The organism is Ideonella sp. (assembly GCF_035254525.1).
GTDB lineage: Bacteria > Pseudomonadota > Gammaproteobacteria > Burkholderiales > Burkholderiaceae_C > Ideonella.
This window is the reverse complement of sequence record NZ_DATFAN010000064.1, coordinates 1-55674: the sequence shown is the minus strand read 5'-3', so window position 1 is coordinate 55674 and position 55674 is coordinate 1. Positions and strand designations below refer to the sequence as shown.

At 70.9% G+C, this 55674-nt stretch carries 55 protein-coding genes (1 of these 55 only partly in view); 21 read left to right on the top strand and 34 right to left on the bottom strand.

What is annotated here, in order from left to right; genetic code table 11:
• Positions 1–301, top strand: the final stretch of a protein-coding gene (locus tag VJ693_RS06275; protein WP_324152655.1) for a DUF6519 domain-containing protein. It extends 1217 nt beyond the left edge of the window; only the last 301 of its 1518 coding nucleotides appear in the window; its start codon lies beyond the left edge, outside the window; its stop codon occupies positions 299–301.
• Between the two features lie 89 nt (positions 302–390).
• On the top strand, positions 391–1599 hold the full coding sequence (locus tag VJ693_RS06270; protein ID WP_324152654.1) for a peptidoglycan-binding protein: 1209 nt from the start codon (positions 391–393) through the stop codon (positions 1597–1599).
• Positions 1600–1627: 28 nt separating this feature from the next.
• On the opposite strand, the gene VJ693_RS06265 is transcribed toward VJ693_RS06270, so the two are convergent.
• The 11 genes from VJ693_RS06265 to VJ693_RS06215 all read right to left on the bottom strand — a co-directional run bounded on the left by VJ693_RS06265 (position 1628) and on the right by VJ693_RS06215 (position 11464).
• Positions 1628–2404, bottom strand: coding sequence for a ferredoxin--NADP reductase (locus VJ693_RS06265; RefSeq protein ID WP_324152653.1), 777 nt, complete (start codon positions 2402–2404; stop codon positions 1628–1630).
• A gap of 18 nt (positions 2405–2422) precedes the next feature.
• Positions 2423–2737, bottom strand: coding sequence for a DUF971 domain-containing protein (locus VJ693_RS06260; RefSeq protein WP_324152652.1), 315 nt, complete (start codon positions 2735–2737; stop codon positions 2423–2425).
• Complete coding sequence (locus VJ693_RS06255) at positions 2734–3600, bottom strand: ABC transporter ATP-binding protein (RefSeq protein ID WP_324152651.1); 867 nt, start codon at positions 3598–3600, stop codon at positions 2734–2736. Before VJ693_RS06255 ends, VJ693_RS06260 begins: the two co-directional genes overlap by 4 nt.
• Complete coding sequence (locus VJ693_RS06250) at positions 3597–4538, bottom strand: ABC transporter permease (protein ID WP_324152650.1); 942 nt, start codon at positions 4536–4538, stop codon at positions 3597–3599. Before VJ693_RS06250 ends, VJ693_RS06255 begins: the two co-directional genes overlap by 4 nt.
• Before the next feature lie 16 nt (positions 4539–4554).
• Positions 4555–5973: an ABC transporter substrate-binding protein gene (locus VJ693_RS06245; protein WP_324152649.1), complete on the bottom strand. Its 1419-nt coding sequence runs from the start codon at positions 5971–5973 to the stop codon at positions 4555–4557.
• Between the two features lie 124 nt (positions 5974–6097).
• Entirely contained in the window at positions 6098–6442 is a 345-nt protein-coding gene (fdxA, locus tag VJ693_RS06240; RefSeq protein WP_324152648.1) for a ferredoxin FdxA, read from the bottom strand.
• A gap of 58 nt (positions 6443–6500) precedes the next feature.
• Positions 6501–7472 (bottom strand): HEAT repeat domain-containing protein, encoded by a 972-nt coding sequence (locus tag VJ693_RS06235; protein WP_324152647.1) that lies wholly within the window; start codon positions 7470–7472, stop codon positions 6501–6503.
• Between the two features lie 10 nt (positions 7473–7482).
• Positions 7483–7716, bottom strand: coding sequence for a ferredoxin family protein (locus tag VJ693_RS06230; RefSeq protein ID WP_324152646.1), 234 nt, complete (start codon positions 7714–7716; stop codon positions 7483–7485).
• 40 nt (positions 7717–7756) lie between these two features.
• On the bottom strand, positions 7757–9487 hold the full coding sequence (locus tag VJ693_RS06225) for a fumarate reductase/succinate dehydrogenase flavoprotein subunit (RefSeq protein ID WP_324152645.1): 1731 nt from the start codon (positions 9485–9487) through the stop codon (positions 7757–7759).
• A gap of 9 nt (positions 9488–9496) precedes the next feature.
• Positions 9497–10210, bottom strand: a complete 714-nt coding sequence (locus VJ693_RS06220; RefSeq protein ID WP_324152644.1) for a GntR family transcriptional regulator — start codon at positions 10208–10210, stop codon at positions 9497–9499.
• A gap of 261 nt (positions 10211–10471) precedes the next feature.
• Complete coding sequence (locus VJ693_RS06215; protein WP_414652236.1) at positions 10472–11464, bottom strand: YeiH family protein; 993 nt, start codon at positions 11462–11464, stop codon at positions 10472–10474.
• Between the two features lie 252 nt (positions 11465–11716).
• Here VJ693_RS06215 and VJ693_RS06210 point away from each other — a divergent pair, with 252 nt between their 5' ends.
• Positions 11717–12664, top strand: coding sequence for a LysR family transcriptional regulator (locus VJ693_RS06210; RefSeq protein WP_324152642.1), 948 nt, complete (start codon positions 11717–11719; stop codon positions 12662–12664).
• Here the strand turns inward: VJ693_RS06210 and VJ693_RS06205 are convergent.
• The 5 genes from VJ693_RS06205 to VJ693_RS06185 all read right to left on the bottom strand — a co-directional run bounded on the left by VJ693_RS06205 (position 12661) and on the right by VJ693_RS06185 (position 18022).
• Entirely contained in the window at positions 12661–13788 is a 1128-nt protein-coding gene (locus VJ693_RS06205) for an acyltransferase (protein ID WP_324152641.1), read from the bottom strand. The two genes, VJ693_RS06210 and VJ693_RS06205, sit on opposite strands and share 4 nt — an antisense overlap.
• Before the next feature lie 92 nt (positions 13789–13880).
• Positions 13881–15602, bottom strand: coding sequence for a M14 family zinc carboxypeptidase (locus VJ693_RS06200; RefSeq protein ID WP_324152640.1), 1722 nt, complete (start codon positions 15600–15602; stop codon positions 13881–13883).
• A gap of 5 nt (positions 15603–15607) precedes the next feature.
• Positions 15608–17083, bottom strand: coding sequence for an acid phosphatase (acpA, locus tag VJ693_RS06195; RefSeq protein ID WP_324152639.1), 1476 nt, complete (start codon positions 17081–17083; stop codon positions 15608–15610).
• 67 nt (positions 17084–17150) lie between these two features.
• Positions 17151–17744, bottom strand: coding sequence for a GNAT family N-acetyltransferase (locus VJ693_RS06190; protein WP_324152638.1), 594 nt, complete (start codon positions 17742–17744; stop codon positions 17151–17153).
• A complete protein-coding gene (locus VJ693_RS06185) occupies positions 17744–18022 on the bottom strand; it encodes a DUF2917 domain-containing protein (protein ID WP_324152637.1) in 279 nt (92 codons plus the stop codon). The genes VJ693_RS06190 and VJ693_RS06185 overlap by 1 nt, the downstream gene beginning before the upstream one ends.
• Positions 18023–18181: 159 nt before the next feature.
• Between VJ693_RS06185 and gcvA the strand changes: the two genes are divergently transcribed.
• Positions 18182–19126 (top strand): transcriptional regulator GcvA, encoded by a 945-nt coding sequence (gcvA, locus tag VJ693_RS06180; protein ID WP_324152636.1) that lies wholly within the window; start codon positions 18182–18184, stop codon positions 19124–19126.
• A 3-nt stretch (positions 19127–19129) separates the two neighbouring features.
• On the opposite strand, the gene VJ693_RS06175 is transcribed toward gcvA, so the two are convergent.
• The 10 genes from VJ693_RS06175 to VJ693_RS06130 all read right to left on the bottom strand — a co-directional run bounded on the left by VJ693_RS06175 (position 19130) and on the right by VJ693_RS06130 (position 27541).
• Complete coding sequence (locus VJ693_RS06175) at positions 19130–20242, bottom strand: transglutaminase domain-containing protein (RefSeq protein WP_324152635.1); 1113 nt, start codon at positions 20240–20242, stop codon at positions 19130–19132.
• Positions 20243–20290: 48 nt separating this feature from the next.
• A complete protein-coding gene (locus tag VJ693_RS06170) occupies positions 20291–20839 on the bottom strand; it encodes a TlpA disulfide reductase family protein (protein ID WP_324152634.1) in 549 nt (182 codons plus the stop codon).
• A gap of 49 nt (positions 20840–20888) precedes the next feature.
• Positions 20889–21344 (bottom strand): carboxymuconolactone decarboxylase family protein, encoded by a 456-nt coding sequence (locus VJ693_RS06165; protein WP_324152633.1) that lies wholly within the window; start codon positions 21342–21344, stop codon positions 20889–20891.
• A 63-nt stretch (positions 21345–21407) separates the two neighbouring features.
• Entirely contained in the window at positions 21408–22373 is a 966-nt protein-coding gene (locus VJ693_RS06160; RefSeq protein WP_324152632.1) for an RNA polymerase sigma-70 factor, read from the bottom strand.
• A 73-nt stretch (positions 22374–22446) separates the two neighbouring features.
• Positions 22447–22800 (bottom strand): cupin domain-containing protein, encoded by a 354-nt coding sequence (locus VJ693_RS06155; RefSeq protein ID WP_324152631.1) that lies wholly within the window; start codon positions 22798–22800, stop codon positions 22447–22449.
• 41 nt (positions 22801–22841) lie between these two features.
• On the bottom strand, positions 22842–23480 hold the full coding sequence (locus VJ693_RS06150) for a glutathione S-transferase family protein (protein WP_324152630.1): 639 nt from the start codon (positions 23478–23480) through the stop codon (positions 22842–22844).
• A 2-nt stretch (positions 23481–23482) separates the two neighbouring features.
• Entirely contained in the window at positions 23483–24067 is a 585-nt protein-coding gene (locus VJ693_RS06145; RefSeq protein ID WP_324152629.1) for a hypothetical protein, read from the bottom strand.
• 43 nt (positions 24068–24110) lie between these two features.
• Positions 24111–25361 (bottom strand): amidohydrolase family protein, encoded by a 1251-nt coding sequence (locus tag VJ693_RS06140; protein WP_324152628.1) that lies wholly within the window; start codon positions 25359–25361, stop codon positions 24111–24113.
• A 21-nt stretch (positions 25362–25382) separates the two neighbouring features.
• Entirely contained in the window at positions 25383–26276 is an 894-nt protein-coding gene (locus tag VJ693_RS06135; protein ID WP_324152627.1) for a prohibitin family protein, read from the bottom strand.
• A 38-nt stretch (positions 26277–26314) separates the two neighbouring features.
• A complete protein-coding gene (locus VJ693_RS06130) occupies positions 26315–27541 on the bottom strand; it encodes a 6-phosphofructokinase (protein ID WP_324152626.1) in 1227 nt (408 codons plus the stop codon).
• A 123-nt stretch (positions 27542–27664) separates the two neighbouring features.
• On the opposite strand from VJ693_RS06130, the gene VJ693_RS06125 reads away from it, so the two are divergent.
• Positions 27665–28018 carry a DUF1304 domain-containing protein gene (locus tag VJ693_RS06125; protein WP_324152625.1) on the top strand — a complete coding sequence of 118 codons (354 nt, stop codon included), beginning with the start codon at positions 27665–27667 and terminating at the stop codon, positions 28016–28018.
• On the opposite strand, the gene VJ693_RS06120 is transcribed toward VJ693_RS06125, so the two are convergent.
• Positions 28019–28909, bottom strand: coding sequence for an EamA family transporter (locus VJ693_RS06120; protein ID WP_324152624.1), 891 nt, complete (start codon positions 28907–28909; stop codon positions 28019–28021).
• A 66-nt stretch (positions 28910–28975) separates the two neighbouring features.
• On the opposite strand from VJ693_RS06120, the gene VJ693_RS06115 reads away from it, so the two are divergent.
• The gene (locus tag VJ693_RS06115) at positions 28976–30013 is read left to right on the top strand and encodes an asparaginase (RefSeq protein ID WP_324152623.1); all 1038 of its coding nucleotides are present in this window, start codon (positions 28976–28978) and stop codon (positions 30011–30013) included.
• Between the two features lie 3 nt (positions 30014–30016).
• Here the strand turns inward: VJ693_RS06115 and VJ693_RS06110 are convergent, their stop codons facing one another.
• Entirely contained in the window at positions 30017–30634 is a 618-nt protein-coding gene (locus VJ693_RS06110; protein WP_324152622.1) for a hypothetical protein, read from the bottom strand.
• A 73-nt stretch (positions 30635–30707) separates the two neighbouring features.
• Here VJ693_RS06110 and VJ693_RS06105 point away from each other — a divergent pair, with 73 nt between their 5' ends.
• Positions 30708–32006 (top strand): winged helix-turn-helix domain-containing protein, encoded by a 1299-nt coding sequence (locus VJ693_RS06105; RefSeq protein WP_324152621.1) that lies wholly within the window; start codon positions 30708–30710, stop codon positions 32004–32006.
• A gap of 128 nt (positions 32007–32134) precedes the next feature.
• Here the strand turns inward: VJ693_RS06105 and hutH are convergent, their stop codons facing one another.
• The gene (gene hutH, locus VJ693_RS06100) at positions 32135–33685 is read right to left on the bottom strand and encodes a histidine ammonia-lyase (RefSeq protein WP_324152620.1); all 1551 of its coding nucleotides are present in this window, start codon (positions 33683–33685) and stop codon (positions 32135–32137) included.
• 32 nt (positions 33686–33717) lie between these two features.
• On the opposite strand from hutH, the gene VJ693_RS06095 reads away from it, so the two are divergent.
• A complete protein-coding gene (locus tag VJ693_RS06095) occupies positions 33718–34893 on the top strand; it encodes a DUF4185 domain-containing protein (protein WP_324152619.1) in 1176 nt (391 codons plus the stop codon).
• Here the strand turns inward: VJ693_RS06095 and hutU are convergent, their stop codons facing one another.
• The gene (hutU, locus tag VJ693_RS06090; protein WP_324152618.1) at positions 34894–36606 is read right to left on the bottom strand and encodes a urocanate hydratase; all 1713 of its coding nucleotides are present in this window, start codon (positions 36604–36606) and stop codon (positions 34894–34896) included.
• 109 nt (positions 36607–36715) lie between these two features.
• Between hutU and hutC the strand changes: the two genes are divergently transcribed.
• Genes hutC through VJ693_RS06060 form a run of 6 tightly spaced genes read left to right on the top strand, consistent with a single transcriptional unit; the run spans position 36716 to position 41942 of the window.
• Positions 36716–37444 carry a histidine utilization repressor gene (hutC, locus tag VJ693_RS06085; RefSeq protein WP_324152617.1) on the top strand — a complete coding sequence of 243 codons (729 nt, stop codon included), beginning with the start codon at positions 36716–36718 and terminating at the stop codon, positions 37442–37444.
• Positions 37441–38013, top strand: coding sequence for a HutD family protein (locus VJ693_RS06080; RefSeq protein WP_324152616.1), 573 nt, complete (start codon positions 37441–37443; stop codon positions 38011–38013). Before hutC ends, VJ693_RS06080 begins: the two co-directional genes overlap by 4 nt.
• A 48-nt stretch (positions 38014–38061) precedes the next feature.
• Entirely contained in the window at positions 38062–39318 is a 1257-nt protein-coding gene (gene hutI, locus VJ693_RS06075; protein ID WP_324152615.1) for an imidazolonepropionase, read from the top strand.
• Positions 39315–40139, top strand: coding sequence for an N-formylglutamate deformylase (hutG, locus tag VJ693_RS06070; protein WP_324152614.1), 825 nt, complete (start codon positions 39315–39317; stop codon positions 40137–40139). The genes hutI and hutG overlap by 4 nt, the downstream gene beginning before the upstream one ends.
• Entirely contained in the window at positions 40136–41536 is a 1401-nt protein-coding gene (locus VJ693_RS06065; protein ID WP_324152613.1) for a formimidoylglutamate deiminase, read from the top strand. The genes hutG and VJ693_RS06065 overlap by 4 nt, the downstream gene beginning before the upstream one ends.
• A gap of 7 nt (positions 41537–41543) precedes the next feature.
• Complete coding sequence (locus VJ693_RS06060; protein WP_324152612.1) at positions 41544–41942, top strand: DUF805 domain-containing protein; 399 nt, start codon at positions 41544–41546, stop codon at positions 41940–41942.
• Positions 41943–41975: 33 nt separating this feature from the next.
• On the opposite strand, the gene VJ693_RS06055 is transcribed toward VJ693_RS06060, so the two are convergent.
• The 4 genes from VJ693_RS06055 to nudB all read right to left on the bottom strand — a co-directional run bounded on the left by VJ693_RS06055 (position 41976) and on the right by nudB (position 45306).
• Positions 41976–42512, bottom strand: a complete 537-nt coding sequence (locus tag VJ693_RS06055; protein ID WP_324152611.1) for a class IV adenylate cyclase — start codon at positions 42510–42512, stop codon at positions 41976–41978.
• 5 nt (positions 42513–42517) lie between these two features.
• A complete protein-coding gene (clsB, locus tag VJ693_RS06050) occupies positions 42518–43801 on the bottom strand; it encodes a cardiolipin synthase ClsB (RefSeq protein ID WP_324152610.1) in 1284 nt (427 codons plus the stop codon).
• A 195-nt stretch (positions 43802–43996) separates the two neighbouring features.
• Positions 43997–44824, bottom strand: a complete 828-nt coding sequence (locus tag VJ693_RS06045) for an endonuclease/exonuclease/phosphatase family protein (RefSeq protein WP_324152609.1) — start codon at positions 44822–44824, stop codon at positions 43997–43999.
• Positions 44821–45306 (bottom strand): dihydroneopterin triphosphate diphosphatase, encoded by a 486-nt coding sequence (gene nudB / locus VJ693_RS06040; protein ID WP_324152608.1) that lies wholly within the window; start codon positions 45304–45306, stop codon positions 44821–44823. The genes VJ693_RS06045 and nudB overlap by 4 nt, the downstream gene beginning before the upstream one ends.
• A gap of 150 nt (positions 45307–45456) precedes the next feature.
• Here nudB and VJ693_RS06035 point away from each other — a divergent pair, with 150 nt between their 5' ends.
• The 7 genes from VJ693_RS06035 to ccmC form a co-directional block, all read left to right on the top strand.
• Positions 45457–46350: a hypothetical protein gene (locus VJ693_RS06035; protein WP_324152607.1), complete on the top strand. Its 894-nt coding sequence runs from the start codon at positions 45457–45459 to the stop codon at positions 46348–46350.
• A 7-nt stretch (positions 46351–46357) separates the two neighbouring features.
• The gene (locus tag VJ693_RS06030) at positions 46358–48196 is read left to right on the top strand and encodes a cytochrome C (protein ID WP_324152606.1); all 1839 of its coding nucleotides are present in this window, start codon (positions 46358–46360) and stop codon (positions 48194–48196) included.
• Entirely contained in the window at positions 48196–51426 is a 3231-nt protein-coding gene (locus tag VJ693_RS06025) for a cytochrome c3 family protein (protein WP_324152605.1), read from the top strand. Before VJ693_RS06030 ends, VJ693_RS06025 begins: the two co-directional genes overlap by 1 nt.
• 25 nt (positions 51427–51451) lie before the next feature.
• On the top strand, positions 51452–53659 hold the full coding sequence (bamD, locus tag VJ693_RS06020; protein ID WP_324152604.1) for an outer membrane protein assembly factor BamD: 2208 nt from the start codon (positions 51452–51454) through the stop codon (positions 53657–53659).
• Entirely contained in the window at positions 53649–54350 is a 702-nt protein-coding gene (gene ccmA / locus VJ693_RS06015) for a cytochrome c biogenesis heme-transporting ATPase CcmA (protein WP_324152603.1), read from the top strand. Before bamD ends, ccmA begins: the two co-directional genes overlap by 11 nt.
• On the top strand, positions 54347–55000 hold the full coding sequence (gene ccmB / locus VJ693_RS06010; RefSeq protein WP_324152602.1) for a heme exporter protein CcmB: 654 nt from the start codon (positions 54347–54349) through the stop codon (positions 54998–55000). Before ccmA ends, ccmB begins: the two co-directional genes overlap by 4 nt.
• A 1-nt stretch (position 55001) precedes the next feature.
• Positions 55002–55674: heme ABC transporter permease CcmC (ccmC, locus tag VJ693_RS06005; RefSeq protein WP_324152601.1), on the top strand; the 673-nt coding region annotated here is incomplete at its 3' end.

Below are 55674 nucleotides of genomic sequence, written 5' to 3'. Positions count from 1 at the left end.
CTGGCCGCCCCCCGGCGGCGACGACGGCGCGATGCAGCCACCCCAGGGCATCGTGCACGCCTACGCCCCGCTGGGCGTGCTGGTGTTCGACAGCGCCGACGGCCTGGGCATCGTCAGCCAGTGCCGCCATTGCCTGGGCCTCGGCCAGGTGGAATGCACGCTGCCGACGCCCCCCGAGCGCGGGCCGCGCGACATCGCGCTGGAGCGGCGCCCGACGCGCCGGCTCGCGGCCTCGCCGGCACCGGCAAGCCCGTCGCGTGCGGCGCGCCCCAAGCCGGCGGCCCGGAAGACCAGCCGCTGACGCGCGCGCCCGAGCTAGGGATGACCGGCGGGCGACCCTGGGCGCACACTCGCCATCCGGCCCGCCGCATGGCCGCGAGGAGGCGCCCCATGATCGACCTCGGCTGCTTCGACCCCGATGTCTCCGACGCTGCCTGCAGCGCCTACTGCCGGGAACTCGAGCGCATCACCCGCTTGCCCCTGGCCGAGGTGAAACCCGGCGTCGACAAGCTGGGCATCCACCGCCGCGCGCCCGCCTCGTCCGGCGAGATGAGCGTGGCGCAGGTGCAGCAGGCGCTGCGGCAGACCGGCTTGTTCCCCGGCGGCAAGGTCGACGGCATCTGCGGCTACCGCACCCAATCGGCGATCCGCCTGTTCCAGGAGGTCGTGCGCTCGGCCGAAGGCCTCGGCGGCGTGCCCGACGGCCGCTTCGGCCCCACCACCCAGGCCCACCTGCAGCGCTGGCTGGCCGGCGGCCTCGCCAGCACCTGGGCCCCTCGCATCGCCCAATGGCGCGCCGGCTCGAACGACCTCGGCGAGTACAGCGCCTGGCTCGATCTGCTGACCCGAACCCGCGGTGCGCAGCGGGCCAGCCCGGGCCGCGTGCAGCGCATGGTCGAAGCCTTCGGCGGCGCGAGCGACACGCGCAAGCTCGCCGAGTGGGACGTCGACGGCAGCGGGTCCACCCACCTGATCGGCATCCGCCGCGAGGAGTTCAGCGGCAAGTTCGACGACATCTTCGTGCTGCTGGTCAAGGGCCTGGTGTTCAAGTTCCAGGGCACGACCGAACCCGGCGCCACCAAGGATCCGCGCGGCCTGCCCTTCCTCGTGCCCGGCCAGCACGACTACCACTTCGGCTGGCACCAGCACACCTACCTGGCGCTGCGGCCGCAGGGCGCGGGCGTGCTGGTGGCGCGCTCGGCCAACGGCAAGCGGCTGGACGATGCCGACCTCGCCAAGGGCCTGGAGCCCAACGCGACGATCAACATCCACTGGGGCGGCAAGGGCATGACGCGCGACGTGGGCGGCTGGAGCGAGGGCTGCCAGGTCATCAACGGCTCGGTCTACCTGAACCCGGACGACGAGCTGGTCGACTGCTCGGGCTTCGCCGCCACCAACCAGGCCGAACTCGCCGGCAACCCGGCCAAGACGCGCGGCGCCTACAACGTGCTGGTCGACCTGGTCACCGCGCTGGCAAGCGACCTGCCGGCCAGCGCGGTGAAGTACACCCTGCTCACCGAGGCCGACCTCGCGCACTCGCCCGCACTGGCCAGCGGGCTGGCCGCCGCGCGCGCGCGTGTCGTCAAGGCGGCGGGTTAGGCCTGGCGGCGATTCCGGCCGCGGCGCGTTACTTCTCGACGAACGCGCGCTCGATCACGTAATCGCCCAGCTCGCCCTGCCGCGGGCTGATCTGGAAGCCGCGCGCATCGAGCAGCTTGCAGCAGTCGGTCAGCATGGCGGCGCTGCCGCAGATCATCGCGCGGTCGACCGCGGGGTCCAGCGGCGGCAGCCCGAGGTCGCTGAACAGCCGGCCCGACTCGATCGCGTCGGTCAGACGGCCCTGGTGGCGAAACGGCTCGCGCGTCACCGTGGGGTAGTACAGCAGCTTGTCGCGCACCAGCTCGCCGATGAATTCGTTGGCCGGCAGCTCCTGCTGGATGAACGTCGCATAGGCCAGCTCGCTGACCTGCCGCACGCCGTGGGTCAGCACGACCTTGTCGAAGCGCTCGTAGGTCTCCGGGTCCTGGATGATGCTGATGAAGGGCGCCAGCCCGGTGCCGGTGGACAGCAGGTACAGGTTGCGCCCGGGCCGCAGGTCGTCCAGCACCAGGCTGCCGACCGGCTTGCGCCCGACGATCACCTCGTCGCCGGGCTGCAGGTGCTGCAGGCGCGAGGTGAGCGGCCCGTCGGGCACCTTGATGCTGAAGAACTCCAGGTGCTCTTCATGGTTCGCGCTGGCCACGCTGTAGGCCCGCAGCAGCGGCTTGCCTTCGACGGGCAGGCCCAGCATCACGAAATGCCCGTTGCGGAATCGCAGCCCGGGGTCGCGCGTGGTGCGAAACGAGAAGAGCGTGTCGTTCCAGTGGTGGACGTGCAGCACGCGTTCGGTGGCGAGTTGGGACATGGTCGTTCGGTCAGGGGTTCAGGCGGTGGTGGCGGCCGGATGGCCGAGTTCATGCAGGTAGGCCCAGGGGTAGATGCCGCGCCCGTGGCCGTCCGAGAACACGAGGTTCAGGCCCTGGTCCGAGATCGGCTGGATGGCCGCCAGGCGGATAGCCGGCGCCACCTCCGGGTGGCCGCCTTCGGTGCGATGGCGCTGCTGGCAGCCCGCGCAGCGGCAGCGCGCGCGCAGCAGGCCGTGCGGCAGCCGGCTCGCGCTGCCATCCGGCCAGCGCAGCTCGAGCACGCCGCTGGCCTGGTGGTCGACGATCGCCTGCGGAAGCCCTGTGGCGCTCACATCAGCGCCCTCATGCCGTCGTGGCCGAACTGGTGGTCCATGCCCTGCAGGCCGGCGTTGCCGAGTTCGCCGTCCATCGCGGCCAGGCTCTCTTCGCGGATCAACGCCTTCAGCCGGCGCACCAGCGCCTGGAAGGTCGGCGACGCGGTCATCTCCGGCGTGCGCGGACGCGGCAGCGGGATCGGGATCTCGGCCTTGATGCGCCCCGGCCGCGCGGTCATCACGTAGACCTTCTCGGACAGGAAGATCGCCTCCTCGATGTCGTGGGTGATGAACAGCACCGACAGCTGGGTCTGCTGCCACATGTTGGTCAACAGCTCCTGCATCACGGTTCGCGTCTGCGAATCGAGCGCGCCGAAGGGCTCGTCCATCAGCATCACCTGCGGGCTGGTCGCCAGCGCGCGCACGATGCCCACGCGCTGCTTCATGCCGCCCGAGAGCTGGTCGGGGTAATGGTTCTCGAACGCCAGCAGGCCGGTCATGCCGAGCAGCGAACGTGCCGCGGTCTCGCGCTGGTGCTGCCCGACGCCTTTCATCTTCAGGCCGAACTCGACGTTCTTGCGCACCGTCATCCACGGGAACAGCGAGTACTGCTGGAACACCACGCCGCGGTCGGCGCCAGGGCCGCCGATCGGCCGGCCGTCGAGCAGCGCCTCGCCCTCGCTGGGCTGCAGGAAGCCGGCGACGATGTTGAGCAGCGTCGACTTGCCGCATCCTGACGGGCCGATGATGCTGACGAATTCGCCGGGCTTGACCTCGAGCGACACGCGGCTCGCCGCTTCGGTCGTCTGGCCGTTGCGGCCGAAGCGCACCGACACGTCGTTGATCTGGACGTGGCCCTTGCGATCGACGGCGGCACTCATCGCACACTCCCGGCACGCGCGCCGCACGACAGCCACGGCGTCATCGAGCGGCCCACCAGCCGGATGAGGCCGCTGCACATCAGGCCCAGCACGCCGATGGTGATCATGCCCAGCACGATCTCGGGGTACGAGATCAGCGAGTAGGCCTCCCAGGTGAAGTAGCCGATGCCGAACTGGCCTGAGATCATCTCGGCGGCGATCAGCGAGACCCAGGCCACGCCCATGCCGACCGCCAGGCCGGTGAAGATCTGCGGCGTCGCCCCGGGCAGCACCACGTGCCACATGATCTGTCGCTCGCGTGCCCCGAGGCACTGGCTGGCCCGCAGCAGCACGTCGTCCACCGCCTGCACCCCGCTCACGGTGTTGAGCAGGATCGGAAAGAACGCGCCGATGAAGGTGATGAAGACGATGCTCACCTCGTTGTCGGGCCACAGCATGATCGAGATCGGCACCCAGGCGATCGCCGGGATGGGGCGCAGCACTTCCATCGCCGGGAACAGGAAGTTGCGTGCCCGCCGGTATCGACCGATCAGCAGGCCGAGCGCCACGCCGAGCACCGTGGCCACCGCGAAGCCGATGAAGATGCGGCGCACGCTCATGCCCACGTTCTTGATGAACTTCGGCGACGCGTTCACTTCGACCACCTTGGACAGCACCTCCATCGGCGTCGGGATGTTGGTGAAGCGCACGTACAGATCCAGCTTGTAGGTCGTGGCCAGGTGCCAGAACAGCACGATGCACAGCATCGAGCTCGCCGCCATCAGCCATGCCGGTGCGCGCTCGCGCAGCGCCTGCCAGGCTCGTCGGGACGGGCCCGGCACCGCGGCAGCCGGCACGGCCGGGGCCACCGGCGCAGGCAGGCTGCGCTCGGGGCGGGCCGGCGGCGGGTCGTCGGGCGCTGGCACTTCATGAAACAGGCGTTGCGCGGCGGTGGACATCGTGGGCTCCTCGGTGTCAGAGGCCGGCGGCGGCAAGCGCCTCGGGGTAGGTGGCCAGCCGGCCGCCGATGGCCGCGGCCTCGGCCTGCGCATCCTTGCGCAGCAGGAACGGCACGATCTGGGGCTTCTTGGCGTTGCTCGTGTTCACCGCATAGAACGCCTTGTCGGCGAACAGCTTGATGCCCAGCGCCTTGTCGTTCAGATAGGCCACCTTGACCTTCTTCTTCTCGCCGGCCGCCTTGTTGATGGCGGCCAGCGTGCACACCGGCGACGAGTAGGCCGCGATCGGCGCACCGTCGATCCACACCTCGCCGGCTTCCTTGGGGCGCGTGATCGGCGTCTTGCACAAGGTGTCGGTGCCGCCGATGTCGTAGTTGGCCAGGGTCTGCTTCTGGGCGTCGTAGTCGAGCTTGAGCTCCTGGTAGGCCCGGCGCACGTAGGTCTCGTTGACCCAGGCGTTGATGTCCAGCGGCTTGACGCGGTTCAGGCGGGTCAGCACCTCATGCCCGACCTTGATGGTGTCGAGCCAGCGCGGCTTGATGGTCGGATCCAGCGTGTGGATGCCGCCCGGGCCGAGGTAGAGGTAGGCCACCTCCTTCTCGATCTTGGTCCACTGCTCGATCTTCGCGGCCGCCGCCGTCGGGTTGCCGCGGACCCAGTTGTCGGCCTCGATCAGCGCCTTGATGTAGGCGACCACCACTTCGGGGTATTCGGTGGCGAAGTCCTTGCGCACGACCACGCCGTGGAAGGTCGGGACCTTGGTCTCGGCGCCGTCGAAGATCTTGCGGGCGAAGCCACGGTAGGGCAGCAGGTCGGCGAAGGGCACGAAATCGGCGTGCGCGTCGATCTTCCTTTCCTGCAGGTTGGTGGTGCCGACCTCGGGGCTCTGGCTCACCAGGCTCCAGTACTCCTCCGTCCACCCTCTGGATTGCATCGCCTGCAGCAGCATGCCGTGTGCGGCGGAGCCGAAAGGCACCGAGACCGCCTTGCCCTTGAGGTCGGCCAGTTCGTAGTACGGCGAATCCTTGTGCACCACCACGCCGTTGCCCGAGCCGAACGCGTTGTAGGCGATGATGGCCACGAGCTGCGTCTCGTTGCCCGGCTGCGCCTGGCCGGTGGCGCCGTTCACCAGCAGCGGGTAGTCGCCCATCATCCCGATCTGCAGCTTCTTGGCCATCATGCCGTTGGTGATCGGCGGGCCGGAGGTGAAGTTCTCCCAGTCGAGCACGAAGTCGATGTCCTTGTACTTGCCGGTGTGGGGCAGGTACTTCTCGATCAGCTTCAGCTCCTTCAGCACCACGCCACCCGTGACGGTGTTGGTGGTGGTGTTCTGCGTGCCGATGCCGATGACCAGCTCCTGCCGCGCGAGGGCCGGCAGCGTCGCGGCAAGGGTCAGCCCAAGGGCCGCGCAGGTTCGCAAGACGATGTGCATCATGAACAGTGGCTCCGTGAGGGTGGGATCGCGTTCGTCTCCTCCGATTGCAAGACAGGTGCCACGGCGTGTGGTCGCTGGTGCGCTCGCGGCGCGGCTGTCTCGTCGGGCTCGGTGGGGCGTGGGGTCATGGGCTGGCCAGGCTCGGCGGCGCCTCGAGGTGGGCGCGCTTGTCCGCCACGCCCGCCCATTGCTCGGCATCCGGCAGGGGCTCGCGGGCCTGGCTGATCACCGGCCATTGCGTGGCAAGACGGGCGTTCAGCGCGACGAACCCGGCCTGCGCCGGCGGCACCTCGGTGTCGGCGACGATCGCGCCGACCGGGCACTCGGGCACGCAGACGGCGCAGTCGATGCACCCCTCGGGGTCGATCACCAGGAAGTTCGGCCCCTCGTGGAAGCAGTCGACCGGGCAGACCGACACGCAGTCGGTGTACTTGCATCGAATGCAGGCTTCGGTGACGACGAAGGTCACTGGACTACCCTCCGTGCTGCGCACTGCGGGATGAGCGCTTCGGAGCGGCCGGGCGCGCTCATGAGCCCGCTCCTTCGGACCGGGCCTTCTGCGCCAGGCCGATGGCGGTGAGCGCCAGCCGCGCGAGCTTGCGCACATCGGGGTCGGGGTCGGCGAGCGCGCCTTCCAGCGGCGTGATCGCGCGCGTGTCGCCGATTTCGCCGAGTGCGATCACCGCCTCCTTGCGCAGGTTGCTGATGCTGTGGGTCAGCGAGGCCACGAGCGCCGGCAGCCCGGCCTCGGCCTTGAGCAGGCCCAGGCTGCGCGCGGCCTTGACGCGCACCTGCCAGTAGTCGTCCTGCATCGCGTGCACCAGATCCGGTATCGCCAGGGCGAGGCGCAGCTTGCCGAGCGTCTGGGCGGCCTCGTCGCGCACCATCCAGGCGCCATCGGCCAGCGCGCGGGTCAGGGCCGGCAGCACGCTGACCGTGCTGGCGTACCCGAGGGCGCCGACGGCGATGCGGCGCACCTCGCCGTCGGGGTCGTTGGCCGCCACCTCGGCCAGCTCGCCGATGGCGGCCGGGTCCTTCAGGTAGCCGAGCACGCCGACCGCCTCGCGGCGCACCGCCGCATCGGCGTCGCGCAGCGATTGCATGGCCGGGACGAAGGCCTGCGGCGCACGCAGCGCGCGCACCGCACGGAATGCCAGCGCCCGCACTTCGGCCGGGCCGCTTTGCAGCATCGGCAACAACGGCGCGACGGAGGCCGTGTCCTTCAACTCGGCCAGCACCTCGCCGGCCGCCAGGCGCACGCCGGCGTCGGCATCGAGCAGCATGGCCGCCAGCGCCTGGACCACCTCGGCCTCTTCGAAACCTTCGAGGGCGCGGACCGCCTCGGTGCGGACCTGCGCGTCGCTGTCGGCCAGGCGCGGCAGCAGCAGCGGGACGATGTCGTCCTCGTCGCTGTAGGGCAGGTCGATGACGGCCAGGCGCCGCACGGTGGCGTCGGGGTCGACCAGACGGTCGGCCAGGGTCGGGAGACCGGTGTGCATGGCGGCCCCCTCAGCGCAGCAGGTAGGGAATGTCGACCGTGATCGCGCCGGTCGGGCAGTCCTGCTCGCAGGGCAGGCAGTACCAGCACTCGTCGAACTTCATGTGGGCCTTCTTCGTCAGCAGGTCGATGGCCAGCACGTCGAGCGGGCAGACATCGACGCAGACGGTGCAGCCCTTCTCGGCGATGCACCTGGATTCGTCCACGCGGACGGGCACTTGGGTGAGGGTGGCGGCAAGGGTCATGGCGGCTCCTGGTGTCGGTTCAGGCTTCAGGCGTCGGGCATCAGGCGGCTTCGGCGCGGCTGGCGACGCGCAGGCGCTGGTAGGCGGTGCGCTCCTCGTCGTCGATCGGCACGATGTAGGGCTCGACCGCCTTCTTGCGCAGCGCGATGCGGCCCTGCGCATCGCGGCTCAGCAGCGAGTGGCAGAACCAGTTCTCGTCGTCCCGCTCGGGGTGGTCGACGTAGTGGTGGTACAGGCCCCAGCGGCTCTCGGTGCGGAACATCGAGGCGTGCGCGGCCATCTCGGCGCAGTCGAGGATCGAATGCGCCTCCATCGCGCGCATCAGCTCGTGCGCGTTGCCGGCCGACATCGAGGCCATGTCCTCGCGGATCTCGCCGAAGCGGCGAAGGCCGATCTCGTACTTGCTGGTGACCTTGGGCGGCTGCAGGTAGTCGTTGACCAGGCGGCGCGTCTTGTACTCGATCTGGTACGGCGTCAGCCCGCCCTGGCGCCGCAGCGGCGCGAGGATGCGCTCGCCTTCGGCGGCCTGCACCGCACCATCGACCGCCGCGTGGCCGACCTCGGCGCAGTAGGCCGCAGCGTTCTCGCCGCACAGCTTGCCGTAGACGAAGGCGCCGAGCATGTAGTTGTGCGGCACGCTGGCGCAGTCGCCGGCGGCATAGAGGCCCTTCACCGAGGTCTCGCCGCGCGCGTTGATGTGGATGCCCGAGGCGCTGTGGCCGCTGCAGAAGCCGATCTCCGAGATGTGCATCTCGACCATCTGCTTGCGGTAGTCGTTGCCGCGCTTGTCATGGAAGCGGCCGCGGCTGGGCCGCTCGTTGCTGTGCAGGATGGTCTCGATCTCCTGGATCGTCTCCTCCGCCAGGTGGTCGAGCTTGAGAAAGACCGGGCCGTTGCCGCTGAGCAGCTCGTTGTAGAACTCCTGCATCATCTGGCCGCTCCAGTAGTCGCACTCGATGAAGCGCTCGCCCCTGGCGTTGGCCGTGTAGCCGCCCAGCGGGCCGGTCACGTAGGCGCAGGCCGGGCCGTTGTAGTCCTTGATCAGCGGGTTGATCTGGAAGCACTCGAGGTTCGCGAGGTCGGCCCCGGCGTGGAAGGCCATCGCGTGGCCGTCGCCGCAGTTGGTGGGGTTCTCGTAGGTGCCCATCAGGTAGCCCGAGGCCGGCAGACCCAGGCGCCCCGCGGCACCGGTGCAGATGACCGCCGCCTTGGTGCGGATGAGGTAGAGCTCGGCCGTTCGGCAATCGAAGCCCATGACCGCCGCCACTTCGCCGCCCGGCCCGGTCAGCACCCGCGTGACGACCACGCGGTTGGTGATCTCGACGCGCGCCCGCTTGAGCTGGCGGTACAGGATGCGCTTCATGTGATGCCCCTCGGGCATCGGCAGCACGTAGGCGCCCAGGTGATGCACCTTGCGCACCGAGTAGTCGCCGGTCTCGTCCTTCTCGAACTTGACGCCCCAGCGGTCCAGCTCCTGGATCATGTCGAAGCTGCCGGCGGCGTAGGCCATCACCGCCTCCTGGTCGACGATGCCGTCGTTGGCGACGGTGATCTCCTTGACGTACTGCTCCGGCGTCGCGTGGCCGGGGATGACGGCGTTGTTCAGGCCGTCCATGCCCATCGAGATTGCGCCGCTGCGCTTCACGTTGGCCTTGTCGATCAGCAGCACGCGCAGCTTGGGGTTGCGCTCCTTGGCCTTCACCGCGGCCATCGGGCCGCCGGTGCCGCCGCCAATGACGACGAGGTCGAACTCCAGGTCTATGGTCTTCATGGGTCGCTCCTAGGTGCGGTCGATGCGCAGGCGGTACTGGAAGGCGTCGCCGCGGTAGTAGAGGAATTCGAAGTCGACGGGCTGTGCGTCGGCATAGGTCAGCCGCTCGATGCGCAGCAGCGGCGAGCCCTCGGCGATGCGAAGCTGGCGCGCCAGGAACTCGTCGGCCGAGATCGCTTCGATCTGCACGTCGGCATGCGTCAGGTGCAGGCCGAAATCGTTCTCGAGGATCACGAAGATGTCGCGCGTCGGCAGGTCTTCCTGCGCGAGGCGCTCGCCCAGCGCGAGCGGGAAGAAGCTCTGGTCGACCGAGATCGGCTCGCGGTTCAGGTAGCGCAGGCGCTGGATCTCGTACACCGCATCGCCCTGCCCCAGTTGCAGGCGGCGCGCGACCACCTCGCTGGCCGGCACCTGGCGCATGCTGAGCACCTGCGAGAAGGTCTCGTAACCCGAAGGCGCCATGGCCTCGCCGAAGCCCTGCAGGCGCGACAGGTTCTGGAAGGCCTTGGGCTTGGCGACGAAGCTGCCCTTGCCGGGCACCTTGAAGATCAGCCCCTCCTTCTGCAGATCACCCAGCGCCTGCCGGATCGTGATTCGGCTGACCGAGAACGCCTCCATCATCTGGCTCTCGGAGGGCATCTGCGAGTGCGGCGCGTAGGTGCCATCGAGCACGCGCCGTCGAATGATTTCGCGGATCTGCGTGTGCAGCGGCACCGACGACATAGGCACGACCTGCGTGTCCCTTGCCGCTGGTTTCGCCGACTTGCGAACTGGATTCATCGCGCCCGACCTGACTTGTTATGACGAGTCATGTCTAGCAGTTCGCGTGCCAAGGTTTGATGTGAATCAACGGCGCGAGTCTTATAGAGGGAGATCGCGGTTCGACCACTCGAAGAGTGATAAGGGGGCGAGGCAAGCCGGTGCACCGCAGCAAGGGCCGACGCACCGGTTTGCGTCGGCGAGTCACTTCCTTGGTGCCGTGGCTCAGCCGAGCAGCGCCGTCACGCCGCGGTTGATCAACGCGCCGCCGCCGACCAGCCACGCGAACAGCGCGAGCGCCAGCAGCAGTGGCCGGGTGCCGGCCTGGCGCAACGCGCCGAGGTGGGTGGACAGGCCGAGGGCGGCCATCGCCATCACCAACAGCGCGGTGTCGATCTCGTTGACCGCCGCCACGGTGGAGGCCGGCAACCAGTGCAGCGAGTTGAACAGCACCACGCCGACGAAGCCGAAGGCGAACCAGGGCACGGCGAGCCGGCCCGGGCCCTCGGCTTCGCCATGCACCGGCGCCGCGCCCCGCGACGGCGCGCGGCCGAGCCAGGCCGACAGCATCACGAGAAACGGCGCCAGCATCATCACCCGCACCATCTTCGCGATGACCGCGGCATCGGCCGCGCCCTCGCCGACCGAGCGCGCGGCCGCCACCACCTGGGCCACCTCGTGGATGGTCGAGCCCACGTAGACACCGAAGCCCTGGGCACCGCCCGGGATCAGCGACCAGTGCCGGTTCAGCGCGAACAGCAGCGGGTACAGGAAGACCGCCAGCGTGCCGCACACCACCACGGTGGCCACGGCCACCGTGACCTGCTCGGCCCGCGCCTTCACGACCGGCTCGGTCGCCAGCACCGCCGCGGCGCCGCAGATCGAGCTGCCCGCGCCGATCAGCATCGCGGTCCGCCGGTCCAGCCCGAGCCCGCGGATGCCCAGCCAGCAGGCCAGCGCGAAGGTCGAGCCCAGCACCAGCGCATCGATCAACACCCCCGCCGCGCCGACATGGCCGATGTCCTGCACGGTCAGGCGCAGGCCGTAGAGCACGATCCCCAGCCGCAAAAGGCGCAGCCTCGCGAAGTGAACCCCGGCGTTGCCGGCCGCCGCGAAGCGCGGATAGAGGGTGTTGCCCACCAGCATGCCCAGCGCGATGGCCACCGTCAGCGCGCTGAAGCCGTGGCCCTGCAGCCAGCCGATGCGCCCGAGCGCCATGCTGATCGCGGCCAGCGCGGCGCTGAGCACCAAGCCCGGGAGCAGGCGGCGCCAGGCGCCCCCCGCGTGCACAGCGGCCGGCCCCAAGGTGATGGCGGGAACGGCGGGCGAGGCAGGTGCGGCGGTGGAAGTCATGGCGGCAGGGTCCGGCGGGATGGCGACGCCGCGCAGTCTCGGGGCCAACGCCTGACCCGTCCAACAGGTTGTCTGCGTAAGATCGACCTGTTCTGTCGCTAACGAAGGGTGACCACCATGGACGTTCTGCGCCTCACGCTGCGCCAGTTGCAGATCTTCGCCGCCGTGGCGCGCACCGGCAGCACCACCGCCGCCGGCGCCGAGATCGCGTTGTCGCAATCAGCCACCAGCGCGGCAGTCAACGAACTCGAACGCCTGCTGTCGCTGCGCCTGTTCGACCGCTCCGGCAAGCGGCTGCTGCTCAACGACAGCGGCCGCGCGCTGCTGCCGCGCGCACAGGCCCTGCTCGACGGCGCCAGTGGGGTCGAGCGCATGGCACGTGACGAGGGCGCACAGTGGCAGGCATTGCGCATCGGCGCCAGCACGACGATCGGCAACCACCTGCTGCCTGCCCTGCTCGCCGGCTTCCTGGACGGGCAGCAGCACCGCGCGGCCGATTGGCGCTCCTGCGTCGCCATCGGCAACACGGGCGACATCTGTGCCCGCGTCGCGGCCTTCGATCTCGACATCGGCCTGATCGAAGGCCCGTGCCACGAGCCGTCACTGCACGTCCAGCCCTGGCTGCGCGACGAACTGGTGGTGGTGGCGGCGCCCGACGGCCCGGCCCGCCGCCGAGACACCGCCACCGCACAGCGCCTGCCGGTGAAGGACCTGCGCAACGCAGTGTGGCTGCTGCGCGAGCCCGGCTCCGGCACGCGCGAGGCGACGGACCAGGCCCTGCTGCCCCACCTGCGCTCCTACCGCCGCAGCATCGAGCTGGGCAGCTCCGAGGCCATCAAGCACGCAGCCGCTGCCGGGCTGGGCCTGGCCTGCCTGTCACGCTGGGTGGTGGACGATCTGCTGAAGGCGCGGCGCCTGCGCGAAGTCGTGACCACCCTGCCGCCGATCACGCGCCAATGCCACTGGGTCGTTCATCGCGACAAGCAACTCACGCCCGCCTTGCGGCGGCTGATCGACCAGCTTCCGGCCGCCAGCGCCCGCGGGCTCGCGAAATACCCAGGTTAGCGCGTCCGCAGCGATCGGATCGCGGGCGAAGGCCGCGGCCGGTGATCCAGCCAGGTCAGGAACATCGCCTTGAGCGGCTCCTTCTGGCGCTCGATGCTGCCGCCGAGCAGCCAGACCACCGCCAGCGAGCCGAGGGCCACGAAGGCGGCGCGATGCTCCTCCAGGCCGGCCGCCGGCGTCAGGGCGGCGAAGAACTGCACCAGCGGGTAGTGCAGCAGGTACAGGGCAAAGGTGAAGCCGGCCACGTAGCGGATGGGCCGCTCCAGCAGCGCCGGCGCGCGGCGCAGGTGGGGGGCCAGTGCCGCAGCCCCGATGAAGTTGGCCGCGACGCAGGTGCCGATCAGGAAGCTCGCCAGGAAGCGCCGTGACCAGGACAGGTCGTCGTAGAGAAAATCCTTGCCCAGCCATTGCTCGCTCAACTCGAGCAGGTAATGCGGGCCCTCGGCCAGCCGGAAGGCCAGGTACAGCGCGATCGAGCCGAAAAACAGCGCCAGGCCGGCGCCGACACTGATCGTGGAGGTCATACAGCGCCGGTAGGCCCATACGCCGAGCAGCCAGACCGGCAGCAGCAGAAGGATTTTCGGGCCGATCAGCAAAGAAATGACGGTGACGGCGGCCACCCTGGTTTTGCCGCGCAAGAAGTGGGCCGCCCCGAAAAGCACGTAATACCAGACCTCATAACCCAGCGACCAATAGGGTCCATTGGAAAAAGGCCGAATGTAAGAAAACCACAATTCGTTGCTGAAGGTCAGCGCGCCCAGAATGCGAACCAGTGGCGCGTCATATTCATACCAGCGGCCGGTATACAGGCTGGGATCCAGCCTCGAGCCTGCGGCGTCCAGCGCCATCGTCAAGATCAGCGCGGGCAACGCGACGGAATACAACCTGGCGAAACGGCTGGCGGCATATTCCTCGATCGTCCGTTCCTTGTGGGCCGCCACGTGGGCGATCACAAAACCAGAAAGAACGAAGAAAACCATGACGGCGTCATTGCCAAGATCCTTGAAACGCCAAAGAACCGGCAGGCCGCCGGTAAAACGCTCGTAATTGGCATGCACGACGAAGACCATCGCCGCCGCCAGGAACCGAATCAAGTCGAGATAGATTGAAAGATTTCGATGCATGAAGCCCTCTGCCGAAGATTCTCGGAGAGGGCTCGCCGCGACATCAACCCGATAAGCTGAAATGTTTGGATCAACCGGTGAATGAAATACCCCTAGTTTCGATGGGGGATCACCGGCAATTCCCGCAGGCGCAACACGGGGTAACGCCGCCAAGCCGGCTCGGCGTAGCGGCGGGCGGTGACGAAAATGAAACCGAGCACCGCCTGCGGGTCGCCCAGCAGTTCGGGATGCTCGGCCTTCCAGGCCTCGAAGCGCTCGCGCAGCCCCGGCTCGGCGGCCAGCAGGCGTTCGGCCTCGTCCTCGAACACGTAGTCGCTGAACGATTCCTTCTTGTCCAGCATGCTGTCGAAGAACGCCCAGCGGAAGAAGCTGTCGATGCCCAGTGGCTCGAGCACTTCGACGATGAACCGGTCGTGCGGGCCGCCCAGCGGGATCAGCCAGTCGCCTTCGGCCACGGCGGCGTCCAGCGGCTCGGCCTGGACGTCGAGCCGGTCGTGCAGGTGCCGCCCTTCGAAGGGCGCGCGCCGCTTCTCGTAGCGGGTGATGCGATAGGCCTCGGCAAGCACGCGGCCCGCCTGCGTGGCGCGCTGCAGCGGCACGCCATGGGCCTTCAGCCGCAGCGCGACGTCGTGCCAGGCCTGCGGCAGAAGGTACGCCCGCGGCGGCAGCACCGTGGCGGTGGCCACGTAGCGGTCGAAGTAGGCAATGTCCTTCTGCCACGGCGCCGCACGGTCGTAACGCAGCCGCCGGTAGCTGCCGAGGCGGCTCGGTTCGTACACCGCCTGGAAGCCGCTGAAGCGAAAAGGCCGGCTGTGCTGCAGGTCGAGCCGCCAATCCAGCGCCACCGGCGCGCCGGCCGAAACCGCCGCACGGTCGGCCGCGCGCGCGGCGCGAATGGCGTCGCCGTGCACCACGGTATGGGCCAGCGCGCTTTCCACCAGCGCGCGCGTGCCGTGGTAGCGCGCCGCGAAGGGCTTGAGCATGTGCGTCTCGGGCATGAAGCCGATCGTGTGGTGCAGCGCCGCGTAGCCGGTGGAAAAGCGCGGCGAGTCCAGGAAGTCGGCGATGCCGTCGTCCGGAAGCTCCTTCACCGGGTTCACGTAGGGGCACAGCGGGAAGCCCCGCGCCGCCATGTCGGCATACAGCGCGGGCAGCATCGATTCGCGCAGATGCTGGCCGGTGCGGCCGCCGAGCTTGTCGGGCTGGGTGGCGATCAGCGTCACCACATGCTGGTAGTCGGCGCCGTTCGACGTGTGGGTGTCGACCATCACGTCAGGGTCCCAGCGAGTGAACACCTCGGCGAAGGCGCGTGCATTCAGGCTGTCGGCCTTGACGAAGTCGCGGTTCAGGTCGAGGTGGCGCGCGTTGCCGCGAAAGCCGAAGGCCTCGGGCCCGTTCTGGTTGACCCGGCTGCTGTCTTGCCGGTCCAGCGCGCCGTCGACGTTGTAGATCGGGATGTAGACCAGCACCGCGCGCCCGAGCGCCGCGCGCCTGGCCGGGTCGAGGCACAGGTCGCGCAGCAGGGCCATGCAGGCGTCGATGCCCTCCGGTTCACCGGGGTGGATGCCGTTGTTGTTGAAGAACACCGGCCTGCCGGCGGCCTTCACCGCCTGCGGGTCGAAGACACCGTCGGGCGAGAACACGCCAGCGTGGATCGGCACCCCGCCGTCGGAGCGGCCGACCTGCTCGAACTTCAGCCATTGCGCAAAGGCCTGCGCCAGCCGCTGGTGGAAGGCGATGCAGTCCTGCCACGTGGCGGTCTGGTTGCCATTGCCTTGCTCGAACGGGGTCGCCCAATCGCGGTTCGTGTCCATACAGCTCAGAAATTGAACGCGTTCGTCAGGTCGCCCGCGCCCGGCCGCGCGCCTGGCAAAGGCTCGAGGCCGAAGCGCCGGGTGATGAGCTTGATGATGGAGGTCGTGTCGTAGGGCGTCTTGTCGACGAAACCCTTCTTCGCGAACGGCGAGATCACGATCGCCGGGATGCGCGTGCCCGGGCCCCAGCGGTCGCCGGCGGGCGGCGGCAGGTGATCCCAGTAGCCGCCGTTCTCGTCGTAGGTCACGATGACGGCCATCTTCGGCCACTGGGGGCTGCGGGCCAGGCGCTGCAGCAGTGCGTCGATGTGCGCGTCGCCCTGCGCGAGGTCGGTGTAGCTGGGGTGCTGGGTCAGCCGGCCTACCGGCTTGTAGAAGCTCACGGCCGGCAGCTGGCCGGCGTCGATGGCGGCCACGAAGTCGTCGTGGTCCTTCAGGTGCTGCGCGCGGTCGGCGGTGCCGGGCGCGAAGCGGGCGAAGTAGTTGAAGGGCTGGTGGTGCGGCTGGAAGGCCAGCGCCTCGGGCGTCGAGCCGTCGTAGATCACGCCGCGCCGCTCGCCCGGGGGCTGGCGGCCATCGGCCAGCGCCGCGTTCCAGCCGCCGGCGTACCAGGCCCACGAGACGCCCTTGGCCGACAGCGTGTCGCCGATGGTCTTGGCCGTCTGCGGCGGCAGCGGATGCTTGGCCGGGTCCGCCAGGTCGAGGTTGCCGGCTGCCGCGGGCGGGTAGCCGCTGGGCTGGTAAGGCGGCTGGGAGGTGTTGACCGCAAAGCCATCGGGCGTCACCGAGCCGTCGAAGACCTGCACCGGCCCGGCCATCACGCTGGGCGGCGAGCTCGGCTTCTTCTTCAGCTTGCCGTCGGCTTCGAGCGTGGGTTTCAGTGAATCCGGCGCGTTAGGGAACGACGGCGTGCAGGCGCAGACCAGCCACTGGTGGTTGAGGAAGGAGCCGCCGAAGGCCCCCATGAAGAAGTGATCGGCCAGCGTGTACTGCTGGGCCCACTTCCACAGCTTCATCTGCGAGCCGTCCCAGTGGCCCATGACCCAGGCGCCGACCGTGCTCATCGCGACGAAGCGGTTGTTCGCCCCGCCGGCGATCTGCTCCTGGTTCTGCCAGAAGTTGTGGATGGGGCTGGGCAGCACCTCGTCGAGCCTGCGCGACACCGGAGGCTGGTCGATGCGGAAGGGGCCGTTGGGCAGGCCGGTCGGGAAACGGTCGCTGGCCTTGCCGTGCTCGTACACCGGTGGCAGCGTGGGCAGCGGGCGGCCGTCGTGGCCGACCTGGGTCTTCTGCTGGGGCGTGGCCTGCACGATGCCGTCGGCACCGGGGAAGAGCCCGTAGAGGTGGTCGAAGCTGCGGTTCTCGGCGTAGATGACGACGATGTGCTCGATGCGGCTCAGGCCGGCCGGCTCGTTGGTGGGCAGCGGCGCGCAGCCCGCGAGGGTGCTCGCGAGCAAGCCGGCGATGAGGGGGTAGCGCATGGTGCCGATCCCGGAGTCTGACGAAGGCGGCACCATCGCTCATTTCGGGGCGGCGCGCAATTCGGCGCTACAACAAGCGGTACACCACCTGCACCATCTGCGGCCCGTCCGGGTGCGGGCGGGTGTGGGCGCCAAGGCCGCGCATCAGCACGAGCATGCGGCGGTTCTCGGGCAGCACGTCGCCCACCAGCGCAGCCAGGCCCTGGGCCTTGGCGTGGCGCGCGAGCCGGGCCATCAGCGCGCGGCCCAGGCCCAGGCTCTGCCAGTCGTCGGCCACGGCCACCGCGAACTCGGCCTCGTCGGTGCCGGCCAGACGGACGTAGCGCGCATCGGCCACGATGGGCGGCTCGGCATCGGGAGGATGGTTCTCGTCGAACACCTGCGCCACCAGCGCGACATGGTCGCGGTAGTCGATCTCGGTCATCTGGCGCAGCGTGGCGGCGCTCAGCTGCCGCAGGCCGACGTGAAAACGCTTGTGCCGGCTGGCCAGCGACAGGCCGCCGACGAAGGCCTGCTCGGCCTCCGCATCCTGCGGCAGCACCGGGCGCAGCACGACCGCGCGGTTGCCGGGCAGGTTGAGCCGGTCGATCAGCCCGGCCGGGTAGCGGTGGATGCGAAAGACCGGCGGGGCCGGAGGCTCCTGCAGCGCACGCGGGTCCATCAGTGCGCCTCCGCCACGGCCGCCACGGCGGAGGGGACCGGGATGGCCGGGCCGAGGTCCAGCACGGCCGGGCCACCGAGCGCGCAGATCAGCAGCGGCGCGTCGCCGGTCACGTCGAAGCCTTCGCCGGCCTCGAGCACGATGTCGCGCGGGTCGTTGTCGATCGTGATCCAGAGCGTGCCGGCGGCGCTGGCCAGGTGGGCGGCGCGGGCCCCGGTCAGGCGGCTGCTCTGGCCTCGTTCGAGCAGCATGCGGGTGCGGCGGGTGTCGATCAACATGGCGAACTCCCTGGTGGGGGTGTGGATTTGCATGCGCGGGTGGCATGCTGTGGCGCCCACTCAAAGATGCTTGCGAAGGCGCCGCCGTGGAGCGAATATTCGGGCCGCCAGGGCGGCTTGACAAACGATGGTTTGGAACCACAAGCATTCCCGCCACGCATGCAAAACAAGCCCGTCGACAGACTCCCGCCGCTGGATCTGCTGGCCTCGTTCGAGGCCGCGGCGCGGCACCTGAGCTTCACGCGCGCGGCCGCGGAGCGCTTCGTCACGCAGTCCGCGATGAGCCGGCAGATGCGCGCGCTGGAAGACGAGCTGGGGGTCGCGCTGTTCACGCGCCGGCACCGCGCGCTCGCGCTCACCGCCGACGGCCAGCGCCTGCTGACGGCCTGCGCGACGGCGCTGGGCACGCTGCGTGGCGCCGTGCGCGACATCCGCACGCCGAACCGGCGCGAGGTGCTGGCGCTGACCACCACGCCGGGCTTCGCGGCGCTGTGGCTGATCCCGCGGCTGACCGGCTTCACGCGCGCGCACCCCGGCATCGACGTGCGGCTGGACGCGACCTTCGAGAACCGCAACCTGGCCGCCGACGGCTTCGACCTCGCGGTGCGTTACGGCAAGGTCGGCCAAGTGCCGGGCGGCCGGCACCTGTTCGGCGAGGCGCTGCTGCCGGTGTGCAGCCCGCGGCTGGTGAAGGAGACGGCGCGCCCGCTGCGCGTGCCGGCCGACCTGGCGCGGCATGCGCTGCTGCACATGGAGCTGGACAACGACGTCGGCGGCCTGCCGATGGAGTGGGAGCCGTGGCTGGCCGCGATGAGCCTGGCCGACCTGCAGCCGGCCGCGCGACTGAGCTTCACGAACTACGCCGAGGCGATCGCCGCCGCGGTGGCCGGCCACGGCGTGGCGATGGGCCGGCGGCCGCTGGTCGATGCGCTGCTGGCCAGCGGCCAGCTCGTCGCGCCGTTCGCGGGCGAGGCCGCGTCGGCGCGCGGCTACTACGTGGTCACCGACCCGGCCGCGCGCGCGCGGCCTGCGGTGCGCGCGCTGGAGCAGTGGCTGCTCGAGCAGGCCGGTGCGGCCCGGCCCGCGCCGGCGACGGCCGGCTGAGCATCAGGCGGTGATCTCGCGCGCCGAGATCGTGTAGCGGAAGCTATCGGGCGAGAGCTCGTCGAAGCGCCCGCTGGCGTTCTCGCCGTTGGGGTACATCAGGAAGGGCAGCGTGCCCTTGGCCACGCTGCCGGGCAGCCGCACGTCGTGCGCGGTGTTGAAGCCGACCCAGTTGCCTTCCCAGCGGCCGAACAGGCCCGTCGCCACCGGCGCGACGACCGGGTGCTTCGGGTCCTTGATCCACTCGGGCGTCTCGTGGCGCATGACCTTGAGCACGTCCGCCGGGTCCATCGCGACCCAGCCGTAGCCCTTGAGGAAAGCCTCGGCCCGGCAGTGCTGCGCGCCCTGCAGCCTGGCCGAGCCGGCCCCGAGCTGGCCGTAGCCGAAGGCCGAGGGCGCGACGCGCAGGCCATAGACATCGCGCGCCGGCACGCCGCTGGCGCGGCACAGGCCGACGAAGATCGCGTTCAGGTCGGCGCACTTGCCCCCGAGGTTGCCTGTCTCAAGCATCGCCTTGATGTCGCCGGTGCCGCAGCCGCGGGTCTTGGGCTCGCGGTAGGCGTTGGCCACGACCCAGTCGTAGACGGCGCGCACCTTGTCGAGGTCGGTGCGAGCGCCGCGGGTGGCCTGCTGCGCGGTCTGGTGCACGATGCCGTCCAGCGGCAGCAGTTCGGTCGGCGCGAGGCAGGTGCGCAGCACGGCCGGGTCTTCGCTGACGCGGCCGGGCTGCGACCAGTCGACGGCCCGGTCGCGCGCGCGAAACCGGCTGACCAGCGTGATGGCCGGCGCGCCGACGTCGGCCGCGAACTCGGCATACAGCATGCGCACGCCGCGCACCGGGTCGGCCACCAGCCGGGCCTGGGTCGCGTTGCCGGCCCAGGCGTTGTCCAGCGGCTTCTGGTAAACGCTCTCGACATCAGGCACCGGCAGCCACAGCCGGGTCAGGCCCTGGGGCTCGGCCACCTGGACCGTCGTCGTCAGCTCGAACTGGCGCCAGGGGCCGGGCTGCGGCTCGAAGCGGCGCGCCTCGGCGCGGACGGGCCCGGCCAGCGGGGTCAATGCCGCGGCCGCGCCGGTCATCAGCAGGGTGCGGCGGCGGGGATGGAAGTCAATCATGGTCGAAGGCAGTGGGACAGGAACAGGAGGCGGAAAGGTACCGCGAATTCAGGGCCGCAACAGCGGCGTGATCCAGGCGCGGGCGGTGGGGCCGGTCCAGTCGACCTCGCCCGTCACGGCGAACGCCACGCGGCCGTCGCGGCCGATCACCACCGTGGTCGGGAAGGCACGCACCTGCCAGTCGCGCGCCGCGGCGCCGTCCACGTCGCGCAGGATGGTCAGCGTGATCGGCCACTGCGCAAGATAGCGCCGGATCGCGCCGTCGGTCTCGCGGTGGTTGACGGCCAGCACCTGCAGGCCATCGGCCTCGTGGCGCGCGGCCAGCAGCTCGAGCGAAGGCATCTCGGTGCGGCAAGGCTCGCACCAGCTGGCCCAGAAGTTGACGACGACGACCTGGCCGCGCAGCGCGGCCAGCTTGATGCGCCCACCTTCCCAGGCGGGCAGGTCCAGCGGTGGTGTGGGCCGGCCGGCGGGCCAGGGCCGGCGCGGTGCGCCCGGTGGGTCGCCGGCACCCTGGGCGCGCAGCTCGGCCGTCGCGCCCAAGGCCCCTGCGGCCAGCGCGGCCAGCAGGCCGCGGCGGTTCGTAGAGACATTCATGGGCCCGAAGTGTCTCAGGCCCGGCGGGGTGCCGGCCAGCCCAGCGGCCTCAGGCCCTTTCCGGTATCGGGTTGCGCAAGCTCACGTTGAGCAGGTTCCAGGCGTTGATCGTGGCGATCGCGAAACCGAGCTCGGCGATCTCGGCATCGCTGAAGTGCGCGCGCAGGCGCTCGAACTCCTCGTCGCTGGCGTCGCTGGCCGGCGTGGCGGTGACGATCTCGGCCCAGCGCAGCGCGGCACGCTCGCGATCGTTGAAGAACGGCGCTTCGCGCCAGCCGGCCACGGCGTTCAGGTGGCGCGGGTCGGCGTCCTGGCGGATCAGGTCGCTCCAGTGCATGTCGATGCAGAAGGCGCAACCGTTGATCTGCGAGACGCGCAGGAAAACGAGATCGAGCAAGCGCGCGCCGAGCACGCCCTTCTTGACGGTGGTGGAGAGGTCGTACAGGGCCTGGAAGGCCTTCGGGGCAAGCTGGTGGTAGGCGATGCGGGGGGCCGCGTGTGACATGGTGCGTCCTTCGTGTCCGGGTGAAGAGGTGGCGGCCGACCGCCCGATGCGGCCGGCCTGCTTTCAAGACGCGCGGCCCGCGCAGTCTGTGACAGCGCCGCCTCGATCGGGCAGGGTCTGCGCGATGCCGGCCAGCTTGTCCGGGTTGCGCACCGCGTAGATCGCGCGGATGCGCTCGCCGTCGGTGGCAAAGGCCTGGGCCGATTCCAGCCGGCCGTCGACGTAGCGCAGCAGGCCCGGCTCGCCATTGATCCAGGCCTCGCGGTAGACCACCTGGCTGCCCAGGCGGAGAAACAGCGCCCAGTACAGGTTCGCCACGCGGTCGGCCCCGCGCAGGATCTTCATGAACGACGGCACCTTGCCGCCACCGTCGCCGACCACCGCCACGTCGTCGGCCAGCAGCGCCTTCAGCGCCTGACGCTCGCCGCTGCGCGCCGCGTGCATGAAGCGCTCGACGAGCTGCCGGTGCGCCGCCGGCGGCACCTCGAAGCGCGGCCGCTCCTGCTGCACACGCTCGGACGCGCGGTGCACCATCTGCCGGCAGGCCGCCTCGCTGCGATCGAGCAGCGCGGCGATCTCGGCGTAGTCGTGGTCGAACACCTGGCGCAGCAGGAAGGCGGCGCGCTCCTCGGGCCCGAGCCGCTCGAGCACCCACAGCAGAGCCACCGACAACTCGCCCGCCAGCTCGGCCGCGGCCTCGGGCGTGCGTTCGTCCACCGGCTCGACCAGCGGCTCGGGCAGCCACCAGCCGACGTAGGCCTCACGCTCGGCCTTGGCCGCACGCAGCCGGTCGATCGCGAGCCGCGTGACCACGGTGACCAGCCAGGCCTCGGCCGACTGCAGCGATGCGCGGTCGGCGCGGTGCCAGCGCAGCCAGGCGTCCTGCAGCACGTCCTCGGCATCGGCGCGCGTGCCCAGCATGCGGTAGGCGATCGCGAACAGCCGCGGGCGGGCGGCCGCGAAGAGCGTGTCGACGCCGTCGTCGTCGGGATCGTCGGCGGCGGGCAAGGGGGCTAGCGTATCGGACATGGCGGCGAGCATCGTGGCAGACCCAGCCAAGACGGCCGGGCTTGTGGGCTTGTGACAGCCCGCCACCAGGCCCTCACACCGGCCCGGCGCCCCCGTCGCCGCGATGCAGCATCAGCGTGACCAGCACCGCCGAGTCGGCGCGCGCGCTCAGCGCGTGGCGCTGGCGGGCCGGCAGCACGACGAGCTGGCCGGGGCCGAGGCGCCGGCTGCCACCGGGCATCACCACCTCGACGTCGCCCTCGAGGCAGTGGATGCAGCACTCGTCGTCGACATGGTGCTCGGGCTGGTCCTGGTGGGCCGGCAGCACCATGTGCAGCAACTGCAGCCGATCGGTCTTGATCAGGCTGGTGCTGAAGGTGTCGATCAGCGCCGGCCCGAGCGGCTGCACGCTGATCACGTCGAGCATCTGGGCATGGGGCAGTGCCATCGGGCTTCCTCCTTCGCGTCACCTCGGCGCCGAGCGGCCATTCACGCGCCTGGCGCGGCGGCCACCAGGCCGTCGCCATGCGGTGCCGCGCGGAAGGCCGGCAAGGTCTCGGCTTGGTCCGACCAGGCGGCCAGCGCGGGGAAGGCCGCCGCCGGCAGCACCTCGGGCAGGGTTCGTTGCACGAAGTGCCAGGCGATCGCCGTGCTGACCCCGGCCTGGTCGATGTGCGCCGCCGCGAACGGGTGGCGCCCGACCGCGTCGTCGAGCAGGCGAGCGGCCGCGTGCAGCTGCGTCGTCACGCGGTCCAGCCAAGGCGCGTGCCACTTCTCGCGCGGGCGCAGGTCGTGCTCGTAGATGATCTGCACCGATTTCTCGCACACGGCCAGTGCCAGCCCGATGCGGTGCAGCGCGTGCTGGCGCTCGGGCAGCTGGGCCGGCATCAGCCGCCGCGCCGGCTCGGCCAATGCCTCGGCATAGTCGAGGATCAGCGACGAATCCATCAGCACCTCGCCGTCGTCGCAGACCAGCGTCGGCGCCTTGACCACCGGGTTGATGGCGCTGAACTCCTTGAAGGTGCGGAAGACGGACAGGTTGTGGTGTTCGAAATGCAGCCCCATGAGCTGCAGCGAGACCGCGACGCGCCGCACGTACGGCGAATCGAGCATGCCGATCAGTTTCATCATCAAGCCCTCGGTTCGGGGTGGATCGGAGCGGCCGGGGCCGCGCAGCCGCGCGCGTCGCCCAGCCCCTTGAGGTAGGCGCGGCGCACCGTGCCGGCGGCGATGGCCGCGGCCACTTCCTTCGAGTAGCGCTCGGCGCCGGTCAGCTTGCGCACCCAGCCGCGAAACGGCACGATGCCCTCGGCCGCGCTCTTCAGCGCGCCGGCGGCGGCGTTGCCGACTTCCTTCGAGCCGCGCGCCACGAGCCCGGGGTCACCGGGCGGCGGCGGCGCGTCCAGATCCACCCCCAGCACCTCGTCGAAGGCGCGGACCTGCGCGGCCAGGCTGTCGCAGCCGGCGTCCACCGGCGCTGCATAAGGCGCCTTCTGCGCCTCCTTCAGCACCGCGGGGATCGGCGCGTTCACGAGGTTCAGGTCCGACAGCGGCGAGGTCACGGCCTGTCCGACGGCGGTCTCGGCGGCACCCGGCGTGCCGGCGCCTGCCGTGCCCGCGTCGCTGCGCGGCGTGCCGGAGGGTGCCGCGGCGCAGCCGGCCAGCGCCAGCAAGGGCGCGGCCAAGACGATGTGACCGAGGGGAAGGATCTTCATCGGCGCAGGATAAGCCGCCCGGCCATCCGACACCACCCCTCGGTCAATCGGGCGCGAGCTTGACCAGCTCGCCGCCGCGCACGATGGCGTGCAGGTGGCGGCCATCCGCCGCGAGCAGCCCGATGTCGGCCAGCGGATCGCCATCGACCAGCAGCAGGTCGGCCTGCGCGCCGGGCGCGATGCAACCGATCTGGCCGGCCATCATCAGCATCTCGGCCGCGGTCGAGGTGGCCTGGCGCAGCAACTCGAGCGGCGTGAAGACCCGCGCGCGCAGCGTGAACTCGCGGCACTGGTCGGTGTAGGTCTTGCCCAGCAGATCGGTGCCGTAGCAGAGCTTGACGCCGGCCCGGCGCATCGCATCCAGCCCCGAGATCGCCTGCTCGAACACCTGCTCGACCTTGGCCTGGCTCTGCGGCGGAAAACCGAGCGCCCTGCCCTGCTCGACCAGCGCGAAGATGATCGCCATCGTCGGCACGATGAAGGCGCCGCGCTCGGCGACGAAGTGCGCGGTGTCGTCGTCGATCAGCGTGCCGTGCTCGATGCTGCGCACGCCGAACTCGGCGCAGCGCCGCACCGCGCTGGCCGGGTGGCAGTGCGCCGAGACATAGGTTCGCCGCTCGACGCATTCGTTGACGATCGCGCGGATCTCGTCCTCGCGGTACTGGTTCATCCAGATCGGGTCGGTCGGCGAGGCGACACCGCCCGAGCCCATGATCTTGATGCAGTGCGCGCCCTGGCGCAGCTCCTCGCGCGTGGCGCGGATCACCGCGTCGACGCCGTCGGCGATCACCGCGAACATGTTGCCGCCCGAGCCGGCGCAGCCGCACAGGGCGCCGTAGCGCGCAGGCTCCTCGATCGGCCGGAAATCGCCGTGGCCCCCGGTCATCGACAGGATCTTGCCCGCATAGAGGTAGCGCGGCCCGCGCACCAGGCCGTCGGCCAGCGCGCGCCACAGCGAGTGGTTGCCGCCGCCTATGTCGCGCACCGTCGTGAAGCCGCAGTCGAGCGCGTGGCCCAGCATGCGCACCGCGTGGGCCGTGCGATAGGCCTCGCCCATCGCATCGATCCTCGCCACCGCGACGTCACTCGCGAAGGCGTGCACGTGGCAGTCGATCAGGCCCGGCATCAGCGTACGGCCGCCGCAGTCGACCACCAGCGTGCCTTCGGGTGCGGCCAGCGGGGTATCGCACACCTCCTGGATCACCCCATCGGCCACGCGCAGCCACTGGCCCTCGGCGCAGTCGGCGCTCGTGCCGTCGAAGATGCGGGCGTTCCTGAACAGCAGCGAGTGCATCGGGCGCCTCCGGTGGCTGGGCTACTTGCTCACATTGAGAAAGGGCACCGGCGCGCCGGCGTAGATGGCCTGCGGCAGCGCACCGTTCCACTTCTCGGCCTTGACCTTTTCGACCTCGATGCGGCGCAGCTCGAGCACGTCCTTGTTCTGCGCCAGCGCGGCGTTCTGCACCCGCAGCGCCTCGGCCTGGGCCTTGGCGATGGTCAGGTTGGCATAGGCCTCACCATCCGCCGCAGCCTTGCGGGCGTTGGCCTCGGCTTCGGCCACGGCCACCTTCTGCTTCTGCTCGGCCTCGACGGTGCGCAGCTTGTTCTCGGCCGCCAGGCGCAGCTGCTCCTGCGTGACCTTGTCGTTGATGGCGTGCATGTACGACTCCGAGAACGCGAAGTTGCGCATGTCGATGTTGATGACCTGCGCGCCGTACAGCGAGAGCTTCTCGCGCAGCGCGGCGTTGATGTCGGCCGACACCTTGGCGCGCTGGGCGATCAGGTCGGGCGCCGTGTACCGCGCCGTCACCGCCTTGAAGATCTCCTGCGTGGCGGTCTGCACATAGGACGACAGATCGCCGTCGTGCGAGTACTTCTCGAACACCTCGGCCACGCGGTCGGTGGCGATGCTGTAGCGCACCGTCATGCTGACCTTGACCGGCTGGGTGTCGCTCGTGCTGCCTTCCGCGTTCTCGATGTCGGCCTTCTCGGCGCGGATGCTGAAGTTGTGCAGCTTGCGCCACGGCGGCAGCACCGCCAGCCCCTCGCCCTCGATGCCGACGATGCGGCCGAACTGGGTGACCACGCCGCGGCTGCCGGTGGGCACCGAATAGAACGGCCAGACGACCGCCAGCACGACCAGCACCCCGACGGCCACGGCCGCCCGCCCCAGCCAGCGCACGCGCCGGTCTGCGTCCACGAACTCCATCTCTCACTCCTCCTCGTGTTGATCTTCGATTCTTGTCGTCAGGCGCCCAGCCGCTTCTCCACCACGTGCCGCCGCAGCCGATACGCATCCGGCATGCCGGAGCCGAGCAGCGGACGCAGGTACAGGCGGAAGGCGTCGGTCACGTCGGTGCCGGATTCGCTGATGAACTCGTCTTCCATCACCCGCGTCTTGCCGGCCACGGCGGCCAGCGGCTGCAGCTCGTAGTCGGCCGAGTAGAAGCCGGTGCGCTTGATCGCCACCGAGCCGGAGGTGTTGCCCCCGGCGTCGCCCCACATCGCGTACTGCACCGCCTTCTCGCCGACCTCGCGCGCCTCGCGCTGGTCGACGTCCGACACGCAGCCGATGAACGAGCGCTGCAGGTAGCCGAAGGTGTCGCCGCGCACGCGCTTGATCCCCAGCTTGGCCTTGATCTCTTCGCACAGCAGGTCGGCCAGCGCGCCGGTGCCGGACAGCTGCACGTTGCCGTGCGCGTCGTGCTCCAGGTGCTTGGCCAGTTGCGCGGCGATCGGCTGGCCCGAGGCGTCGTGGATGCCCTCGGACACCGCGATCACGCAGCGGCCATGCAGGTCGTTGGCGGCCTTCACGTCGGCCAGGAAGCGATCGAGCTCGAACACCCGCTCGGGCACGTAGACCAGGTGCGGGCCGTCGTCGGGGAACTTCTTGCCCAGCGCCGAGGCCGCGGTGAGGAAGCCGGCATGGCGGCCCATCACGACGCCGACGTAGACGCCGGGCAGCGAGGCGTTGTCAAGGTTGGCGCCGGCGAAGGCCTGGGCCACGAAACGTGCCGCGCTCGGGAAGCCGGGCGTGTGGTCGTTGCCGACCAGGTCGTTGTCGATCGTCTTCGGGATGTGGATGCAGCGCAGCGGGTAGCCGGCGGCGTCGGCCTCCTCCTTGACGATGCGCACCGTGTCGGCCGAGTCGTTGCCGCCGATGTAGAAGAAGTGGCCGATGCCGTGCGCCTGCAGCACCCTGAAGATCTTCTGGCAGTAGGCGAGGTCGGGCTTGTCGCGCGTCGAGCCCAGGGCCGACGACGGCGTGTTGGCGACCAGCTCGAGGTTGTGGCTGGTCTCCTGCGTGAGGTCGTAGAAGTCCTCGCCGACGATGCCGCGCACGCCGTGGCGCGCGCCGTAGATGCGCTCGATGCCGTGGTGGCGCCGCGCCTCGAGCACCACGCCCGCGAGCGATTGGTTGATCACGGCGGTGGGGCCGCCGCCCTGGGCAACCAGGATGCGTCCGGATGACATGGCCTGTCCCTTCTTCGGTTGATGCGCCGCTGAACCGGCGCGTTCGATTGTCGTGCCGTTCAGGCGGTATGGTGCATGATCCGGCCGGCATCGAAACCGCATACCGATCAAGGAGACTGTCGAATGGTCGCAACCGTGCTCGTGGCCCTGCTGGCCCTGCTGCACCTGTACATCCTGGTGCTGGAGATGTTCATGTGGGACAAGCCCGCCGGGCGCAAGGCCTTCGGCACCACGCCCGAATTCGCCGCCGCGACCAAGGTGCTCGCCGCGAACCAGGGCCTGTACAACGGCTTTCTCGCCGCCGGTCTGCTGTGGGGCCTGAGCCTGGGCGCCGCCGGGCGGCCGGTGCAGGCCTTCTTCGCGGCCTGCGTGCTGGTGGCGGGCCTGTATGGCGCGGCCACCGCATCGAGGAAGATCCTGTTCGTGCAGGCCGTGCCGGGCGCGCTGACCCTGGCCGCGATCTGGCTGGGGCTTTGATCAGCCCGCGGCAAGGGCTGTGACGCCGGCGGCCATCAGCGCCGCGCCGGCCAGGCGCCAGCCGCGGTCGGCCTCGCCGAGCAGCCGGCCGCCGATCAGCGCGGCGAACAGCATCGAGACTTCGCGCGCCGGCGCCACGTGCGACAGCGGCGCCATCTGCACCGCATACAGCACCAGCACGTAGGCCAGCGGGCTGATCACCGCCATCAGCAGTGCCGCGCGCCACTGCGCGCGCCACGCCGCGGCGAAACCCGCGCGGTCCTTCAGCGCCGAGGGCAGCATGAACGGGATGCGCGCCACGTTGCCGAGGTAGTCGACGAGGATGGGCGAGATCAGCACGACCTTGACCGCATAACCGTCGATCAGCGTGTAGCCGGCGATCAGCACGCCGGTCAGCGCGCCCCAGCCCAGGCCGGCCCGCACGCGCGCGCGCTGCACCGGGTCGCGCACCCCGTGGGCACGCTGCCACAGCGCCGGCCCGCCGGCGATCAGCCAGATGCCGCCGACGATGCCGGCCAGCCCGAGCAGCGTCCACAGGCTCGGCGCCTCGGCCAGCAGCAACATCGCGCCGACCGAGCTCAGCAGCGGCCCGGTGCCGCGCGCCACCGGGTAGACCACGGTCAGGTCCGACTCGCGGTAGCCCTTGAGCAGCACGTTGAAGTAGACGAGGTGGATGATGCCGCTGGCGACGACCAGGCCCCACTCGAGCGCGCCCCAGCGCGGCACCGCGGCCCAGGCGAGCCAGACGCCCAGCGGCGCCCACAGCAGCACGATCAGCACCGCGCCCATCAGCACGAAGTGGTGGCTGCCGCCGGCCTTCTTCGCGGCAACGTTCCAGGCGGCATGCAACAGCGCCGCCACCAGCACCAGTGACAGCGCAAGCCAGGACATGGGCCGGCATTGTGCCCGGCGCACAATCGCCCGCGTCGATCATGCGAACGCTGGAGGTCCGACCCGATGAACCCGGTGCTGGTGAACGTGTTGCGTGGCGGTGCGGTCGAATCCTTCCACCGCGGCGCGCTGGCGATCGTCGATGCCGACGGCGCGGTCCACACCACGCTCGGTGATGTCGACCGGCCGGTGTTCCCGCGCTCGGCCGTCAAGGCCTTGCAGGCGCTGCCGCTGGTGGCCAGCGGCGCGGCCGAGCATTTCGGCCTGAGCGACGAGCAGATCGCGCTGGCCTGCGCCTCGCACCGTGGCGAGCCATTGCATGCTGCCACCGCCGCCGCGATGCTCGCCCGCGCCGGCCTGGGCGAATCCGCGCTCGAGTGCGGCACCCATTGGCCGTATGACGAGGCGGCGAGCCGGCAGCTGGCACGCCAGCGCAAGGGCCCGGGCGCGCTGCACAACAACTGCTCTGGCAAGCACGCCGGCTTCGTCTGCGTGGGCTGCCTGATGGCGCTGCAGGCCGGCCGCGAGCCGGCCGAATTCGTTCGCGGCTACGTCCAGCCCGGGCACCCGGTGATGCGCGAGATCAGCGCCGCGCTGCAGGCCGCCACCGGCTGCGACCTGGCCAGCGCGCCGATGGGCACCGACGGTTGCTCGATCCCGACCTTCGGCATCCCGCTGCGCCAGCTCGCGCGTGGCTTCGCCCGCTTCGGCAGCGGCCACGGCCTGTCGCCCACCCATGCCGCCGCGACCCGTCGCCTGCGCCAGGCGGTGGCGCAGGCGCCGTTCATGGTCGCCGGCACGGGCCGCTTCGACACGCGGGTGATGCAGCACTTCGGCGAGCGCGTGTTCTGCAAGGTCGGTGCCGAGGGCGTCTACTGCGCCGCGCTGCCGACCCGCGGCCTCGGCGTCGCGATCAAGATCGACGACGGCCAGGGCGCCCGTGCCGCCGAGGTGGTGATGGCCGCGGTGATCAGGGCGCTCGCGCAGCGCGACGAGGCCGATGCCGCCGTGCTGCGCGAGCTGGTCAACGTGCCACTGCGCAACTGGAACGGCATCGAGGTCGGCGCGATCGCGCCAGCCGAGGGGCTGCGCGCGCTGAGCTGACCTTCAGGGCGCCTTGATCGGGTGCGCATCCACCCGCAGCGTCAGCGCGGCGCCGTTGCCGGCCGGCTGCCAGGCACCGCCGTAGGTCGTCGTCGTCCACATGTTGCCCGTCTTGGCGAAGGTCCACACCGGGTCGACGAAGGGCGGCGACTTCGACGCGGCCACCACCCAGTACGAGCGGCCGGCCAGCAGGCGCGGGCCCGACCTGGTGAGGAAGAACTGCTCGACCGGGTTCCAGCCGAGGGTCTGCACCGTCGTCGTCCAGCGCTCCAGCTCGACGCCGCTGGGCAGCGTCTGGTTGCCGCCTTCGTCCAGCGCATCGGTCTGCACCGACAGGCGGACCTTCTTCTGCAGCGTCTCGCTGTTGTTCATCAGCCAGAGGCCGACGCGCGCCAGGCGCATGTCCCCGTCGGCCGGCACGGTGAAGCGCGCCGCGACGGCCTGCTCGGCAAAGATGTCGAAGCCGTTGGTGCCGAGCAGCCCGCCCGGGCCGGGCGTGTCGACGATCGGGATCGTCTTGTTCCAGTCCGGCGTGGCCGCGGTGGCGACGGCGGCGGCGAAGACACAGGCGGCGCTGACGGCGGTCAGCGCAGCGGCGCGCAGGGGGCGGCGAATCGACATGCATGGACTCCTGAGGTGATGGCCACCATCCTAGGCATGCCGGCTGTGGCAAGCTTGACCGAATCCTGATCATTTGCCCAGCACGTTCGCGATGCCCGACGGCCTGACCCTCGACGACGCCGGTTTCCCTGCCGCCCATGGCCGTCCGCTGGATCTCGCGCCGAAGGAGCGCGCGGTGCTGGCGCTGCTGCTGCGCCGCCGCCCTGCCGTCGTCAGCAAGACCGACTTCGCCGAGGCCGCCTGGGGCGGCGCCGCGATGTCGGACGAGAGCCTGGCACGCTGCATCAGCCGGCTGCGGCGGGCGGTGGCGCCCTGGGGCCTGGCGATCGAATCGGTCTACGGCACCGGCTACCGGCTCGATGGCGCGGCCGCCACGGCCCTGCCGGCCGCCGACGCCCGCCTGGCCAACGCGGCCCACGCCTCGCCCGCCACCGTCAACGCCTACCTGCACGCCCGCCTGCTCGCCCAGGCGCGCACGCCGGCCGCCGTCGGCCGGGCGATCGAGTTGCTGCGCGCGCTGATCGCGCGCGAGCCCGCCTACACGCCGGCGCGGGTCGCCCTGGCCGAATCCTTGGGTGCCGCGGTCGGCTGGGGCCAGTTGCCGACCGCGCCGTCGGTCGAGGAAGGGCTGGCGGCGCTCGCCGACGCCGAGCGGCGGGACCCGGCCACCCCCGGCCTCGCGGGGGCGCGCGGCACGCTGCTCGACATGGCCTGGCGTTTCGACGAGGCACAGCGCTGGCACGAGGCCGCGCTCGCGCGTGACCCGGACGACCCCGACACCCGGCTGGTCTACAGCCGCCACCTGCTCTTCACCGGCCAGGCGGCGCAGGCGGTGGAGCAGTTGCGCAGCGCCTTGCGGCTGTCGCCCCACACACCGCTGCTGCGCATGACCTTGTCGCGCGCGCTGCTGCAGGCCGGCCGCGGGCCCGAGGGCCTGGCCGAGGCCGACGCGGCGCTGGCCGAGCACCCGGGCCAGCTGCTGCTGGTGGCGTTCGCGCTGGCGATCCGCGCGATGGTGGCGCCCTCGCCGGAGATCGAGGCGCCGGCCTGGCGGCTCTCCGAAGGGCCGGACACGCCGCCCTTCGTCTGGACCGTGCTGTCCTTCGTGCTGGCCCGGCTCGGCCGGCGCGAGGCCGCGCTCGACATCATCGACGCGACGCTGCTGTGCTCGCGCACGACCCCTGGCGAGGCGACGCTCTATGCGGCGCCGCTGGCCGAGCTGGGCGAGATCGACCGTGCCGCCGCGCTGCTGCAGCGTGCCTACGATGACCGCAGCGGCATGCTGGCGATGGTGCTGCGCGATCCGGCGCACGCCGGCTGGCTGCCGCAGCACCCGGTGGGCCGGGCGCTGCTTCGCGCGGTCTTCCGCTAGCGGGCCCTCTCCCCGGACGCGCGAAGCGCCGCCCGCCTCACGTGGCGTGCGCGGATCCGGCTTCGCCGGTCCGCTGCGCGAGCGCCCTCGGGGGGGCAGCGACCGGAAGGGAGCGTGGGGGCGCTATCTCAGGCCGGCACCCACAGCGTCGGCAGATCCCCCGGCAGGGCGCGGAACACCGCCGACAGCGCGCCGCCGGTGACCAGCGCGGTGGCGCGCTCGATCTCGGGCGCGAGGTAGCGGTCGGTCTCGATCGTCGGGCACTGCGCGCGCAGCAGCGCGTGGGCCTGCTCGAGCGCGGGCGAGCTCTTCAAGGGGCGCAGGAACTCGATGCCCTGCGACGCCGCCAGCAGCTCGATGCCGAGGATGTGCGCGACGTTGGCAATCATCGGCTGCAGCCGGCGCGCAGCGAAGGTGGCCATCGAGACGTGGTCTTCCTGGTTGGCCGAGGTCGGCAGGCTGTCGACGCTGGCCGGATGGGCCAGCGACTTGTTCTCGCTGGCCAGCGAGGCCGCCGTCACGTGGGCGATCATGAAGCCGCTGTTCAGGCCGGCGTTGGTGGTCAGGAACGGCGGCAGGCGCGAGACGCTGGTGTCGATCAGCATCGCGATGCGGCGCTCGGCGATCGCGCCGACCTCGGCGATCGCGACCGCCATCGCATCGGCGGCCAGTGCCACCGGCTCGGCGTGGAAGTTGCCGCCGGAGATCATCATTCCGTCGTCGGCAAAGACCAGCGGGTTGTCGGTCACCGCATTGGCCTCGCGCACCAGCACCAGCGACGCATGCCGCAGTTGATCCAGGCAAGCGCCGACGACCTGAGGTTGGCAGCGCAGGCAGTACGGATCCTGCACGCGGTCGTCGCCCTCGGCGTGCGAGGCGCGGATGGCGCTGCCTGACAGCAGCGAGCGGTAGTACTGCGCGACGTCGATCTGGCCCGGCTGACCGCGCAGCGAGTGGATGCGCGGGTCGAAGGGCCCGTCGCTGCCGCGCGCCGCGTCGACCGTCAGCGCCCCGACGACCAGCGCCGATTCGAGCACCGGCTCGAAGCTGAGGAAGCCGTGCAGCGCCAGCGACGCGCTGGTCTGCGTGCCGTTGATCAGCGCGAGGCCTTCCTTGGCTTCCAGCGTCAGCGGCCGGATGCCGTGCTCGGCCAGCGCCGGGCCGGCCGGCACGCGCTTGCCACCCACCAGCATCTCGCCTTCGCCCAGCAGCGCCAGCGTCATGTGTGACAGCGGCGCCAGGTCGCCCGAGGCACCGACCGAGCCCTGGCTCGGCACATAGGGCACCAGGCCTGCGTTGAAGACCGCGAGCAGCGTGTCGACCACGACCTGCCGCACCCCCGAGGCCCCGCGCGCCAGGCTCGCCGCCTTCAGCGCCAGCATCAGCCGCAGCACCGGCGCGCCGAGCGGCTCGCCGACACCCACCGAGTGCGAGCGGATCAGGTTCAGCTGCAGCGTGGCCAGGTCGGCCGCGCTGATGCGCTGGTTGGCCAGCTTGCCGAAGCCGGTGTTGACACCGTAGACCGGCGCGTCGCCCGCGGCCGCCGCCTGCACGATGGCGGCGCTGGCGGCGATGGCGGCCCGCGAAGAGTCGGCCAGCGCGAGGGTCACGCCGCCGGCATGGATGGCTTGCAGCTGCTCCAGCGTCAGCTGGCCGGGCGTCAGGGTGAGTAGGGACATGATGGAGGGATCCTCGGTTCTAAGATGGCTGGATGACGGCGAAATCAGTCTTCTCGGCGCTCGCGCTGGCCGGCGCGGTGACCCTGGCATCGGCGGCCGACGTGCCACCTTACAGCGCGGTCGCCGCACCCGAATGGACGACCCTGTTCGCGGCGCCCTACGGCGTGGCCGATGGCTGGAGCGGCGCCGACGGCGTCTACACGCTGCCGATGAACGGCGACGAGCGCTTCGGCAGCGGAGCGTCCACGAAGACGCTGTGGCTGTTCTCGGACAGCTTCGTCGGCGGCGTGAACCCCGACGGCAGCCGCATCGCCGGCACGGTGATGGTCAACAACACCAGCGCGATGCTCACCGGCGCCGCGCCCGACGCGCTGGCGCTGCAGTTCAACGTGCGGCGCGACGGCGCCGGCAAGGCGGTGTCGATGGTCGTGCCGGCGCAGGCCGACCAGTGGTACTGGCCCGGCGACGGCGTGGTGTGGAAGGGCAAGGTGCGGATGTACGCCTCGCGCATGGCGCTGGGCGACGGCGGCGCCTTCAACTTCAAGCAGGTCGGCACCGATCTGCTGACCGCACCCGCCACCGACCCCGCGCCCTTCCTCGGCACCTACACCCGCAGGACGCTGCCGCTGTTCGCGCCGCGCAACGGCGCGATCGGCGAGATTGCCTACGGCGTGGCGACAATGCCGCTGACGACGCAGGCCGGCGCGCCGAACCCCGACGGTTTCCTCTACGTCTACGGCGTGCGCTCGGACGACTACAACAAGAAGCTGCTCGTCGCCCGCGTGCGGCCGGATGCGATGACCAAGCCCGGCGCCTACCGCTTCTGGAACGGCGCGGCCTGGGTCACCGACATCAACCAGTCGGCCCCGGTCGCCAACCGCATGGGGGCGGAGCTCAGCGTGACGCCGCTGCCCGACGGCCGCTACCTGGTCGTGCACCAGCTCGACACGCTGTCGGCCACCGTCGCGGTGCGCTACGGCAACTCGCCGGTCGGGCCCTTCGGCAAGCCGATCCCCGTCTGGCTGTGCCCCGAGGACAAGCTGACGCCCGACACCTTCGTGTACGGCGCGAAGGCGCATCCGCACCTGTCGGCCCCGGGGGAATTGCTGATCAGCTACCACGTCAATACGTTCGACTTCTGGGAGAACTTCACCGCCGGCGGTGCGGACATCTACCGCCCGCGCTTCATCAAGCTGCCGCTGCCCTGATCACTTCACCATCGGCAGCTTGAGGCCGCGCGCCTTCGCGCAGGCGATCGCGTCCTCGTAGCCCGCGTCGGCGTGGCGCATCACGCCGGTGCCCGGGTCGTTCCACAGCACGCGCTCGATGCGCTTGGCCGCCGCATCGCTGCCGTCGCAGACGATCACCACGCCCGCGTGCTGCGAGTAGCCCATGCCGACGCCGCCGCCGTGGTGCAGGCTGACCCAGGTGGCGCCGCCCGCCGTGTTCAGCAGCGCGTTCAGCAGCGGCCAGTCGGAGACGGCGTCCGAGCCGTCCTTCATGCTTTCGGTCTCGCGGTTCGGCGAGGCGACCGAGCCCGAATCGAGGTGATCGCGCCCGATCACGATCGGGGCCTTCAGCTCGCCCGACTTGACCATCTCGTTGAAAGCCAGGCCGGCGCGGTGGCGCTCGCCCAGGCCGATCCAGCAGATGCGTGCCGGCAGGCCCTGGAAGGCGATGCGCTCCTGCGCCATGTCGAGCCAGCGGTGCAGGTGCTGGTCCTCGGGGAACAGCTCCTTCATCTTCGCGTCGGTCTTGCGGATGTCCTCCGGGTCGCCCGACAGTGCCACCCAGCGGAACGGGCCCTTGCCCTGGCAGAACAGCGGGCGGATGTAGGCCGGCACGAAACCGGGAAAGTCGAACGCGTTCTTCACGCCCTGGTCGAGGGCGACCTGGCGGATGTTGTTGCCGTAGTCGACCGTCGGGATGCCCATGGCCTGGAAGGCCAGCATCGCCTGCACGTGAACCGCGCAGCCCCTGGCGGCGGCGTCGCGCAGCGCGGCGTGCCGAGAATCATCCGCCTGCGCGGCCTGCCACTGCGCCACCGTCCAGCCCGGCGGCAGGTAGCCATGCACGAGGTCGTGGGCCGAGGTCTGGTCGGTCACGAGGTCGGGCTTCAGGCCTCCCTTTTGCGCGCGCTTGACCAGCTCGGGCAGGATCTCGGCGGCGTTGCCGAGCAGGCCAATCGAGATGGCCTTGCCCTCGGCGGTGTAGCGCTGCAGACGCGCCAGCGCGTCGTCGAGATCGGTGGCCTGCTCGTCGAGGTAGCGCGAGCGCAGGCGGAAATCGATGCGCGACTGCTGGCACTCGATGTTCAGCGAGCAGGCGCCGGCGAAGGTGGCGGCCAGCGGCTGCGCACCGCCCATGCCGCCGAGGCCGGCAGTGAGGATCCACTTGCCTTTGAGGGAACCCCCGTAGTGTTGGCGGCCGGCTTCGACGAAGGTCTCGTAGGTGCCCTGCACGATGCCCTGGCTGCCGATGTAGATCCACGAGCCGGCCGTCATCTGGCCGTACATCATCAGGCCCTTGCGGTCGAGCTCGTGGAAGTGCTCCCACGTGGCCCACTTCGGCACCAGGTTGGAGTTGGCCAGCAGCACGCGCGGCGCATCGGCATGGGTGCGGAACACACCGACCGGCTTGCCGCTTTGCACCAGCAGCGTCTCGTCCTCGGCGAGCTCGCGCAGCGACTTCAGGATGGCATCGAAACAATCCCAGTCGCGGGCGGCCTTGCCGATGCCGCCGTAGACCACGAGTGCGTCGGGGTTCTCGGCCACCGCCGGATCCAGGTTGTTCTGGATCATCCGGTACGCGGCCTCGATCAGCCAGTTGCGGCAGTGCAGCTCGGTGCCGGTGGGGGCCTTCACCGGGCGGGCCTTGGCGGCCGTGCTTGCGCCGCGGGTGGGTTGGGACAGGTCGGTCATCGCGGGGTCTCCTGGGCGAAGGTCGGGTCGGGCAGGTGCCGGGGCGGGCGTCGGGATGGGGGCGAATCCTACTTGTCTAGACAAGTTTAGGCAAGTAGCATCCCGCCTCATGGTTTCCACTGCCTCGTCGCCGCCTGCCGGCACAGCGCCCTACGCACAGGTCAAGCACTACCTCAAGGGCCGCCTGGCTGCCGGCGACTGGGCCCCAGGGGTGCTGATGCCCTCGGAGGCCGAGCTCGTCGCGCAGTTCGGCGTCAGCCGCATGACGGTCAACCGCGCGCTGCGCGAGCTGCAGGCGGAAGGGTTGATCGACCGCGTGCAGGGGGTGGGCACCTTTGCCGCGCAGTTGCACAAGGTCTCGTCGACGCTGACGCTGCGCGACCTGCACGACGAGATCGCCGAGCGCGGCCACCGCCACGAGGCCCGCGTGGTCGCGCAGGAGGAAGTGCCCGCCACCGAGGGCCTGGGCGGGCAGCTGGGGCTCCCGCCGGGCGCGCCGGTGTTCCACACGCTGATCGTGCACCTGGAGAACGGCGTGCCGTTGCAATGCGAGGACCGCTACGTGAACCCGGCCTGCGCGCCCGGCTACCTGGCACAGGATTTCACGCAGACCACCCCGACCCACTACCTGTTCGAAGCCACCGCGCTGTGGCGTGCGCAGTACTCGATCGAGGCCGCACGGCCGACGAAGGAGGAGGCCCGGCTGCTCGGCATCGCGCCGACCGAGCCCTGCCTGGTCATCGTGCGCCGCACCTTCACGACCGACCGCGCGATCACGATCGCGCGGCTCGTGCACCCGGGCACGCGCTACGGCATCGAAGGGCAGTTCACGCCATGACGGTCCGTGTCGTCGAGCTCGCGTCGGTCGCGCCGCAGCGTTGGCGCAACGGGGGCGGCGTCACGCGCGAGCTGCTGGCCTGGCCGGCCGGCTCCGGCGCCGATTGGCAGCTGCGCGTCAGCGTCGCCGACATCGAGCGCGACGGGCCGTTCTCGGCCTACCCGGGTGTGCAGCGCTGCTTCGCGGTGCTCGATGGCGCCGGCGTGTCGCTTCGGTTCGGCGCCGTCGCGCACGTGCTCGACAACGACAGCCCGCCACTCGCCTTCGACGGCGCCGACGCGCCCGACTGCCGCCTGATCGACGGCCCGACGCGCGATCTGAACCTGATGGTGCGGGCCGGCGCCGGTCGGGCCTGCTTGTGCGCCGTTGGAGACGCGCTCGAAGCGGCGGGGCCGGCGAGGTGGCGCGGCCTGTACACGGCCGTGCGCCTGCAACTCGTCGTGGGCACCGAAAGCCCCCTGCCGTTGCGGCCCCACAGCCTCGCATGGAGCGATGCCCCCATCGGCTCGTGGCGGCTGTTGCCCGCCGCCGGGGAACCACCGCGGGCCTGGTGGCTCGCCAGCACCTAACTTGAAACGTCAACGAATATGCACCCGACTCCGCATCGCGAATCGCCGATGCCCGGCCCCTGGCGCTGGTGGCGCCGGGGCCGCTTGGCCACGATGTCGGCCGAGCCCGGCACGCCGGCCTGGGGCTGGTTGCCCGAGGGCGACCTGCTGACGCGCGGTGAGCGCATCGAATGGGTCGGCGCGTGCGCCAGCGCCGAGGCGGCGCTGCGCAGCCTGGGCGCGGCCGTGCACGAAGCCGAGCTGCACGATTTGCATGGCGCCGTCGTCACCCCCGGCCTGATCGACGCGCATACCCACCTCGTCTACGGCGGTCACCGCGCACGCGAGTTCGAGTTGCGCCTGGAAGGCGCCAGCTACGAGGAGATCGCGCGCGCCGGCGGCGGCATCCGTTCCACCGTGGCCGCCACCCGCGCGGCGACCGACGAGGCCTTGTTCGAGGCCGCGCTGGCGCGCGCGCGCACGCTGCTGGCCGGCGGCGTGACGGCGGTCGAGGTCAAGTCCGGCTACGGTCTGAGCCTCGAGCACGAGGCCCGCTGCCTGCGCGTCGCGCGCCGGCTGGGCGATGCGCTGCCGATCACCGTGCGCACGACCTCGCTGGCCGCCCACGCGCTGCCGCCGGAATTCGACGGCCAGGCCGACGACTACATCGACGCCGTCTGCACTTGGCTGCCGCAGTGGCATGCCGAGGGCCTGATCGACGCGGTCGACGGCTTTTGCGAGCGCATTGCCTTCACGCCGGCGCAGATCGAACGCGTGTTCGACGTGGCCCGGCGCCTCGGCCTGCCGGTCAAGCTGCACGCCGAGCAGCTGAGCGACTCGGGCGGGGCCGCGCTCGCGGCGCGTTTTCGCGCGCTGAGTGCCGACCACCTCGAATACCTCAGCGATGACGGCATCGCCGCCATGGCCGCCGCCGGCACGGTGGCGATGTTGCTGCCCGGCGCCTACTATTACCTGCGCGAGACGAAGCTGCCGCCGGTCGACGCCCTGCGCGCCGCCGGCGTGCCGATCGCGATCGCCACCGACCACAACCCCGGCTCCTCGCCCACGCTGTCGCTGCCGCTGATGCTGAACATGGCCTGCACGCTGTTCCGCCTGACCCCCGAAGAGGCGCTGGCCGGCGCCACGCGCCACGCCGCGCGCGCGCTCGGGCTCGAAGCCAGCCACGGCCAGCTGCGCGCCGGCTGGCGCGCCGACTTCGCGCTGTGGGATGTGGACCACCCGAACGAACTCGCCTACCGCTTCGGCGACCCGCGCTGCCTCGGCGTGGTCGCCGGCGGGCAGGCCATCGACACGACCGCCGCATGAACGACGACACCACCACCTTCGACACCCCTGTCTTTCGCCTGCTGCGCGGACGCGCCCCGCTGCTGGTCAGCCTGCCGCACGTCGGCCGGCTGATCCCGGAAACGCTGGCGCCGCTCTACACCGAGCGTGCGCTGGCGGTCGAAGACACCGATTGGCACCTGGACCAGCTCTACGCCTTCGCGCACGAGGAGCTCGGCGCCAGCCTGCTCGTGCCGCGCCACTCGCGCTACGTGATCGACCTGAACCGCCCGCCCGAGAACACGCCGATGTACGCCGGCGCGAACAACACCGAGCTGTGCCCGACGCGCCACTTCACCGGCGAGCCCATCTACCGCGAGGGACGCGCACCCGCGCCGGCCGACATCGACGCGCGCCGCGCCGCCTACTGGCAGCCCTACCACGACGCACTGGCCGCCGAGCTCGCGCGGCTGAAGGCCGCGCACGGCCACGCGCTGCTGTTCGACGGCCACAGCATCAAGAGCGAGCTGCCGTGGCTGTTCGAGGGCAGGCTGCCCGACCTGAACCTGGGCACCGCCGAGGGCCGCAGCTGCGCCCCTGCGCTGCGCGCGGCACTGGCCCGCGTGCTCGACCAGCAGCATGCGTTCAGCCACGTCGTCGACGGCCGTTTCAAGGGCGGCCACATCACGCGCCACTACGGCCGGCCGGAAGGCGGCGTGCACGCGGTGCAGCTCGAGATGTGCTGGTCGACCTACATGCCCGAGACGCCGCCGTACGCGGTCGACCCGGCCCGCGCCGCGCAGCTCGTGCCCGTGCTGCACGCGCTGCTGCAGACGATGCTCGACTGGACACCTGCACCATGACGACGCCCCCCGCTGCGCAAACCTTCTGGGCCCCGCGCGCCTGGCTGCCCGGCGGCTGGCGCGAGGCCGTGCTGCTCGAGATCGATGGCCAGGGCCGCTGGCAGCTCGTGCAGCCCGACACGCCGGCGCCCGAGGATGTGCCGCAGCTCGCCGGCCCGGTGCTGCCCGGCCTCGTCGACGCGCACAGCCACGCCTTCCAGCGCGCCTTCGCCGGCCTGGCCGAGCGGCGCGAAACCGAGGGCGACGATTTCTGGAGCTGGCGCGACCGCATGTACCGCGTCGCCGGCGCGGTCGACCCGGCCATGTTGCGCGCGATCGCGGCGCAGCTGTACGGTGAGCTGCTGCGCGGCGGCTATACCCAGGTCTGCGAGTTCCACTACGTGCAGCACCGGCCCGATGGCCAGCCCTACGCCGAGCGGCACGCGATGATCCACGCGCTGGTCGACGCCGCGGCCGAGGTGGGTATCGGGCTGACGCTGTTGCCGGTGCTGTACGAGCGCGCCGGCTTCGCCCAAGCCGCGCTGCGGCCGGACCAGGCACGCTTCCACTTCGATGCCGACGACGTCTGGGCCGCCGCGCAGGCCGTGCAGCGCCATGGCCACCCGCGGCTGAACGCCGGCGTCGCGATCCATTCGTTGCGCGCGGCGCGGCCCGAATCTCTCCACCGCCTGCGGGTGTTGACCGAGGGCTTCGGCGGGCCGATCCACATCCACGTGGCCGAGCAGCTGGCCGAGGTGCGCGATTGCCTGGCGACCACGGGCCTGCGCCCGGTCGAATGGCTGGCCCAGCAAGGCCTGCTCGATGCGCGCTGGCAGCTGGTGCATGCCACGCACGTGAACCGCGCCGAAATCATGGCCGTCGCGCACAGCGGCAGCACGGCGGTGATCTGCCCGAGCACCGAAGCCAACCTCGGCGACGGCCTGACCGATCTGCCGGCCTGGCTGCGCGCCGGCGTGCCGCTGGCGGTGGGCTCCGACAGCCAGGTCACCCGCGCCTGGCGCGAGGAACTGCGCTGGATGGAGTACGGCCAGCGCCTGGGCCTGCGCAGCCGCAACGTCGCCGCGGCGCCCGAGGCCGGCCAGCCGGCCACCGCCGAGCGGCTGTGGCAGGCCGCGCTCGACGGCGGCGCGGCCGCGGCCGGCGAGGCGCTGTGGGGCATCCACCCCGGCGCGCGCGCCGACCTGCTGGTGGTCGACCTGGCCGATGCCAGCCTGACCGGCATTCCGTCGGGCCGCCTGCTCGATGCGCTGGTCTTCTCCAGCCCAGGCCGGCCCTGGCGCGACGTGATGGTCGCCGGCCACTGGGTCGTGCGCGAGCACCAGCAGCCCGGCAGCCACGACCGGCAGGCGCACTTCGATTCGGTGATGCAACGCCTGTGGGTCGACGCGGCATACTGAGGCCACGATGTTCACCCTGCCCATCCACCACCACGCCCCGCCGCCCCTCGGCGAGGCCATGACCCCCGCGCAGCTCTACCTGGGCCTTCACGGTCGGGTGAACCGGCGCGGCTTCTGGTTGTACGGCGTGCTGGCGCTGCTGGTGGTCGGCATGGTCCTGATGGCCTTGCTCGAGATCGCCGGGTTCCACCCGGACCGGGCCGAGTACATCGTCAACGCGCTGATCGCCTGGCCCGCGATCGCCGTCTCGGCCAAGCGCTGGCACGACCGCGACAAGTCCGCCTGGTGGGTGCTGATCGCGCTGATCCCGCTGATCGGCCAGCTCTGGGCACTGGTCGACAACGGCTTTCTGCGCGGCACGCGCGGGCCGAACCGCTTCGGCCCGGAGCCGCCGGCGGCGCCCTAGTCGCTGGTCGGCCAGAGGCGGGGAGCGGCCGTGCTAGCCCCCGCCCGCCGGACCGGCGGCCGCGCTGACGAGCAGATCCACGTAAGCGCCCTCGACGAGGTCGGCCGGCGCGATGCCGAGCTGCCGCATCAAGTCGTGGGCTTCGCGCTCGCCCGTTTCGGCCGCCTCGCCGTCGGCCAGCACGACCTCGAGTTCGAGGAACGCGCCGAGCCCCTCGACCTCGTCGAGGTGGATGCGGGTGCGGCCGGCCAGGACCAGCGTGCGGCGCTTGCGCACCCGGCCGGTCTCGCCCCAGGCCTGGCGCAGCGCGCTGCGCAGGCCGGCCGGGTCGGCCGTCGGGGTGATGACGTAGTGCGAGGTCTTCGGCCCGGCCTGGTCGGCGCGCTGGTAGAAGATCAGCTCGCCGCGGCCGTCGCCGAAATCGCGCAGTTTCAGCCGGCCGTTGGCACAGCGAAAGAAGCTGTCGTCCTGGCGGATCTCGCGCGGGCCCTCGGTGGCCACGGCGAGCACCGCGGGCAGCAAGGCTTCGATGCCGGCGATGCGGGCCTTGATCTCGATGTTGCGCGCCATGGCGTTCAGTATCGTCCGCTCAGGCCCGCCATGCGCAGGTACCAGTGCGCCACCCAGGCCACGAAGCCGCGGCCCAGCACGGCCAGCGCACCCTTCTGATAAGGCGCGACGGTGACCTGGATCGACTGCGTCAGCGCGAGCTCGAAGGCCCGCGCCAGCTCCGCGGCGAAGCCCTCGTCGAGGATCGCGACATTGGCTTCGAGGTTCAGCAGCAGCGACAGCGGGTCGATGTTGGAGCTGCCCAGCGTGGCCCAGGTCTCGTCGACGATCGCCGCCTTGGCGTGCAGGAAGGCCGGCTGGTATTCGTGGATCTGCACGCCCTCGGCCAGCAGCTCGTCGTACAGCACGCGGGCCGCCAGCCCGGCGAAGCGGTAGTCCAGCTTGCCCTGCAGGAGCAGGCGCACGCGCACGCCGCGCCGCGCGGCCTTGACCAGCGCCCGGCGGAACGAGCGGCCGGGGTAGAAGTAGGGCACGACGATGTCGATGCTGTGCGCCGCGCCGCGGATTGCGTCGATGTAGGCGCGCTCGATCGAGCGGCGCTGGCGCAGGTTGTCGCGCACCAGGAAGGCGGCGCGCACCGGGTGCTGGTCGCCAGCCGCCGGCGGCGGCGCCGCCGGCAGGATGCGCAGCCGCCCGAGCAGCCGGCGCGCCTGCGTCAGGGGCTCGGCGCTGCGCGCCATCGACAGCACCTCGGCGCGCCAGTCGTGGCCGAAGGCGGCGCGGGTCCACATCGCGCGCACGGTCTGCTCGATCGGCGCGACGACCGGCCCGCGCAGGCCGACGGCGAAATCCAGCCGCGGTGTCTCTCCGTAGCCGTGGTTCAGGTCATTGCGGTCGTCGATGACGTTGATGCCGCCGACGAAGCCGTGCGTGCCGTCGACCACGCACAGCTTGGTGTGCAGGCGCCGGAGCTGGCCGGGCTGCAGCCAGTTCCACCAGCGCTCGACGGGGCGGAACACCACCATCGACACGCCGCTGCCGGCCAGCCAGCGCTGCAGGTGGCCCAGCGCGCGGTGCGTGCCGAAGCCGTCGACGACCACCCGCACCCGCACCTTGCGCCGCGCCGCGCGCACCAGCGCGCGGGCCACGCCCTCGGCCGCCGCGTCGTCATGGAAGATGTAGGTGGCGAACCAGACCTCGTGCAGGGCCGCGTCGATGGCGGCGATCACCGCCGGAAAGAGCTCGTCGCCACCACGCAGCAGCACGGCCTCGTTGCCACCGAGGAACTGCGGCTGCGGCAAGGCGTACCAGGCGGCAGGGTGCGGCGGCCGGTCGACCTCAGAGGGCATCTCGGCTGCTCCACCGCCCGGCGCACGGCCTGCCGCGCGCCACGCCAGCCAGCAAGGCGCTCCGCAGGAGCCGCCGCCCATCAAGCGGCGTGCGCGGATCCGGCTCTGCCGGTCCCCCCGACGCGAGCCCCAGGGGTCCGAAGGGCCCCTCCGTGGCCCTGGGGGCAGCCCCCGGAAGGGGGCGTGGGGGCCCCATCACACCGGCTCCAGCTCGGCGACCAGGGGCAGGTGATCCGACATGCGCGCCCAGGCCGAGCCGCGCGGCACCATCGTCGACAGGCAGCGGAAGCCCCGCATGTAGACCCGATCGAGCGCGAACACCGGCACGCGCGACGGGAAGGTCACGCGGGCATCGCGCTGGCCTTCGGGGGCCACGGCGCGCTCCAGGCCGATCACGTGCATCAGCTTGTCCAGCCGCTCGCCCCAGTCGTTGAAATCGCCCGCCACCAGCACCGGCTCGCCGGCGGGCACCTCGGCCTCGATGAAGCGGGCCAGGCGCTGCACCTGGCGCACCCGGCTGGCGTGGATCAGGCCGAAATGCGCCACCACCGCGTGCATCTTCATGCCCTGCCAGCTGACCGGCACGTGCAGCAGGCCGCGCTGCTCGAAGCGGTGGTCCGACACGTCATGGTGGCCGACGTCGCCCAGCGGCCAGCGCGACAGCAGCGCGTTGCCGTGCTCGCCGTCGCGGGTGATGGCGTTGGAGCGATAGGCCGATTCGTAGCCCTGCGGGGCGAGGAATTCGGCCTGGCCCTCTTCGGGCCAGCCGAACCAGGTCTGGTCGAAGCGGCGCGCATCGCGCGCATGGAACAGCCGCACTTCCTGCAGGAACACCAGGTCGGCATCCAGCGCCTCGATGCCGAGGCCGAGGTTATGGATTTCCAGCCGCTTCTGCGGGCCGACACCCCGCACGCCCTTGTGGATGTTGTAGGTGGCGACCCGCAGCACCTGCGAGGTGAAGTCGGTGCTGATGGTGGTGGTGGAGGCCAGGCCGAGCGGCGGCCGGGTGACGCGGGCATTCATGTCGAGACGGACTCCATGAAACGCGGCAGCAGCAGGATGGCCTCGGCGTTGGACGGCGAGAAGCAGCGGTCGGCCGCCTCGCGCCAGGGCAGCCAGGCGAACTGCGTGTGCTCGCGCGGCGCCAGCTGCACCGGCGTGCCGGCCGGCACGCTCAGACCGAACACGTGTTCAGTGTTGTGCGTCACCTCCGGCGCGTAGCGGTGCCGCCAGCGCGGATAGATCTCGTAACGATTGGCCAGCCGCCAGTCCGCCAGTGCGCTCAAGGGAACCGCCGAACTGCCGATCTCGATGCCGGTCTCCTCCTGCACCTCGCGCATGCAGGTCTCGGTGAGCGATTCGCCCGGCCGGTCCTTCGAGCCGGTCACGCTCTGCCAGAAGCCCGGGGCGTCGGCGCGCTCGATCAGCAGCACGTCCAGTGCGGGCGTGTGGATGACGACCAGAACCGACTCGGGGATCTTGAATGCTCGGGCGGGGGCGGCCATGGGTGGATGGTAGTGCAGTGCTTTCGTGGTGTCGGGCGGGGTCGATCGTCACACCTGGACACCGTTCCGGCGGCCTGCCTTAAGAAATCGCCAAGCCGCCTTCGGTAGACTGATGGCTCTTAATGTGCATATTGCACATTTACATTCGCCATGTCTGCCCTCCCCCAATCCCTGTCGCCCTCGAACCCGCCGCGGCCTGCAACCAGCCCCGCCACGGCCCGCGCCTGGTGGCGTGCCGTGCAGCCGCTGGCCTGGACGCTGCTGGTCGTCGCCTCGGCCTGGGTGGCCGGCCGGGCGTTGCAGCTCGATGCCGGCTCCGACGCCGGCTACTGGATCGGTGTCGCCGGCGGGGCGGCGATGCTGGCGCTGTTCGTCTACCCCTTGCGCAAGCGGGTGCCGGCGCTGCGCCACCTGGGTGCGACGCGCCACTGGTTCGTCTTCCACATGCTGATGGGGGTGGCCGGGCCCTGGCTGATCCTCGTGCACTGCAACTTCCGCATCGGCTCGATGAACGCGGCGGTGGCGCTGTTCTCGATGTTGATCGTCGCGGCCAGCGGCGTGGTCGGCCGCTACCTCTACGGCCACGTGCACCGCGGGCTCGACGGCCGCCACGCCGAGCTGGCCGAGCTGCGCGCCAAGCTCGAGGCGACCCACGAGAAGCTGGCCGTCTCGCTGTCGCTGGCGCCCTTGGTCCGCGAGCGCCTGTTCGGCTTCGAGCAGGCGGCGCTGACGGCGCCGGCGGGCAATGCGCTGGCGCTGCTGTGGGCCAGCGCGCGGGCGGCCCGCAGCGCGCGACACGACGTGCGCAGCCTGATCGACCAAGCGCTGGCCGCCGCGCCGCAGACGCTCGAGGCCAAGCGCCGCCGCCAGATCCGCGCCCACTGGCGACGGCAGACGACGCTGCACATCGAGCAGACGCTGGGCGTCGTGCAGCTGCGCGCCTGGGAGCGGCTGTTCGCGCTGTGGCATGTGCTGCACCTGCCCTTCGTCTACGTGATGGTTGCCTGCGCGATCGCACACGTCGTTGCCGTGCACGCGTACTGAGCAGCCGATGGAATGGACGCGCTGCGCTGCCACCTTGTTGCGCCATGCCGCGGCGGCCGTGCTGGCCGCCGCGGCGTCGCTCGCCTCGGCGCAGGGCCTGGAATCGGCCTTGTCGCCCGGGCCGGTCATCCGCGGTCACGCCAAGGTCGAGGACCAGTGCGCGAACTGCCACGTGCGCTTCGACCGCGCGGCACAGGACGGCCGCTGCCTCGAATGCCACAAGGACGTGGCGGCCGACCTCAAGGCCAAGGCGGGCCTGCACGGCAAGCAGAAGCCGCAGGCCTGCCGCAGCTGCCACACCGACCACAAGGGGCGTGACGTGCAGATCGCCCCGCTGGACAAGCGTGCCTTCGACCACCAGCTGACCGACTGGCCGCTGCGCGCTGCGCACGCCAAGGTCGACGACTGCGCCAAGTGCCACGTCGCCGGCAAGCGCTGGCGCGAGGCGGCGCAGGACTGCGTGGCCTGCCACAAGAAGGACGACGTCCACAAGGGCAGCCTGGGCCCGAAGTGCGCCGACTGCCACGGCGAGGACCGCTGGGCGCAAATCCTTCCCGGCCGCTTCGACCACTCGACGACCCGCTTCGCGCTGACGGGCAAGCACGTCGATGCCAAGTGCAGCGCCTGCCACCGCAAGGGCGAGCCCTACACCGAGGCGCCCAAGGCCTGCGTCGGCTGCCACAAGGACGACGATTTCAAGAAGGGCCACAAGGGCCGCTACGGCGAACGCTGCGACAGCTGCCACGACGCCAAGTCCTGGCGCGCCGCGCTGTTCAACCACGATGCGGACACCAAATACGCCCTGCGCGGCAAGCACCGCAACGTCAAGTGCGACGACTGCCACACCGGCACGCTGTACCGCGACAAGCTCGGCACGGACTGCCTGGCCTGCCACAAGAAGGACGACACCCACAAGGGCAGCCTGGGCACCGAGTGCGCCACCTGCCACCAGGAAAGCGGCTGGAAGAGCGTGGGCCGCTTCGACCACGACAAGAGCCGTTTCCCGCTGCTGGGCAAGCACGACGACATCGAGTGCAAGGCCTGCCACAAGAACGCCGCCTACCGCGACGTGCCCCGCACCTGCATCGGCTGCCACCGCGCCGACGACAAGCACCGCGCGACGCTGGGTGAAGCCTGCGGCGCCTGCCACGGCGAGCGCACCTGGAAGATCCCGCGCTTCGACCACGGCACCACGCGCTACCCGCTGCGCGGCGGGCACGTCAAGGCCGAGTGCAAGGCCTGCCATGCGGACCTGACCCACTACCGCGACACGCCGACCGACTGCCTGGCCTGCCACAAGAAGGACGACAAGCACGAGGGCCAGCTCGACGCCCACTGCGAGAGCTGCCACAACGAGCAACGCTGGCGCGAGACGCGCTTCGACCACGCCCGCGCGCGCTTCGCGCTGGTCGGCGCGCACCTGAAGGTCGAGTGCAAGAGCTGCCACGCGGACCTGCGCTACCGCGACGCGGCGAAGGATTGCCTGGCCTGCCACAAGAAAGAAGACAAGCACAAGGGTGGCCTCGGCGCGCGCTGCGAAAACTGCCACAACGCCCGCGCCTGGCCGCTGGTGCGCTACGACCACGAGCGCCAGGCCCATTGGCGGCTCGACGGCGCCCATGCCAAGGCCGCCTGCGCCGCATGCCACCGGGCGCCGGCACCGGCCGGCAAGGCCATCGCCGAGGTCGGGCGCGAATGCCTCGCCTGCCACCGCGGCGACGACGCCCACGACGGCGCCTTCGGCCCCGTCTGCGACAGCTGCCATACGAACGACAACTGGAAGACGCTGCGCCCGCGCCGCCCTGGTGCACCGGGTGGTCCAGCGAACTTGGGAGCCCGACCGTGATGCGCCGACTCGTTCTTGCCGGTTCCGCCTGCTGGCTTTTGTTGCTCGCGCTGTGGTTGAGCCTGATGCTCAGCCTGCCCGCGCACGCCCAGACGACCACGTCGCGCCAGTTCGACCACGTCAGCACCGGCTACGCGCTGACCGGCGCGCACGCCAACGAGCGCTGCGAGTCCTGCCACGTCAACGGCATCTTCAAGGGCACGCCCAAGGACTGCGCAAGCTGCCACACCGCCGGCGCGCGGCTGGCCCGCAACAACACCGTGATGCCGAACCAGCACGTGGTGACCTCCGCCGCCTGCGACACCTGCCACGACACGCGCCGCTTCGCCGGTGCACGCTTCAACCACGCCGGCATCGCGCCGGGCAGCTGCCAGAGCTGCCACAACGGCAGCATCGCCAGCGGCAAGCCGCGCGACCACCTCCCGACCACCGCGGCCTGCGACAGTTGCCACACGACCAGTAGCTGGACCGGCGCCAAGCCCGACCACGCCGGCTTCACCGTCGCCACCAACTGCGCGAGCTGCCACAACGGCAGCAGCGCCAGCGGCAAGCCGGCCACCCACATGCCGGTCGGCGCGGCCAACTGCATCAGCTGCCACAACACCAACACCTGGAAACCGTCGAGCTGGAACCACACCCAGCTCGTGGTCGCCGGGCAGTGCGCGAGCTGCCACAACGGCAGCTTCCCGCCCGCCGACGGCAAGCCGGCCGATGCGGTGCACGCCAACGCCACCGCCTGCGACAGCTGCCACAAATCGACCAGCAGCTGGGACGGTGCCAAGGTCGACCACTCGGCCTACAACCAGGCGACGAACTGCGCCGGCTGCCACAACGGCAGCGATGCCACGGGCAAGTCGTCCACCCACATGCCGGTCGGCGCCACCAACTGCTACGCCTGCCACAGCGTGACCGGCTGGAAGCCGACCAAGTGGAACCACACCCAGGTCGTCGTCACGGCGCAGTGCGCCAGTTGCCACACCGGCACCTACCCGCCCGCCGACGGCAAGCCGGCCAACCACATCCCCTACACCCAGGTGCCCGGCGCCGGCTCGGCGAACTGCGATGCCTGCCACAAGGCCGGCTATGCGAGCTGGACCCCGGGGCGCCTGCACGCCAACTTCGCGGTCAGCACCAACTGCGCGAGCTGCCACAACGGCTCCTTCCTAGGCGCGCGCGGCAAGCCGGCCGACCAGACGCACGCCAACGCCACGGTCTGCGAGAACTGCCACAAGTCGACCACCAGCTGGACCGACGCCAAGGTCGACCACTCGACCTTCAACCAGGCCACCAATTGCGCCAGCTGCCACAACGGCAGCGATGCGACCGGCAAGTCGGCCACCCACATCCCGGTCGGCGCGACCAACTGCTACAGCTGCCACAGCGTGACCGGCTGGAAGCCGACCAAGTGGAACCACACCCAGGTCGTCGTCACCGCCCAGTGCGCGAGCTGCCACACCGGCACCTATCCGCCGGCCGATGGCAAGCCGGCCAACCACATCCCGTACACGCAGATCGCCGTGTCGGCCGGCGCCAACTGCGATGGCTGCCACAAGGCCGGCTACACCGCGTGGGACCCTGCCCGCTACCACGCCTACTACGCGGTCAGCGCGCAATGCGCCAGCTGCCACACCGGCTCGTACCTCGGTGCGCGCGGCAAGCCCGCCGACCAGACCCACGCCAACGCCACCGTCTGCGAGAACTGCCACAAGTCGACCACCAGCTGGACCGACGCCAAGGTCGACCACTCGACCTACAACCAGACCACCAACTGCGCGAGCTGCCACAACGGCAGCAACGCGACCGGCAAGCCGGCCACGCACATCCCGGTGGGCGTGACGAACTGCTATGCCTGCCACAGCGTGACGGCATGGAAGCCGACCAAGTGGAACCACACCCAGGTCGTCGTGACCGCGCAGTGCGCGAGCTGCCACACCGGCACCTATCCGCCGGCCGACGGCAAGCCGGCCAACCACATCCCGTACGCGCTGGTGCCGCCCTCGGCTGCGGCCAACTGCGACGGCTGCCACAAGAGCGGTTACGCCTCGTGGAGCCCCTCCCGCTACCACGCGTACTACAGCGTCAGCACCTACTGCTCGACCTGCCACACCGGTTCCTACCTCGGCGCGCGCGGCAAGCCGGCCGACCAGACCCACGCCAACGTCACCGCCTGCGAGACCTGCCACAAGTCGACCACCAGCTGGACCGACGCTAAGGTCGACCACTCCACCTACAACCAGAGCACCAACTGCGCAAGCTGCCACAACGGCAGCAACGCGACCGGCAAGCCGGCCACGCACATTCCCGTCGGCGCGACGAACTGCTACAGCTGCCACAGCGTGACGGCATGGAAGCCGACCAAGTGGAACCACACCCAGGTCGTGGTGGTGAACCAGTGCGCGAGCTGCCACACCGGCACCTACCCGCCGGCCGACGGCAAGCCGGGCAACCACGTGCCGTATGCGCTGGTGACCGTGACCGCCACCGCGAACTGCGATGGCTGCCACAAGAGCGGCTACACCTCGTGGAACCCGGGCCGCGTCCACAGCTACTACACGATCAGCAACCAGTGCGCGACCTGCCACACCGGCGCCTACCTCGGCGCGCGCGGCAAGCCGGCCGATTCGCTGCACGTGGGGGTGACGACCTGCGAGAGCTGCCACAAATCGACCAGCAGCTGGACGGTCGTGGTGTACCAGCACGCGCCGAACAACCAGGTCGGCTCGGGCACCTGCGACGGCTGCCACAACGGCAACGTCGCCGGGGGCAAGCCGGCCAACCACATCCCGATCCAGGTCGCGACGGTCAAGTGCGACGGCTGCCACAAGTCGCAGGCCGCCTGGGGCACGGCCGTGACGACCAACCACTCGGCGTTGTCCGCGCAGGCCTGCAAGACCTGCCACATCCCGACCTACGTGAGCCAGGGCCTGCAGGCCAAGCCGACCAACCACATCCCCGAGGCGCAATTGCTCAACGGCGGAACGATGGACTGCAAAGCCTGCCACACGACGACCACCAGCTGGGGCTCGATGCGCATGAACCACAACGGCAGCCTCGGGGGCGGGGCCGGCTGGTGCAAGAGCTGCCACGCCAGCGGCACCAACTACCTCGGGAACATGGAGCGCAAGTCGCTCACCCACGAGTCGGGTAACCGCACGCCGCTGGACTGCTCGGAGTCCGGCTGCCACCGCCCGCTGGGCACCAAGGGCAAGACCTACGTCGAGTGGGATTGAGTCAGAGGAAGAGGGAAAAGGGACCATGAGATTTGCAGACCCCGCCGCGCTGGTCGCGCGGCTGGCACCCATCGCCCTGGCCGTCGCCGCCGTCGGCGCGCGGGCCCAAGTGATGGAAGACGTCGAGTTGCGCCGCGAGGGCGCCGATGCGATCGTCGTCGTGCGCTTCAACGTTCCCGTGCAGTACCGCCGCGCGGTGGCGGCGAGCTCGAACGACCTGGTGCAGATCGTCTACGACGTCGTGCCCAGCCGCGACAAGCCGCGCTTCATCGAGGGTGAGCGGCGCACGATCGGTGGCGATGGCATCCCGCGCCTGACGATCACCGAAGAGGGCGGCAGCAGCGGCGAACTCGATCGCCGCCTCGTCGTCCGGCTGGTGCCGCCGGCGAAATTCAAGGTGCGCGGCGGCGCCGACCGGCGCAGCATCGAGGTCGTGCTCGAGGGCCTGGGGGCCACGGCGTTCGGCGCGGCGCCGAAGCCGGCCGCGGCGGCGCCGACGCCCGCCCCGATCACCCCGGCCGCGGTGGCGGCGCCGGCCTCGCTCGACGCACAGGTCGAAGCGCGCGGTGCCGAGCTGATGGCCCAGGCCCGCGAGGCGCTCGCCAAGGGCCAGAACGGGCTCGCCGTCGAATCGCTGAACGAGGCGCTGAACCTGCCGCCCAACAGCCACACCCGCGAAGCCCAGGCGCTGATCGCGCAGGCCCGGCTGGCCGATGGCGACCTCGCCGGCACGCGGCGCGAGCTCGAGCTGTTCCTCCAGCTCTACCCGGAAGGGCCGGACGCCGACCAGGCGCGCATCATGCTGGCCGGCCTGCCGGCCGGCGCCGCCACGCCCACGGCTGGCACGGCCGAAGCGACGCCCGAGCGCAAGAAGGACAACACCATGCTGATCGGAGCGCTGTCGCAGTACTACTACGGCGGCAACTCCAAGACCCGCACGCAGCTGAAGGACACGCCGCTCGAAGGCCAGATCCCGGTCGTGATCTCCGAGGACACGCTGGACGCGATCGACCAGAAGCAGCTGCTGACCAGCGTGGACGTGAACTGGCGCATGAAGGACGAGGACCGCGACCTGCGCTTCGTCTTCCGCGACGCCTTCACCAACGATTTCATGCCCGACCGGCCCGACGAGAACCGGCTGTCCGCGCTGTACTTCGACTGGAAGGAAACCGGCCCGGGCCTGTCGGCCCGGCTGGGCCGGCAGTCCGGCCTGGGCGGCGGCGTGCTCGGCCGCTTCGACGGCGCGCTGCTGGGGTGGAGCTTCGTGCCGAAGTGGAAGATCAACGTGGTCGCCGGCCAGCCGACCGAAAAGCTGCTCGACACCCGGCGCCAGTTCTACGGGGCCTCGCTCGACGCCGAGGCCATCGTGCCTGGCCTGGGCGCCAGCGCCTATGCGATCCAGCAGACGATCGACGGCGAGGTCGACCGCCGCGCGGTCGGCGCCGACATCCGCTTCTTCCAGCCCGGCGTCTCGGTGTTCTCGCAGTTCGAGTACGACACCACGCTGCAGGGCATCAACATCGCGTCGGTGCAGGGCACCTGGACGAGCGAGGACAACACCGTCGTCAATGTGCTGTACGACCGCCGCGCGACGCCGATGCTGATGCTGGGCAATGCGCTGTTCTTTCCCGACCCGAACATCGCCGTGATGCCGCGCCGGCTGCAGGATCTGCTGGCCGCCGGCAAGACGCTGGAACTCCTGCGCCAGCAGGTGGTCGACACGACGGCCTACTCCACCCAGGGCCTGCTCGGCGTCACGACCCCGTTGAATCCGCACTGGCAGATCGGCGCCGACCTGCGGATGACCAGTGTCGGCGCGATCCTGCCGGTGCCCGGCATCCTGCCCGAGGGCATTCCGGCCACCGGCGAGATCTGGACCGGCTCGCTGCAGGCCATCGGCACCAACCTCTATTCCGAGCGCGACACCCATGTGTTCAACTTGACCGCCGTCAAGGGCCCCACCTACACCGGCTGGCTGGCGTCGTACAACCACCTGTCGGTCCTGTCGGAGCGCTGGCAGCTCGAACCCTCGTTGCGTTTCTACCAGCAGGACGGGCCGAACGGCGTGCAGACCACCCGCTGGTCGCCCGGCCTGCGCGTGACCTGGCGCGGCGGCGAGAAGTGGGTCGTCGAAAGCGACATGAATGTCGAGGCCAGCGACACGAAGAGCGCACAACAGAACGAGAATTCGACCCGGCTGTACTACTCCTTGGGGTACCGACTTGATTTCTGAGCAAGGGGCGCTCGTCGCCACCGACCTCACCTGCCGGCGCGGCGGGCGGCGCCTGTTCCGGGGCCTGAACCTGCGGCTCGAGCCGGGGCAGGCGCTGTGGCTGCGCGGGCCCAACGGCTGCGGCAAGACCAGCTTGCTGCGCATCCTGGCCGGGCTGGTGCGGCCGGCCGAAGGTGAAGCGCGCTTCGATGGCACGCCGGTGCATGCGCTGTCGCCGGCGCAGCGCGGGCGCTTGCGCTACATCGGCCACGCCAACGCGTTGAAGGCCGAGCTGCGTGTCGGCGAGGCCATCAGCTTTCTCGCCGGCCTGCATACCGACGGGGTCGAGTCGCTGCGCACGAGCCGCGAGTGCATCGCCCGCGCGCTGGAGCAGGTCGGCCTGGCCGGGCGGCTCGACCACTTCGTCGCCACGCTGTCGCAAGGGCAGCGGCGCAAGGCGGCGCTGGCCCGCCTGATGCTCGACGACGAGCCACGCACCTGGCTGCTCGACGAGCCGCTCGATGCGCTCGACGCCGACGGCGTTTCGCGCTTCGCCGCCTGGCTGGACGCCCATGCCGAGCGCGGCGGCGCCGTGCTGATGACCAGCCATGCCCCGCTGGCCAGCCGCGTGCTGCGCGAGTTCGAGCTGGCGCCCGCGGGGCCGCTCAGCACGGCGGGCGCGGTGGCCAACCATGAGACGATGGCCGGATGAACCTCCTTGCGCGCGATCTGCGCGCCGCCGCCCGCCATCGCATCGGCTGGCTGTTGCCGCTCGCCTTCTTCATCGCCGCCGTGAGCCTGTTCCCGCTTGGCATCGGCGCCGAGCCGGCCCTGCTGCGCCGGGTGGCGCCGGGCGTCGTCTGGGTCTGCGCGCTGCTGGCGATGCTGCTGGCCATGCACGGCATGTTCAGTGCCGACCTGGCCGACGGCTCGCTCGAGCAGATGCTGCTCGGCCGGCGTTCGCTCACCCGGCTGGTCGTCGAGCGGATCGCCGGCCAGTGGCTGCTGGGCGGCGCGCCGCTGGTGCTGCTGGCCCCCTTGGCCGGCCTGGCCTTCGGGCTGCCCGGCCCGGCGGTCGGCGCGCTGGTCCTGAGCCTGCTGCTCGGCACGCCGGTCACCGCGCTGCTCGGCGCCCTGGGCGCGGCGCTGGCACTGGGCTTGCGGCACGGCAGCGCGCTGGTCTTCCTGCTGGTGCTGCCGCTGGCAATGCCGACCCTGGTCTTCGGCAGCGGCGCGGTGCTGGCCGCGCTGAACGGCGAGCCGGCCGAGGCCGGGCTGTCGCTGCAGGCTGCACTGCTGATCTTGACCGCGCTGGGTGTGCCGCCGCTGACCGCCGCCGCGTTGCGCATCGCCATGGAATGACATGACTCTGTCCACGACCTCCCCTGCCGACGCCGCCCCGCCCCGGCGCTGGACCATGTTCGCCTCGCCGGCGCGTTTCGACCGCCTGGCCGCGGTGCTGGCGCCCTGGTGCTGGGCCATCGCGGTGATGACCGGCCTGGCCGGCATGTACGTCGGCTTCGTCGTCGCGCCGACGGACGCGACCCAGGGCGAGGCCTACCGCATCCTGTTCATCCACGTGCCGGCCGCCTGGCTGTCGATGGTCTGCTACCTCGCGATCGCCTTCTGGGCCGTGATCGGCTGGGTCCTGAAGGCCCGCATGGCCTCGCGGCTGGCGCGGGCGCTGGCGCCGTCCGGTGCGCTGTACACCGCCATCGCGCTGTGGACCGGCGCGCTGTGGGGCCAGCCGACCTGGGGCACCTGGTGGGTCTGGGATGCGCGGCTGACCTCGGAGCTGATCCTGCTGTTCCTCTACCTGGGCTTCCTGGCCCTGGTCAACGCGATCGACGACACCCGCCGGGCCGACAAGGCTGGCGCGCTGCTGGCGGTGGTGGGGGCGGTGAACGTGCCCATCATCTACTTCTCGGTGAAATGGTGGAACACGCTGCACCAGGGCGCGACGATCAGCATGACGGCCGCGCCGAAGATGGCGCAGACCATGCTCACGGCCATGTTGCTCATGACCTTCGCGTTCT

Bases quoted from the DNA above. Each gene is read 5' to 3' on its own strand.
- VJ693_RS06270 (WP_324152654.1), top strand. From the start codon at position 391: ATGATCGACCTCGGCTGCTTCGACCCCGATGTCTCCGACGCTGCCTGC.
- VJ693_RS06265 (WP_324152653.1), bottom strand. From the start codon at position 2,404: ATGTCCCAACTCGCCACCGAACGCGTGCTGCACGTCCACCACTGGAAC.
- VJ693_RS06255 (WP_324152651.1), bottom strand. From the start codon at position 3,600: ATGAGTGCCGCCGTCGATCGCAAGGGCCACGTCCAGATCAACGACGTG.
- VJ693_RS06250 (WP_324152650.1), bottom strand. From the start codon at position 4,538: ATGTCCACCGCCGCGCAACGCCTGTTTCATGAAGTGCCAGCGCCCGAC.
- VJ693_RS06245 (WP_324152649.1), bottom strand. From the start codon at position 5,973: ATGATGCACATCGTCTTGCGAACCTGCGCGGCCCTTGGGCTGACCCTT.
- VJ693_RS06235 (WP_324152647.1), bottom strand. From the start codon at position 7,472: ATGCACACCGGTCTCCCGACCCTGGCCGACCGTCTGGTCGACCCCGAC.
- VJ693_RS06230 (WP_324152646.1), bottom strand. From the start codon at position 7,716: ATGACCCTTGCCGCCACCCTCACCCAAGTGCCCGTCCGCGTGGACGAA.
- VJ693_RS06225 (WP_324152645.1), bottom strand. From the start codon at position 9,487: ATGAAGACCATAGACCTGGAGTTCGACCTCGTCGTCATTGGCGGCGGC.
- VJ693_RS06220 (WP_324152644.1), bottom strand. From the start codon at position 10,210: ATGTCGTCGGTGCCGCTGCACACGCAGATCCGCGAAATCATTCGACGG.
- VJ693_RS06215 (WP_414652236.1), bottom strand. From the start codon at position 11,464: ATGGCGCTCGGGCGCATCGGCTGGCTGCAGGGCCACGGCTTCAGCGCG.
- VJ693_RS06210 (WP_324152642.1), top strand. From the start codon at position 11,717: ATGGACGTTCTGCGCCTCACGCTGCGCCAGTTGCAGATCTTCGCCGCC.
- VJ693_RS06205 (WP_324152641.1), bottom strand. From the start codon at position 13,788: ATGCATCGAAATCTTTCAATCTATCTCGACTTGATTCGGTTCCTGGCG.
- VJ693_RS06200 (WP_324152640.1), bottom strand. From the start codon at position 15,602: ATGGACACGAACCGCGATTGGGCGACCCCGTTCGAGCAAGGCAATGGC.
- acpA (WP_324152639.1), bottom strand. From the start codon at position 17,083: ATGCGCTACCCCCTCATCGCCGGCTTGCTCGCGAGCACCCTCGCGGGC.
- VJ693_RS06190 (WP_324152638.1), bottom strand. From the start codon at position 17,744: ATGGACCCGCGTGCGCTGCAGGAGCCTCCGGCCCCGCCGGTCTTTCGC.
- VJ693_RS06185 (WP_324152637.1), bottom strand. From the start codon at position 18,022: ATGTTGATCGACACCCGCCGCACCCGCATGCTGCTCGAACGAGGCCAG.
- gcvA (WP_324152636.1), top strand. From the start codon at position 18,182: ATGCAAAACAAGCCCGTCGACAGACTCCCGCCGCTGGATCTGCTGGCC.
- VJ693_RS06175 (WP_324152635.1), bottom strand. From the start codon at position 20,242: ATGATTGACTTCCATCCCCGCCGCCGCACCCTGCTGATGACCGGCGCG.
- VJ693_RS06170 (WP_324152634.1), bottom strand. From the start codon at position 20,839: ATGAATGTCTCTACGAACCGCCGCGGCCTGCTGGCCGCGCTGGCCGCA.
- VJ693_RS06165 (WP_324152633.1), bottom strand. From the start codon at position 21,344: ATGTCACACGCGGCCCCCCGCATCGCCTACCACCAGCTTGCCCCGAAG.
- VJ693_RS06160 (WP_324152632.1), bottom strand. From the start codon at position 22,373: ATGTCCGATACGCTAGCCCCCTTGCCCGCCGCCGACGATCCCGACGAC.
- VJ693_RS06155 (WP_324152631.1), bottom strand. From the start codon at position 22,800: ATGGCACTGCCCCATGCCCAGATGCTCGACGTGATCAGCGTGCAGCCG.
- VJ693_RS06150 (WP_324152630.1), bottom strand. From the start codon at position 23,480: ATGAAACTGATCGGCATGCTCGATTCGCCGTACGTGCGGCGCGTCGCG.
- VJ693_RS06145 (WP_324152629.1), bottom strand. From the start codon at position 24,067: ATGAAGATCCTTCCCCTCGGTCACATCGTCTTGGCCGCGCCCTTGCTG.
- VJ693_RS06140 (WP_324152628.1), bottom strand. From the start codon at position 25,361: ATGCACTCGCTGCTGTTCAGGAACGCCCGCATCTTCGACGGCACGAGC.
- VJ693_RS06135 (WP_324152627.1), bottom strand. From the start codon at position 26,276: ATGGAGTTCGTGGACGCAGACCGGCGCGTGCGCTGGCTGGGGCGGGCG.
- VJ693_RS06130 (WP_324152626.1), bottom strand. From the start codon at position 27,541: ATGTCATCCGGACGCATCCTGGTTGCCCAGGGCGGCGGCCCCACCGCC.
- VJ693_RS06125 (WP_324152625.1), top strand. From the start codon at position 27,665: ATGGTCGCAACCGTGCTCGTGGCCCTGCTGGCCCTGCTGCACCTGTAC.
- VJ693_RS06120 (WP_324152624.1), bottom strand. From the start codon at position 28,909: ATGTCCTGGCTTGCGCTGTCACTGGTGCTGGTGGCGGCGCTGTTGCAT.
- VJ693_RS06115 (WP_324152623.1), top strand. From the start codon at position 28,976: ATGAACCCGGTGCTGGTGAACGTGTTGCGTGGCGGTGCGGTCGAATCC.
- VJ693_RS06110 (WP_324152622.1), bottom strand. From the start codon at position 30,634: ATGTCGATTCGCCGCCCCCTGCGCGCCGCTGCGCTGACCGCCGTCAGC.
- hutH (WP_324152620.1), bottom strand. From the start codon at position 33,685: ATGTCCCTACTCACCCTGACGCCCGGCCAGCTGACGCTGGAGCAGCTG.
- VJ693_RS06095 (WP_324152619.1), top strand. From the start codon at position 33,718: ATGACGGCGAAATCAGTCTTCTCGGCGCTCGCGCTGGCCGGCGCGGTG.
- hutU (WP_324152618.1), bottom strand. From the start codon at position 36,606: ATGACCGACCTGTCCCAACCCACCCGCGGCGCAAGCACGGCCGCCAAG.
- hutC (WP_324152617.1), top strand. From the start codon at position 36,716: ATGGTTTCCACTGCCTCGTCGCCGCCTGCCGGCACAGCGCCCTACGCA.
- VJ693_RS06080 (WP_324152616.1), top strand. From the start codon at position 37,441: ATGACGGTCCGTGTCGTCGAGCTCGCGTCGGTCGCGCCGCAGCGTTGG.
- hutI (WP_324152615.1), top strand. From the start codon at position 38,062: ATGCCCGGCCCCTGGCGCTGGTGGCGCCGGGGCCGCTTGGCCACGATG.
- hutG (WP_324152614.1), top strand. From the start codon at position 39,315: ATGAACGACGACACCACCACCTTCGACACCCCTGTCTTTCGCCTGCTG.
- VJ693_RS06065 (WP_324152613.1), top strand. From the start codon at position 40,136: ATGACGACGCCCCCCGCTGCGCAAACCTTCTGGGCCCCGCGCGCCTGG.
- VJ693_RS06060 (WP_324152612.1), top strand. From the start codon at position 41,544: ATGTTCACCCTGCCCATCCACCACCACGCCCCGCCGCCCCTCGGCGAG.
- VJ693_RS06055 (WP_324152611.1), bottom strand. From the start codon at position 42,512: ATGGCGCGCAACATCGAGATCAAGGCCCGCATCGCCGGCATCGAAGCC.
- clsB (WP_324152610.1), bottom strand. From the start codon at position 43,801: ATGCCCTCTGAGGTCGACCGGCCGCCGCACCCTGCCGCCTGGTACGCC.
- VJ693_RS06045 (WP_324152609.1), bottom strand. From the start codon at position 44,824: ATGAATGCCCGCGTCACCCGGCCGCCGCTCGGCCTGGCCTCCACCACC.
- nudB (WP_324152608.1), bottom strand. From the start codon at position 45,306: ATGGCCGCCCCCGCCCGAGCATTCAAGATCCCCGAGTCGGTTCTGGTC.
- VJ693_RS06035 (WP_324152607.1), top strand. From the start codon at position 45,457: ATGTCTGCCCTCCCCCAATCCCTGTCGCCCTCGAACCCGCCGCGGCCT.
- VJ693_RS06030 (WP_324152606.1), top strand. From the start codon at position 46,358: ATGGAATGGACGCGCTGCGCTGCCACCTTGTTGCGCCATGCCGCGGCG.
- VJ693_RS06025 (WP_324152605.1), top strand. From the start codon at position 48,196: ATGCGCCGACTCGTTCTTGCCGGTTCCGCCTGCTGGCTTTTGTTGCTC.
- bamD (WP_324152604.1), top strand. From the start codon at position 51,452: ATGAGATTTGCAGACCCCGCCGCGCTGGTCGCGCGGCTGGCACCCATC.
- ccmB (WP_324152602.1), top strand. From the start codon at position 54,347: ATGAACCTCCTTGCGCGCGATCTGCGCGCCGCCGCCCGCCATCGCATC.